Origin of the sequence: Rhizobium leucaenae USDA 9039, from assembly GCF_000426285.1 — a bacterium.
GTDB classification, from domain to species: domain Bacteria; phylum Pseudomonadota; class Alphaproteobacteria; order Rhizobiales; family Rhizobiaceae; genus Rhizobium; species Rhizobium leucaenae.
Genome location: NZ_AUFB01000011.1, coordinates 57,672 through 115,342 on the forward strand (window position 1 = coordinate 57,672; position 57,671 = coordinate 115,342).

The following is a 57,671-nucleotide window of genomic DNA, read 5'->3' on the forward strand; positions in this document are numbered from 1 at the left end:
TAATTTCGCCGTAGTTCACCGCTCAACTAGTTGCTATGAGGAGACGACGCCTGTCTTGGGCCTTGTCGGGCCGTATCTTTCGGAGCTTGAAATGGAACGCACCTGTCTCGCCATCATCCTCGCCGCTGGCGACAGCACTCGTATGAAGTCATCGACCTCCAAGGTACTGCATCCGATCGCCGGCCGTCCGATGATCGCGCATGTGATGGAGGCGATCGCCAAGACCCGTATTTCCGCTGCCGCGCTCGTTGTTGGCCGCAATGCGGAGGAAGTCACCGCCGCTGCCGCTGTCGGCGGCGTAAAGGTGGAAGCCTACCTGCAGAAGGAGCGTCTCGGCACCGGTCATGCCGTGCTCGCAGCTCGTGAGGCGATTGCCGCGGGCTATGACGATATTCTGGTGGCCTACGGCGACGTGCCGCTGCTGACAGACGCGCCGCTTCGGGCGGCACGCCAGGGGCTCGCCGAAGGCAATGATGTCGTCGTCATCGGCTTTCACACGGAAAATCCGGACGCCTACGGCCGGCTGCTCGTCAAGGACGGCGAGCTGATCGCCATTCGCGAAGCGAAGGATGCGACCGATGCAGAGCTTGCGGTCACCTGGTGCAACAGCGGTCTGATGGCGATCAACGGCCGGAAAGCGCTCGACCTGCTCGACCGTATTGGCAACGACAATGCCAAGCGCGAATATTATCTCACTGATCTTGTCGAGATCGCCCGCTCTCTCGGTGGTCGCGCGGTCGCCGTCGACGCGCCCGAAGTGGAGATGACCGGCTGCAACAACCGCGCCGAACTCGCCGTTATCGAGCGCCTCTGGCAGGAGCGGCGCCGTCATGAGCTCATGCTTTCGGGCGTCACTATGATCGCGCCGGAAACGGTGTTTCTTGCCTACGACACAGTGATTGGCCAGGACGCGCTGATCGAGCCGAACGTGGTCTTCGGTCCCCGGGCCGTTATCGACGGCGGCGCGGTCATCCACGCCTTTTCGCATATCGAAGGCGCCCATGTCAGCGCCGGCGCCACGGTTGGCCCATTCGCGCGCCTGCGTCCGGGTGCGGATCTTGCCGGAGGCTCTAAGGTCGGCAATTTCTGCGAGGTGAAGAACGGCAAAATCGGCGAGGGCGCGAAGGTCAACCATCTGACCTATATCGGCGACGCAACCGTCGGGACCGGCAGCAATATTGGCGCGGGCACGGTCACCTGCAACTACGATGGCGTCAACAAACACGAGACCCATATCGGCGCAAACAGCTTCATTGGCTCGAACTCATCGCTGGTGGCGCCCGTGCGCATCGGTGACAGCGCCTATGTCGCCTCAGGCAGCGTCATCACCGAGGACGTTCCTGCCGAAGCATTGGCCTTCGGACGCGCCCGCCAGGAGGTAAAGCCTGGTCGTGCGAAGGTCATTCGCGAGAAGGCCTTAGCCATCAAGGCGGCGAAGAAGGGCAGCCACTAAGCCTAAAGTGTAGGGCCGCGTAACGGTCGGAAACCGAAAGTGACCGTCGCGGCAATTGAGAAAACTGCTAGAATCATTAGGACTTGCTCCAATTTCTTGGGCCAGACGGAGAATTGCATGTGCGGCATTGTGGGGATTGTCGGAACGAAGCCGGTGTCGGGACGATTGGTGGACGCCTTGCGGCGTCTCGAATATCGCGGCTACGATTCGGCCGGCGTCGCCACCATTCATAACGGCGTCATGGACCGTCGCCGCGCCGAAGGAAAACTCTTTAATCTCGAAAAGCGGCTGGACGTCGAACCGCTGCCCGGCGCCACGGGGATTGCTCACACGCGCTGGGCGACCCATGGTGTTCCTAACGAAACCAATGCCCATCCGCATTTCGTCGAAGGCGTTGCCGTCGTCCACAACGGCATCATCGAAAACTTCTCCGAGCTGCGCGAGGAATTGAAGGCCGAGGGCAGGGTGTTTGCCACGCAGACCGACACGGAAGTCGTCGCGCATCTCCTGGCGAAATATCTCCGCCAGGGCCTCGATCCGCGCGCAGCCATGTTGAGGATGCTGAACCGCGTCACCGGTGCCTATGCACTGGTCGTCATGTTCCAGAACGATCCCGATACACTGATGGCGGCCCGCTCCGGTCCGCCGCTCGCCATCGGTTTCGGCAATGGCGAGATGTTTCTCGGCTCCGACGCCATTGCGCTCGCGCCCTTCACCAACGAAATCACTTATCTCGTCGACGGCGACTGCGCGATCATCACGCGGGATGGCGCCACGGTGGTCGATTTCAGCGGTCAGGAAGTCAGCCGCGTTCGGCAGATATCACAGGCGACCGCCTATGTCGTCGACAAAGGCAATCATCGCCACTTCATGGAAAAGGAGATTTACGAGCAGCCGGAGGTGATCTCCCATGCGCTCAGCCAATATGTCGATTTTGGCAGCCATCGGGTGCGCCCCAATGCGTCGTCGATCGATTTCAACGCCGTATCCAGCCTGGCGATCTCAGCTTGCGGCACCGCCTATCTCGCTGGTCTGATCGGCAAATACTGGTTCGAGCGCTATGCCCGCCTCCCGGTGGAGATCGATGTCGCTTCCGAATTCCGCTATCGCGAGATGCCGCTCTTGCCCTCGCAGGCCGCGCTGTTCATCTCCCAATCCGGCGAGACCGCCGATACGCTTGCTTCGCTGCGCTACTGCAGGGAAAATGGCCTGAAGATCGGTGCCGTGGTCAATGTGAAGGAATCGACCATCGCGCGCGAATCCGATGCCGTGTTCCCAATCATGGCCGGGCCCGAAATCGGCGTTGCCTCGACCAAGGCCTTTACCTGCCAGCTTGCCGTCTTGGCGTCTCTGGCGATCGGTGCCGGCAAGGCGCGTGGTACAGTCAGCGCCGAGGACGAACAGGCGATGGTGGGTCATCTCGTCGAGATGCCTCGCATCATGGCCCGGGTGCTGAACATCATCCAGCCGCAGATGGAAAGTCTTTCCCGCGAAATCTCCAAGTTCAAAGACGTGCTTTATCTCGGCCGCGGCACCAGCTTCCCGCTCGCCATGGAAGGCGCGCTGAAGCTCAAGGAAATCTCCTATATCCACGCCGAAGGCTATGCTGCCGGCGAGCTGAAGCATGGTCCGATCGCGCTGATCGACGAGAACATGCCTGTTATCGTCATTGCGCCCTATGACCGCTTCTTCGACAAGACCGTCTCCAACATGCAGGAGGTGGCGGCGCGCGGCGGCCGCATCATCTTCATCACCGACGAGGCGGGGGCGGCGGCTTCCACCTTGCCAACCATGGCGACGATCACCCTGCCTATCGTCGATGAAATCATCGCGCCGATGATCTTCTCGCTGCCGATCCAACTGCTCGCTTATCACACGGCAGTCTTTATGGGCACGGATGTCGATCAGCCGCGCAACCTCGCCAAGTCGGTGACCGTCGAATAGGCTGCATTCCCCACTCTTTTTCTAAAATAACGTCGTCGTGAACCGGGCTATGATCGGGACCCGCGGCGTGACTGGCGGGTTGTGCGACGCGCCGATTTCTGGCACGTTTCACATTGGAGATGGTGGGGGAATTTGCCGGTTAGCGGTGGCGACGGAACGGAGTTTTCGAACGGCGAATGAGTGAAAAACCCATCAAAATGTCTGTGGCAACGCGGATTAGAAACAATTTCCTGGCGGGCCTAATTATCTGCGCGCCGATCGCCATTACGCTCTGGCTCACCTGGTCCGTGGTCCACTGGGCTGATAGCTGGGTCAGACCCTATATTCCGGCGCGCTACGATCCCGAAAGCTATCTGAATTTCGCCGTGCCCGGCACCGGTTTGGTGATCGCGATGATCTTCATCACGATCGTTGGTTTCCTCGCCAAGAACCTGATCGGCCAGAGCATCGTCCGTTTCGGCGAATCGATCGTGCATCGCGTGCCGCTGGTGCGAACCATCTACAGGAGCGTGAAGCAGATTTTCGAAACCGTGCTGAAGGAGCAGGGCACGTCTTTCAAGAAGGTCGGCCTGATCGAATATCCGAGCCCGGGCCTCTGGTCGATGGTGTTCATCTCGACCGACGCCAAAGGCGAGATTGCCTCGAAGTTCAACGCGATGGGGCATGACATGGTGGCTGTTTTCCTGCCGCCGACGCCTGTGCCGACAGCCGGCTTCCTGGTTTTCGTGCCGCGTGAAAAGATCACGATCCTCGACATGAGCCCGGAAGATGGCGCCAAGCTGCTGATCTCCGGCGGCTTGGTCTCGCCGGAATATCGGGAAAAGCTGATCGGCAAGGAACTGCCGCCGCCGGCGCCTGTTCCCGTAAAAACTCTGTCTTAGAACCACGCTTTTTCCGATCTCTTCCTGTCTCGCCCACGCGTTTGGAGCGAGTTGTCATGTCCTTATCACGTTGCCGTCTTAGACCGTCTGCCGGAAGGCAATCGGGGCGCACCTTATTGTCGAAGTTCGACGCGGCTTTGGGCCGTGTCTGAAGGTGAATGCCGTTCCAGCAAAAGGGCTTTTTCATCAGGAGGATATTGCCTTGAAAAACTTGCGTTCAATGACATTGCCGCTGCTCTCTGCAGCGCTCGCCACTTTCGTTTTCTCCGCGCCGATCACTGCCTTTGGCGATAGTTCCGTTGCCGTCGGCGGCGTCACATTGGTCAACAAGGGCCGCGTCGCCGTCGGCCGTATCCCCGCCAATCTGCGCGACAAGTTCGGCGAGACCTTCGGCTCCGGTTCGGGTATGTCCATTGATGCCAAGAGCTGGGCGCGCAATGCCGATGGTTCCTACAAGGGTTCGCTGTGGCTGCTTCCGGATCGCGGCTACAATGCCGTCGGCACGACCGACTATCGCCCGCGCCTCAACACCATCGACATCCAGTTGACGCCGGTTGCTCCGGGCGCGGCGCCGCCAGCCGGCAAGGAACAGTCTGGCGTTGTCGCCGAGCTCGCCGACACCACCCTGCTGACCGACAACAAGGGCGCCGACACGACCGGTCTCGACCCGGCCAACGGCACCCGTCAACCGGCTGACGGTATGCCGCTGCTGCCCCAAGCGCCAAACGGCAAGATTTCGCTCGACACCGAAGCCGTCGCCCGGCTGCCCAACGGAACGATGTTCATCAGCGATGAATATGGCCCCTATATCTATCGCTTTGCCGCCGATGGCCGCATGATGTCCGCAACCCCGCCGCCGGCTGCGCTGCTACCGATGCGCAATGGCGCCGTCAACTTCGCCTCCAACAATCCCGGTCCTGGCGAATCCGCTCCGGACCCGAAGGATCCGGCCAGCGGTCGTCAGAACAACCAGGGCCTGGAAGGCATGTCGCTGACGCCGGACGGCAAGTTGCTCATCGCCGTGTTGCAGTCTGCGACCCGCCAGGATGGCGGCGATTCCAGCTCGACGCGCCAGAACACCCGCGCGCTGATCTATGATGCCGCCGATCCTGCACATCTGAAGCTGGTGCACGAATATGTCGTGCCGCTGCCGGTCTTCACCGACGCCAAGGGCAAGACGGTCGTCGCCGCCCAGAGCGAAATCGTGGCCCTCTCGCCGCAGACGTTCCTCATGCTGGCCCGCGACAGCAATAACGGCTATGGCGTGAAGGGCGATAAGTCGCTCTATCGCAGCGTCAATGTCGTCGATGTCTCGGCTGCCACGGATATTGCGGGCAGCAAATTCGATGCCGACACGGCGGTCGCGCCCAAGGGTGTTCTCGAGCCGTCGGTAAAGCCGGCTGTGGTCAGCCAGTTCATCGATATCAACGACAGCGCCGATCTTGCCCGCTTCGGCCTCCATAATGGCGCGCCGAACGATCGCAACAATCTCTCCGAAAAGTGGGAGGCCATGTCGCTCCTGAGCGTCATGGATCCGAAACTGCCGGACGACTACTTCCTGTTCGTCGCCAACGACAACGACTTCCTGACCCAGGACGGTTTCCAGGTCGGCGCGGCCTATAAAGGCGATGGCGGAGGCGATGTCGACACCATGTTCCAAGTGTTCCAGGTGACGATCCCCGGTCTTTCGGTCAAGTAACGGCCTTTGATCTGGATGGACGCGGTTGCCGCGTCCATCCACCTATCCCGCTCTCAGGAACCGGATCGCCTCGTCGCGGCGGAAGAGATAGAGTAGGGTACGCACCGCCATGCCACGCTCACCCGTCAGCTCCGGATCACGCTCGATCAGATAGGCGACGTCCTTGCGGGCGATTTCCAGGAGATCGGCATGGGCTTCGAGGCTGGCGATGCGGAAGCCCGGCGTTCCGGACTGGCGCGTGCCAAGCAGTTCACCCTCACCACGCAGCTTCAGATCCTCCTCGGCAATGCGGAAACCGTCCTCGGTGTCGCGCATGATCGACAGCCGTGCATGACCGGTTTCACCGAGCGGCCCTTTGTAGAGTAGGATGCAGGTGGACGCCTCGTCGCCACGTCCGACGCGCCCACGTAACTGGTGCAACTGCGCCAGACCGAAACGCTCGGCATGCTCGATCACCATGATTGTCGCGTCCGGCACATCGACGCCGACCTCGACCACCGTGGTGGCGACCAGCAGGCGGATATCTCCATTCTTGAAAGCCATCATCACGGCATCTTTTTCCGGCCCGCTCATGCGGCCGTGAATGAGCCCGATCCCAGGCCCGAGCGCCTTCGTCAAACTTGCGTGCCGCTCCTCGACCGACATTAAATCGGATTCTTCGGTTTCCTCGACAAGTGGGCATATCCAATACGCCTTTTTGCCTTCGGATAAGGCGCTCTTCAACCGTAAAACGATATCACCGGTCCGCTCGGTCGGAATGGTGATCGTCTGGATCGGCTTGCGGCCGGCAGGCTTCTCGGTGAGCTTGGAAACATCCATATCTCCGAAGGCGGCAAGCACCAGTGTGCGCGGGATCGGCGTGGCGGTCATGACCAGCATATGCGGCGAGATGCCTTTCGCCGTCAGCCGCAAGCGCTGGTGCACGCCGAAGCGGTGCTGCTCGTCGACGACGGCCAGCATGAGATTGGCATAGGCCACACTATCCTGAAACAGCGCGTGCGTGCCGATGACGATCTGCGCTTCGCCGGACGCGATGCGTTCCAGGATGGCGTCGCGCTCGCGGCCCTTGGTGCGGCCTGTCAGCACTTCGACGGTAAGATCGGCGCTGGCCGCAAATTTTGAAATCGTCGCGTGATGTTGCCGCGCCAGGATTTCGGTCGGCGCCATCAGCACCGCTTGGCCGCCGCTTTCGATCACAGCGGCAATGGCCATCAGCGCCACAAGCGTCTTGCCCGCACCGACATCGCCCTGCAGCAGCCGGAGCATACGCTCCGTGCCGGCCATGTCCTTGAGAATATCGGCCACGGCTTCCTTCTGACTGTTCGTCATGGAGAAGGGCAGGGATTCCAATATGTTCCGGCTGATTGTTCCCGTGGGACGCACGGGCTGGCCGGCAACCTTGCGCAGACGCTGACGTACGAGCGACAGCGACAACTGCCCGGCCAGGAATTCGTCGTAGGCAAGCCTGCGGCGGGCAGGCGCCTGCGGATCGATATCGGCAGCGTCGCGCGGCGCATGCAGCATGTGGAAGCTGTCTGAGATCGAGGGAAAGCCCTGCTTCTGCGTGAGCGCCGTATCGTCCCATTCCGGCAGGTCCGGCATGCGCGTTATCGCCGCTTCGATGGTCTTGCGCAGGAATTTCGGCGAGAGCCCGGCGGTCAGGGGATAGACCGGCTCCACCAACGGCAGGTTCTCCGCCTCGCTTTCGCGCATGATATAGTCCGGATGCACCATTGACGGCCGGCCGTTGAACCAGTCGACCTTGCCGCTGACGGTCACCATCTCATCGATCGGCAGTTGCTTTTCCAGCCATTGCGCCTTGCCGCGGAAGAACACCAGACCGAGTTCGCCGGTTTCGTCATGCAGGAAGACGCGGTAGGGCACATTGCTGCGCGCATTGGGCGGCGGCTGGTGGCGGTCGACGCGGCCGGTGATGGTGACGATCGTGCCCTGTGGCGCCCGTGCAATGCCCGGCTGCTCGCGGCGGTCGATGATGGAATGCGGCGCATGGAAGAGCAGATCGATGACGCGGCAGTCGTCGATGCTTTCCCGATCGAGCAGCTTCACCAGCAGTTCGGCAATCTTCGGCCCGACGCCGGGTAGCGAAGAGACGGAGGCAAACAGCGGATCGAGGATGGCGGGTCGCATGGCCGGCAAAATGCGACGGGGAGGGTGGCTTGGCAAGACCTGAGGGTCATGCGGGTTGCTAGGAGGCACATACTCCCCGGAAAATTACACGTCAGGTGCTTTTTTCCGAAAAACCGGTTCCCACCTTTCAAGGCTGGTTTTATAGAGACCCATCAACATAAAGGTGTTTTTGATGACTGGGCTGACTCTCAGCAGTGCCGATCTCGATCCCCGCCGCCGGCGCATTCTGTTTCGCTGTTGGCACCGCGGTATCCGCGAGATGGATCTTGTTTTCGGCCAGTTCGCCGACAACGAATTGCCGGGGCTTGCCGAGGCCGAACTCGATGAACTCGAGCGCATCATGGCCGAGGAAGACAACGATCTCGTCAAATGGATACTCGGAACGCAGCCGGTGCCGGAGCATCTGCGGACGCCGCTATTCATGCGCCTTGCCGCCTATCAGCCCGATTTCGAGCAGGTCGCCGAAAAGCTTGGGATAACCAGATGATCCCTGGTTTCGACGCGAAGAAACTGATCGCGGCAAGCGAGCCGCTGACGATCGGCCATGTTCCCGCCGGCCTGGAGCCTTTTCTGCTGGCCGAGCTGGCGAAGACAGGCCAACCGGTTGCCTATGTCATGTCCGATGGCCAGCACATGGCCGATGTGGAACAGATGCTCGGTTTCATCGCACCCGATATCCCGGTTTTAACGCTGCCCGCCTGGGACTGCCTTCCCTACGACCGCGTTTCCCCGAGTTCCGATACGTCGGCGCGCCGTCTGGCTGCGCTCTCCGGCCTGATCGCCCATCATCACAAGCCGCATGCTGCGATCGTCCTGGTGACGGTCAATGCCATGCTGCAGAAGGTGGCGCCGCAGGATGTGATCGAGAGCTTGGCCTTCTCTGCCCGGCCGGGCAATCAGGTGCGCATGGATGATATCGCCAGCCGTCTGGAGCGCAACGGCTTCGATCGCGTCGCGACTGTGCGCGAAGTCGGCGAATATGCCGTTCGCGGCGGCATTCTCGATGTTTTCGTGCCGGGTACGGAAGAGCCGGTGCGCCTCGATTTCTTCGGGGACACGCTGGAAAGCATCCGCAGCTTCGATCCCGCCAGCCAGCGCACCACCGGCCAGATCCGCTCCCTCGATCTCAACCCGATGAGCGAAGTCACGCTGACGCCGGATACGATCAGCCGTTTCCGCAAGAACTATCTTTCCGCTTTCGGCGCGGCGACGCGCGACGATGCGCTCTATGTGGCGGTCTCGGAAGGCCGTCGCTATGCCGGCATGGAACACTGGCTGCCGCTCTTCTACGAAAAGCTGGAGACGGTTTTCGACTATCTCCGCGGCTTCCGGCTGGTCACCGATCACACCGTGCGCGAAGCGGCCGAAGAGCGTTCCAAGCTCGTCTTCGACTATTACGATGCGCGTCTGAATTCCGGTCAGGCGGCCAAGGGGCCGATGGCGCAGGGCACGCCCTACAAGCCGGTCACGCCCGGCCAGCTCTACCTTGACGGCGGCACGTTCACCAAGGCGCTCGATGCCTTCAACGCCATGCGCATCTCGCCCTTCAATGAACACGAGGGCGAGGCCCGCCGCGTCGTCAGCGTCGACGCCCGCCAGGGGCCGCGCTGGGCGCGATCCGCCACCGATAGCGCCGACAGCGAGCGTGTCAACGTCTTCGATGCTGTGGTCAAGCATATCGCCGATCGCCGCGCCACAGGCGGCAAGGTCTTGATATCGGCCTGGACGGAAGGGTCGCTCGATCGCCTGCTGCAGGTGCTTGCCGAACACGGGCTAGCGCGCGTCAAGACGATCGAAGCTTTCAAGGACATTCGATCGCTGGAGAAGGGCGAGGCGGCAGCGGCCGTGCTGAGCCTGGAAGCGGGCTTCGAGGCTGGCGATCTCGTCGTCATCGGCGAGCAGGATATTCTCGGCGACCGCATGGTGCGCCGCTCCAAGCGCCGCAAACGCGCCGCCGATTTTATCTCCGAGGTCGCTGGCCTCGACGAGGGTTCCATCGTCGTCCATGCCGAACACGGTATCGGCCGTTTCATCGGTTTGCGCACCATCGAGGCGGCCGGCGCGCCGCATGCCTGCCTGGAACTGCAGTATGCCGACGATGCCAAACTGTTCCTGCCAGTCGAAAATATCGATCTCCTCTCGCGCTATGGCGGCGAGGGCACCGAGGCGCAGCTCGACAAGCTCGGCGGCGGCGCCTGGCAGATGCGCAAGGCAAAGCTCAAGAAGCGCCTGCTGGATATGGCTGGCGCGCTGATCCGTGTCGCGGCCGAACGCCTGACGCGGCATGCGCCGGTGCTGACCTCGCCGGAAGGGCTTTATGACGAGTTCGCTGCCCGCTTCCCCTACGACGAGACCGAAGATCAGATGAACGCCATCGACGCTGTGCGCGATGATCTTGGCGCCGGTCGGCCGATGGATCGCCTCGTCTGCGGCGACGTCGGTTTCGGCAAGACGGAAGTGGCGCTGCGCGCCGCCTTCGTGGCCGCCATGAATGGCGTACAGGTCGCCGTCGTCGTGCCGACGACGCTGCTTGCCCGCCAGCATTTCAAGACCTTCTCGGAGCGTTTCCGTGGCTTGCCGATTCGTGTGCAGCAGGCCTCGCGCCTTGTCGGCGCCAAGGATCTGGCGCTCACCAAGAAGGAAGTGGCCGATGGCAAGACCGATATCGTCGTCGGCACGCATGCGCTGCTTGGCGCCGGCATCCAGTTCGCCAATCTCGGCCTGCTGGTAATCGATGAGGAGCAGCACTTCGGCGTCAAACACAAGGAGCGGCTGAAGGAGCTGAAGAGCGACGTGCATGTGCTGACGCTGTCGGCAACGCCGATCCCGCGCACGCTGCAGCTCGCCATGACCGGCGTGCGCGAACTCTCGCTCATCACCACGCCGCCGGTCGACCGCATGGCGGTGCGCACCTTCATCTCGCCCTTCGATTCGCTCGTCATCCGCGAAACACTGATGCGCGAGCATTATCGCGGCGGCCAAAGCTTCTATGTCTGCCCGCGCTTAGCCGATCTCGCCGATATCCACGCCTTCCTGCAGTCCGATGTGCCGGAGTTGAAAGTGGCTGTTGCCCATGGCCAGATGCCGGCCGGTGAGCTCGAAGACATCATGAACGCCTTCTATGAAGGCCGCTACGACGTGCTGCTATCGACGACCATCGTCGAATCCGGACTCGACGTGCCGACTGCCAATACGCTGATCGTCCACCGCGCCGACATGTTCGGCCTGGCGCAGCTCTATCAGTTGCGCGGCCGCGTCGGCCGGTCGAAAGTGCGCGCCTTCGCCCTGTTCACCCTGCCGGTCAACAAGGTGCTGACGACGACGGCGGAGCGCCGCCTGAAGGTGCTACAGTCGCTCGACACGCTCGGCGCTGGCTTCCAGCTCGCAAGCCACGATCTCGATATCCGCGGCGCTGGCAATCTGCTCGGCGAGGAACAGTCCGGTCACATCAAGGAAGTGGGCTTCGAGCTTTACCAGCAGATGCTCGAAGAGGCTGTCGCCGAGGTCAAGGGCATCGATGAGATCCAGGATACCGGCTGGTCGCCGCAGATTTCCGTCGGCACGCCGGTCATGATCCCGGACGACTACGTGCCGGATCTGCATCTGCGCATGGCGCTTTACCGCCGTCTCGGCGAGATCACCGAGATCAAGGAGATCGACAGTTTCGGTGCCGAAATGATCGATCGATTCGGCCCGATGCCGCTGGAGGTGCAGCATCTCCTGAAGATCGTCTACATCAAGTCGCTTTGCCGGATCGCCAATGTCGAAAAGCTGGACGCCGGCCCGAAGGGCGTTGTCGTACAATTCCGCAACAAGGAATTCCCGAACCCGGCCAACCTCGTCGGCTATATCGCCAAGCAAGGCACGATGGCGAAGATCCGCCCGGACCAGAGCGTGTTCCTGACCCGCGACCTGCCGACGCCGGAAAAGCGGTTGCAGGGCGCGGCGGTGGTAATGACGCAGTTGGCGGAATTGGCGAAGTAAGGAGACAGTCAGTCAACAGGCCGGTGGGTGGTACTGGCGATCGAGTTCCGGCCGAGGCAGGTGATTGCACCGGAAATTGGATTGCCGCCTGGACGATTTCGATCGCAATGGGCCTTGCTAAGCAGCGGCCGAGATCGGGAATTGGTCCCAAGTCCGTCCGTCGAGGACGCGCCCCGCCCGCTTCTTATTTACGCCGCCCCATTGCTTAAAATGGAATGCAACGCTCGCCGCTACACACTGGTCCCGTATAGAACGCACCCAGGCAGGCTCCATCGGACGTGCTCCTGGGCCGCTTTCACCACCTGCAATAGCCCAATCAATGTCGGACAGATTGAGAACTCCGACGTCTGCAATAAGAGGCTCGAGGCTCAGGAATTTCACGGCCGCAGGGGTGGCACGCAAGTCATCGATGCGATGCTTGTAGTCGGCGTTCTCGACGCTTACGCCCATCCAGACATTGGCGGACCAGTCAAGACGATCTGCTATCGCGCGTAATCTGTCTGACCGCTTGGTCAGAACCTGGAATGTGTGCTGCGGGCAGTCTTTCATGACGGCGAAAACCCTGCCGACGAAATCGACTGGCACGTCTTCATGAAACAGGTCCGACATCGAGTTTACAAAGATCATGCGCCCCGTTTTCCAAGAATACGGAATAGCAAGGGCATTGTCGTCGAGGCGGATTTTCCCATTCCACTTTGGACGACCACCACTTCGTCTTGTGAGGCCCCGATATTTATCTTGGCCCATCAGAGCCAGACGTTCTGCCATACGCATGGCATAGCAGTGGGTGCAGCCGGGAGATACGATGCTGCAGCCGGCTACCGGATTCCAAGTTGCTTCAGTCCACTCGATTCTCGAATTGGTTGCCATTATGTCGCTGCTTTCGGGAAGGTTACCATCAAGCGGTCGGCGAAAGACCCGCGTTTGCGGGGTTTGCCCTGCGGATCTATAACCGTTACTGCGCCTGCGTCGTCCATCTTTGCGAGAACGTTCTTGTAATGCTTGCTTAGGTATGGCCGCCCCACACTGTGCTGTTCGTAGATCGCTCGCATCGAGGCAGTTTTTCCGACATATTCCCGCTTCAGCATTCCTTCAAGATCGTCAAGCGGACGCGCCAGTTCGAATAGGAGCGGCATCGATATATCTGCGGGTGAATATGCGAAAGAGGCGACTCCCTGATCGGTGGTCGAACTTGCGGACGCCATGATCTCTTTCATAACCTCGTAGCCTTTAAAACTCTTGGAAACGAAAACTAGATGATGCGTAAGACGTCCCTTATCGTTACGAAAACGGAACGGTAGAACAAACTTGCCACCCATCTCAATGAGGGCGTGTGACAGTTCCTCGAGGATCATTTGCTCGCGAAGGGCAGGTTTGGCACATTCGACTCGCGCTTTGAGTTCAGCCGCCCGCGTGTCCCCAAAAAGCGCTGCCATATGTTCTTGGACCAAAGGATTCGAGATACCCAGGCTGATGCGGTTGTAGTTGAAGAAAAAGACGCAGTCGCATCCCCAATCTTTAATGACACCGTTCACGAGCCGGAGGGACAAACCTTTGTATCCGAATGGATCCAAGAAGGTGAACGAAGGTATGATTTTCGTCTTCGCGAAATATTCTTCGGCGTCTTTGTCCACTGGATTACAATTTACCGTCGGCGGATTCTTCAGTCGTTCGATTCCTGGTAAGGCGTTGATCTCTGACTGCAGGCTCTGTGTGTTATTTTGGTCCATGTCGTTAAAGAGTGCCACCAATGCGGCACTGATTTTCGGGCTCTCGATCGCCTTCTGAAGCACGAGCAGTGGTGTCGAAGCCGCTCCGTCTTTGTAGCGTCCAGGTCCCGCGTATAAGTCGATATAGGCGATCTTTCCTCCCCCAAATTGCTGAGTAGCGGGGAGAACAATGTTTGCCCAAGCTGAGAAATATTTCTGAACGATTTCGGCCTTTACTGCAGATTGATCTCCGCGCTCTTCAAAGAATTTTATCGTCACAGCTGTCACCGCGCATGGTTGAAACAACGAGCGATGGTAGTGAATATGAGGCATGCCGCACAATAGAACATATAGAGAACATATGCAATCTTTTGTTGAATTTGCACTGCATAGCTTCATCTATCAACAAAACCGGTTGCGAAAACCAATCGGCATATCAGAGCCATACCGGTGGCATTGGCCTTATCGCACACGGCAAAGAGCGACCGCTGTTGGCGCTCGCCAGCAATTAAGTTTCAACATCGTGGACGGTGTCAAATTAGACCGGCGCCTAAAAACGTCAGGCTCCGCTCAATTCATCCCAGCCCGCGCTTCCGCCTTCAGCTTGGCGATATCGCGCAGCGCCCCGACCAGCACATCCGGCGTCTGGGCGCCGCTAACTGCATATTGCTGGTCGAAGATGAAGAAGGGGACGCCGTTGACGCCGATCTTCTGGGCGGCGTCGATTTCGCCGACGATGAGGTCGCGGTCGGCGTTGGAGGAGAGCAGGGTGGCGATGACGGAGCGGTCGAGGCCGGCCTTTTCGGCGATATCCAGCAGCACCGCATGATCGCCGACATTGCGGCCTTCTTCGAAATTGGCCTTGAAAAGGGCGGTGACCACCTTTTCCTGCTTCTCGCGGTCCTCGGTTCCCGCCCATTGGATGAGGCGATGGGCGTCAAGCGTGTTCGGGCCGATCTTGATCGCTTCGAAATCGAACTTGATGCCCACTTCGCGGCCGAGATCGGTCAGCATTTTGTGGGCTTGCGCGACGCGCTCGGCGCCGCCGAGCTTCTGCTCAAGCGCCGTTTTCTGGTCGACGCCTTCAGGCGGATAGTCGGGATTGAGCCGATAGGGCCGCCAGTTGATGTCGACACCCACTTCGTCCTGCACCTCGGCGATTGCCAGCTCCAGCCGAGCCTTGCCGAGATAGCACCACGGACAAACGACGTCCGAGACGATATCGATCGTGATGCGTTCCATGGCTCAATCCTTCCGCTCTATGGGGCTTTAACGTGCCATCTAGGCCTTTGGGCTGGCGGCTTCAACCAGTTACCGAAAAGGAACCGGGCAACAATTGGCGGCGGAAGCCTTTATTGCACCGACGCATCCCACCAAACGGGCAATTGATAGCCATAGAGCGGCAGGACATCGGGATGAGCGATACGGCTGCGCCGCGCCACCCATTGCTGGTCGATATGGTAAAGCGGCACAAGGTAATAGCCCGAGATCAGGATGCGGTCGAAAGAGCGCACCGCATCGCGAAAATCTTCGGCCGAGTGGGCCGTCAGGAAATGCGACATCAGCGTATCTACATCCGGGTCGGCGACCCCTGCGAAATTGAAGCTGCCTTCGGTTTTTGCGGCGGTCGAACTCCAGCGCCCGAGCTGTTCGGTTCCCGGCGATAGCGACGAGGGATAAGACTTGATGATCATGTCATAGTCGTAGCTGATCGTCCGGCGCTGATATTGCGAATCGTCCACGGTGCGGATCGTCACCGCGATGCCGAGCAGCGCCAGGGATCGGCGATAGGCGATCGCGATACGTTCCTGGTCGGCATTCTGCGTCATGATCTCGAAGCTGAGCTGACGCCCGGCGCTATCGACCATCTTTTCGCCTTTGATCGTGTAGCCGCCTTGCTTCAGCAGGTCGACGGTCTTGCGCAGGATAGCCCGATCACGGCCGGAACCGTCGCTGACAGGCAGCTTGTAGGTGCCATCAAGCACGTCGCGATCGATACGATCCTTGATCGGGCCGAGCATGGCCAGTTCATGCGCATCGGCGGGCACGCCGAACGACGAGAGGTCTGAGTTCTGCCAATAGCTCTCCGTGCGCGTATAGGCATTCGACGAGAGATTCCGGTTCACCCATTCGAAATCGAAGGCGAGCGTGAGTCCCTGGCGCACTTTCTTGTTGGCAAAGATCGGCCGCCGCGTATTGAAAACAAAGCCGAACATACCGCTCGGCAACTGCGGCTTAAAAACATCCTTGATGACGGCGCCGGAAGTCACGGCCGGGAAATCATAGGCCACCTGCCAATGGCCGGGGCTGCCGTCTGGATAGATATCGATATCGCCCTTCTTGAAGGCTTCGAACAGCGTGGTGTCCTGCAGGAAATAATTGACTGATATCTCGTCGTAATTGTCGACGCCGACCTTTGAGGGGATATCCTTGCCCCAATAATCGGGATTGCGTTCAAAAACGATGCGCTGGCCGGGATCGATGCTCTTGACCCTATAGGGGCCGGAACCGATCGGTATGCTGAGCGTGGTCCGGTCGAAACTATCGGAATCGATCGCATGTTTCGGCAGGATCGGCAACGACGAGGCAATGATCAGCGGCGTTTCGCGATTGGCCTTTTCGTTGAAACGGACCAAGACGCTGTGGTCGCCGACTTTCTCGATTTTGCCGACGGCATCGAGCCACGAAGAAAACGGTACGCGACCCTTATCGTGCAGCAGTTGGAAGGTGAAGATCACATCCTCGGGCGTCACTGGCTGCCCATCCGACCACTTGGCGTTCGGATTGAGATTGAACTGAATATAGCTGCGGCTGTCGTCCCATTCGACCGTTTGGGCTAGCAGCCCGTAAAGCGTGAAGGGCTCGTCGCGCGAGCGCTGCATCAGCGATTCGTAGATGAGATTGCCGTAATCCGGGTCCCACATACCGCGCGCCGTCGTGCGCATGCTTTTCAGGATGAAGGGATTGAGATTGTCGAAGGTACCGACGACGCCATAGTTGATGTGGCCGCCCTTTTTTACGTTCGGATTGACATAGGGAAAATGCGTATAATCCGCCGGCAAGGCAGGATCTCCATGCATTGCGATACCATAGAGCGGCTGGGCGGCCGCCGCACTGCAGAATGCTGAGAAGATCAGGAAAATAGCGATCCGGAGCGCTTGCATGGCATCCTTTCCGGTAAGGGGCATGATTCTGCGGAACCTTATCATGAGAGTGCCGAATCCAACACGCGCTGACCGGAATTCTTAAGTCTCGACAGAAAAGACCAAAGAAAAGCTGGATATCCGCGCCGGTGCGATGTAACAGGGGTGCCGGGTTTCCCGGGTCATGCATTTGCCTTAATCTTTCGACAGGTGGACGGCAGTTTGACCCGATTGGCATGGGGCGGCAGGCTGTCGTCCCGCATCGGATTTCAGGAGGCGTTTTCGCTATGACGTTCAAGACTGACAACAAAATGCGGGCAGGTCTTTCTGCTCTGGCTCTCATGATCGGTGCAGCGCTTCCGGCCGCTGCTTTCGCTCAGGAAGCCTCAGACGCAGCTCCCGCTGATGGCGGTGGCAACCCCGCCCAGCCGCGCCTCGGCTGGTACAAGACCTGCACCAAGCAGGACGACGCCGATATCTGCATCGTTCAGAACCTGATCATGGCCAACAACGGCCAGTTGGTGACCGCAGTCGGTCTCATCTCGGTCGACGGCAAGGTCAACCGCAAGATCCTCCAGATTTCCGTTCCGACCGCACGTCTGATCGCTCCGGGCATCACCATGCAGGTCGATGGCGGCAAGGGCCAGAAGATCGATTACGCCGTTTGTTTGCCGGACAAGTGCACGGCCGAAGTGCCGCTCACCGATGCCATGATCGCATCCTTGAAGAAGGGCACCGACGTAACCTTCACCTCGATCAATTTCCGTCGCGCTCCGAACCCGATCAAGATCTCGCTCGACGGCTTCGGCGCTGCCTATGACGGCCCGGCGATCTCCGACTCGAAGCTGGCCGAAAGCCAGAAGAGCCTGCAGGACAGCATGCAGAAAAAGGCCGAAGAAGCCCGCAAGAAGCTGGAAGACGCCCAAAAGGCTGCAAAGCAGCAGTAAATCGCAGCGTTTTCACAATTACATGAAAAGCCCGGTCGAACCGGGCTTTTTTATTGGCCGTATATCCAGAAACACGAAAGGGAAGACGTTGGGAGCGTCTTCCCTTCGGAAACTTGCATGGACTGGACGCTCAGTGGGCGAAGCTCATCTTGGGCTTGAACTCGCCTGTAGGCGCCTTATCGAATATTTGAGCAATCTGCGGGTTACGGAGCGGGATACCGCTCTCGTCGCTGATCAGATTCTGCTCGGATACGTATGCGACATATTCCGTCTCGTCGTTTTCGGCGAGAAGGTGGTAGAAGGGCTGGTCTTTGCTGGGCCGCACTTCTGCCGGTATGGAATTCCACCATTCTTCGGTGTTGGCGAATTCCGGGTCGACGTCGAAGATGACACCGCGGAAGGGGAACATCCGGTGCCGAACCACGTCGCCTATGTTGAATTTTGCGTAGCGTTCTTTCATGGCGCGACTTCCTTTCAAGCAATCATGTGGTGAATTCCACCGCCGATATCAAGGATTTTGCCCCGATTCCTTCATTCAGTTGTCACATTCGATCAACGCTGCTCGCCCAATATTGTTCGATCGCGGGATACACGAATTATTTTGTCCAGCAAGGCAGCCGCGACCGAAAGTACGTTTGCCTCACGCTTGCCAGCAAATAAAAGCCCCGGCTGATGAACTGACCGGGGCTTTCGCCCCGGTTCTTATGCCGAGTAATACATATCGTATTCGACCGGATGCGGAGTCATTTCGAAGCGCATGACTTCCTGCATCTTCAGTTCGATGAAGGAATCGATCTGATCGTCGTCGAAGACGCCGCCGGCGGTCAGGAACTTGCGATCCTTGTCCAGGCTTTCGAGCGCTTCGCGCAGCGAGCCGCAAACCGTCGGGATTTTCTTCAGCTCCTTCGGCGGCAGATCGTAGAGATCCTTGTCCATGGCCTTGCCCGGATGGATCTTGTTCTTGATGCCGTCGAGGCCGGCCATCAGCATGGCGGCAAAGGCGAGATAAGGGTTGGCGGTCGGGTCGGGGAAGCGAACTTCGACGCGCTTTGCCTTGGGGTTGGAGCCGAACGGGATGCGGCAGGAGGCCGAGCGGTTGCGAGCCGAATAGGCGAGCAGAACCGGAGCCTCATAGCCCGGTACGAGACGCTTGTAGGAGTTCGTCGACGGGTTGGTGAAGGCGTTGATCGCCTTGGCATGCTTGATGATACCGCCGATATAGAAGAGGCAGCTCTCGGAGAGGCCTGCATATTCGTCGCCTGCGAACGTCGGCTTGCCGCTCTTCCAGATCGACTGGTGAACGTGCATGCCCGAGCCGTTGTCGCCGAAGATCGGCTTCGGCATGAAGGTCGCCGTTTTGCCGTAGGCATTGGCGACCTGGTGAACGACATACTTGTAGATCTGCATCTTGTCGGCGTTGCGCACCAGCGTGTCGAACTTGATGCCGAGCTCATGCTGGGCAGCCGCGACCTCGTGATGGTGCTTTTCGACGACGACGCCCATTTCAGCGAGGACCGTCAGCATCTCGGAACGCATGTCCTGGGCGCTGTCGACGGGGGGAACCGGGAAGTAGCCGCCCTTCACGCGCGGACGGTGGCCGAGGTTGCCGGTTTCATAATCGGTGTCGTCGTTGGACGGCAATTCGCTGGAGTCGAGCTTGAAGCCGGTGTTGTACGGATCGGCCTTGTACTTGACGTCGTCGAAGACGAAGAATTCGGCTTCCGGACCGAAGAAGGCGGTATCGCCGATACCGGATGCCTTGAGATAGGCTTCGGCCTTTTTGGCGGTGCCGCGCGGATCGCGGTTGTAGGCTTCGCCGGAGACCGGATCGAGAATGTCGCAGAGGATGACCATGGTAGACTGCGCGAAGAACGGATCCATGTGAACCGTTTCGGTATCGGGCATCAGCACCATGTCGGATTCGTTGATGGCCTTCCAACCAGCAATCGAGGAGCCGTCGAACATGACGCCGTCGGCGAACATGTCTTCATCGACGCAGACGATGTCCATCGTGACATGCTGCAGCTTGCCCTTGGGATCGGTGAACCGCAGGTCAACGAACTTAACGTCGTTATCCTTGATTTGCTTGAGAATTTCGCTTGCGGTCGTCATTAAAATTACTTCCCTTGACTTAGATGACGATTACGAGCCTCGGCCGCAACGGCCGGGCGGGTTAGATGGCGTCTATACCTGTTTCTCCGGTGCGGATTCGAATGACCTCTTCCACGTTGGAGACGAAAATCTTTCCGTCGCCGATCCGGCCGGTTTGCGCAGCCTTGCGAATGGCGTCGATCACCGCTTCCGCATTCTCGTCCGCCAATACGACTTCGACCTTGACCTTAGGCAGGAAGTCGACGACGTATTCGGCGCCACGGTAAAGCTCCGTGTGGCCTTTCTGACGACCGAAGCCCTTCGCTTCCGTGACAGTGATGCCCTGCAGACCGACTTCCTGAAGGGCTTCCTTCACTTCGTCGAGTTTGAAAGGCTTAATGATCGCTTCGATCTTTTTCATGAGAAAATGTCTCTCCGCTTCTCCCGTTACAGCAGGACCATTCCCCGCTCGGCCAACCTGATGCACGTATCATGCCAGTTCACGGAGGCCTGCCGCAAAAAATCTCGGCGAATTGAGGCCGAGACTCCGGATTGATGAGGATTTTTCGGGAAAATGAAAGCGATTTCGCACCGAAACGCATGAGAAGAAGCAAAATTTTGCAAAAAAGTGCTGTATTTCTCACAATTGTACTTCAAGAGGATTTTGAATGCGCCTGCATAATAATTATGCAAAAGCATGATCTATAGGCAAAAGATGCCTCGGAATAGCGATTGTTTTTCAGGCAGGTTTCGCATTCAATGATATCCATCATGATGTCACCGCTCGCCGATCTGCTTCTTTCGCCAGGGGATATGGCTGCCGTCGATCGGGCGGCGGCTGCGTCTGGCATCGACTCCTATGGGCTTATGGAAAGGGCCGGGCAGGCGGTGGCGGCGAGCGCCCTTCGGCATTTCCCCGAGGCGCTGCGATTTATCGTGCTCTGCGGTCCCGGCAACAATGGCGGCGACGGCTATGTCGCGGCCCGCGCTCTGCGGCAAGCCGGCATGGAGGTTCGGCTCTTCCGCCTAGGTGATCCCAAAACATTGAAGGGCGATGCTGCCCGCGCCTTTGCGGAATGTCCGCTCGGTGGAGAGACACTCCGACGCTATTTGCCGCGCCGGGGAGACGTTGTCATCGACGCCATTTTCGGCGCAGGCCTCTCCCGTCCCGTCCCCGATGAGGTAGGGGCGATCATCGCAGAGATTGCTGAGGCCGATATTCCCGTCATCGCCGTCGACTTGCCCTCTGGTCTCGACGGCCGCAGCGGTCAGGTGCTTGGTGCCGCCTTTCGTGCCGTGCGCACGGTCACATTCATGACCCGCAAGCCCGGTCACCTGCTGATGCCCGGGCGAGATCTTTGTGGTGTTCTGGAGGTTTTTGACATCGGCATTCCCGCGCGCATTGTCTGCGCACACGCAGACGGCCTGATCGCGGAAAACACGCCGGCGCAATGGCAGACCGACCTTCCTGCGGCTGCCACGGATGCCCACAAATACAAGCGCGGTCATCTGGTGGTCTTTTCCGGCGGAGCGACTGCTACGGGTGCTGCGCGCATGTCGGCCATGGCGGGGCTAAAGGCGGGGGCAGGGCTCGTCACCATCGCCTCGCCGGAAGAGGCGCTGACGGTCAATGCGGGGCTGCTGACGGCGATCATGCTGCGCGCCGTCGACGACGAGGCTGCCTTGCGCGCCTGGCTTACCGACCAGCGCCTCTCGACCTTCATTCTCGGCCCTGGCTTCGGTGCTGGCGAGAAAGCGCGGCAATTTGCCCTGGCGGTGAGCGATCGCCATCTGGTGCTCGATGCCGATGGCATCACGTCGTTTCGCGACGAACCGCAGCGCTTGTTTGATGCTTTCGCGGATGGCCCGACACGGCTGATATTGACGCCGCATGAGGGCGAGTTTGCCCGTTTGTTTCCTGATATTGCCGCCGATGATGCGTTGAGCAAGGTCGAAAAGGCGAGGGCGGCAGCGGCACGCGCCCATGCTGCCATCATCTACAAAGGCGCCGATAGCGTCATTGCCGCACCCGATGGCCGGGCTTTGATCAACACCAATGCGCCGCCATGGCTTGCCACCGCCGGCTCCGGCGACGTGCTCGCCGGCATCATCGGTGGCCTTCTGGCGCAGGGAGCGCCTGCGTTCGAAGCGGCCGCGGCCGGCGTTTGGCTGCACGGCCTCGCCGGGCAGCGCGCGGGAAAAGGACTGACGGCCGAAGACCTCGTCGCCCATGTCGCTCCTTTTTGAGAAGCGCTACTTCGCCACTTCCTCCTGCAGCGCAATAGCGCCATGCGGAGCATTGACCTTGCCCTCATGAATCATGAAGGCAAAGACGTCCCGCGGCTCAGCCTTGACCTTGCGATCCCCATCGATCAACGGCAGGTCATCGGGTACCCCGCCCTCGGCCCACGTTTCCAACCGCTTGGCCCAGACCTTCAATTCCTTCGGCGGATAGCAGGTCTTGATATCGTCGGAACCCTTCTGCAGGCGGGCATAGACGAAATCTGCGGTCACATCGGCGATCATCGGATATTCGAAATGCTCGGCGCAAACAGGCGCGACATTATATTTGGCAAGCAACGCGATGAATTCCGGCACCTTGAACGAGTCATGCCTGACCTCGACGACATGCTTCAGCGCCTGGCCGTCCTGCTTGTTCGGCAGCAGCTTGAGAAATGCCTCGAAATCATCCGGATCGAATTTCTTGGTCGGCGCGAACTGCCAGAGAAGCGGTCCAAGATGATCGCCCAGTTCGCTGATGCCGGATTCGAGAAAGCGCTGCATCGATTCACCGGCCTCGGAAAGCACGCGCCGGTTGGTGACAAAACGGGTCGCCTTGAGGGAGAAGATGAAACCCTCAGGCACATCGGCTGCCCATTTGGCAAAAACCTCCGGCTTCTGCGTGCTGTAATAGGTGCCGTTGACCTCGATCACCTTCAGCTTGCGGCTGGCGAAATTAAGCTCGTCCTTCTGCTTGAGCGTCTCGGGATAAAATGTCCCGCGCCAGGGCTCAAAGGTCCAGCCGCCGATGCCGGTTCGGATCGTGCCTGCAGTGGTCATTCTCTCCTCCAATTGACTTAGCTATATTGCTTAGCTATGTTTTGAACAACTCTTGTCGAAACAAGGTTGCTTGATGACGATCGTCACCATTCATAAGGCCAAAACCGATCTCTCGAAACTTATCGCTCGTGCAGAAGCCGGCGAGGAGATTGTATTGGCGCGTGGCAACAAGCCTGTTGCGAAAATCGTCGGGCTTCGGGAGGCCAAACCAGAGATCCGTGGTTATGGCAGCCTTGCGCACTTACGCGGCAAAATTCCGGATTCCTTCTTCTTTGATCCGCTGTCGAAAGATGAGCTAGATGCATGGGAAGGCAAATATTCGTTCGACGGTGAAAAGTGAATTTTCTTCTGGATACGCATGCACTGCTTTGGTGGCTTACGGCAGACCCTCGACTAAGTTCCGTAGCGAGAAATGCAATCGAAGATCCAGATGCCTCCCGATACATAAGCTCCGTCACTCCGTTTGAGATCGCCACGAAAGTCCGCATCGGCAAGCTCGATTTTGCACGTGAAATCGCCGAGAATTTCGACAACTATGTCACTGCGGGCGCCTTTAAATGCCTTGATGTGAATACCGGCCATGCCCTGCTAGCGGGCAAAATGCCTGGAAATCATAAAGACCCTTTTGACAGGCTGCTTGCCGCCCAGTGCAAGGCGGAAAGCCTTTCGCTCATTACAGCCGATCCGGCATTCGCAGAATTCGGCCTCAATCTTATCTGGTAAATATCCGGCGAAACGTCACTCCGCCGCCGCCACCTTCTTCATCGGCCGGCGCTCCAGCAGTTCCTTCAGAAACTGACCGGTATAGGACCGCTTCTCCTTGACGATCGTCTCCGGCGTGCCCGCGGCGACGATCTCGCCGCCGCCGTCGCCGCCTTCGGGACCGAAGTCGAGGATCCAGTCGGCCGTCTTGATGACCTCCAGATTGTGCTCGATGACGACAACCGAATTGCCCTGGTTGACCAACTCGTGCAGCATTTCCAGGAGCTTGGCGACGTCATGGAAGTGCAGGCCGGTGGTCGGCTCGTCGAGGATATAGAGCGTGCGCCCGGTCGAGCGCTTCGATAGCTCCTTGGCCAGCTTGACACGCTGCGCTTCGCCGCCCGAAAGCGTATTGGCCTGCTGACCGACCTTGATATAGCCGAGGCCGACATCTTTCAGAGACTGGAGCTTGTCGCGCACGGCTGGAACGGCCGCGAAGAAATCGACGCCTTCTTCGACCGTCATGTCGAGCACATCGGCGATCGACTTGGTCTTGAAAGTGACGTCCAGAGTTTCTCTGTTGTAACGCTTGCCGTGGCAGACGTCGCAGGTGACGTAGACATCGGGCAGGAAGTGCATTTCGATCTTGATGACGCCGTCGCCCTGGCAGGCTTCGCAGCGACCGCCCTTGACATTGAAGGAAAAGCGGCCCGGCTGATAGCCGCGCGCCTTGGCTTCCGGCAGGCCAGCAAACCAATCGCGGATCGGCGTGAAGGCGCCGGTATAGGTTGCCGGGTTCGATCGCGGCGTGCGGCCGATCGGCGATTGATCGATGTCGATCACCTTGTCGATATGTTCGAAGCCATCGATGCGATCGTGGTCGGCCGGGATTTCGCGCGCGCCCATGACGCGGCGGGCGGCCGACTTGTAGAGCGTCTCGACAAGGAAGGTGGACTTGCCGCCGCCGGAAACGCCGGTAACCGCAGTGAAGACCCCGAGCGGGATCGAGGCCGTGACGTTCTTGAGGTTGTTGCCTCTCGCGCCGATAACCTTGATCTCCTTGCCCTTCTTGACCTTGCGGCGCTCGTCGGGAACCGGCACGCCGAACTCGCCGGACAGATATTTGCCGGTCAGCGATTTGGGATTGGCCATGATGTCCTGCGGCGTGCCATGCGCCACCACCTCGCCGCCATGCACGCCGGCGGCGGGACCGATATCGACGACATCATCCGCCGTTAGGATCGCATCCTCGTCGTGTTCGACGACGATGACCGTATTGCCGATGTCGCGCAGATGCTTCAGTGTTTCCAGCAGACGAGCATTGTCGCGTTGATGCAGGCCGATCGACGGTTCGTCGAGAACATAGAGCACGCCGGTCAGGCCTGAGCCGATCTGCGAGGCCAGGCGAATACGCTGGCTTTCTCCGCCCGACAGCGTGCCGGAATTGCGCGACAGGCTCAGATATTCGAGGCCGACATCGTTCAGGAAACGCAGGCGGTCGCGGATCTCTTTGAGGATACGCACGGCGATCTCGTTCTGCTTATCGGTGAACGTCTCCGGCAGCACGTTGAACCAATCGCGGGCAACCCGGATCGACATTTCAGCGACCTGGCTGATATGCAGCTTGTTGATCTTCACCGCCAGCGCTTCGGGCTTCAGGCGATAGCCATTGCAGGCCGGGCAAGGGGCGGCCGACATGAAACGTTCGATCTCCTCGCGCGCCCAGGCGGAATCCGTTTCCTTCCAGCGCCGCTCGAGGTTCGGCACGATGCCCTCGAAATTCTTGTGCGTCGTATAGGAACGGGCGCCGTCGGCGTAATGAAACTCGATCTTGTCCTCAGTGCCGTTCAGGATGACGTCTTTCGCCGTATCCGACAGGTCGCCCCAGCGGCTGCCGAGCTTGAAGCCGTAATGCTTGCCGAGCGCTTCCAGCGTCTGATTGTAGTAAGGCGAAGTCGATTTGGCCCAGGGCGCGATAGCGCCGTCGCGCAGCGTGCGCTCCGGTTCCGGGACGATCAACTCCGGATCAATTTTTTGCTGTGAGCCGAGGCCGTCGCAGGATGGGCAGGCACCGAAGGGATTGTTGAACGAGAAGAGCCGGGGCTCGATTTCCGGAATGGTGAAGCCGGAAACCGGGCAGGCAAATTTTTCCGAAAACAGCACGCGTTCATGCGTTTCGTTCAACGACTTGTTGGCGGAGCCGCCGGCCGCGGTTTCCTCCGGCGGCAAAGGCTTGTCGGCGAATTCCGCAACGGCGAGGCCGTCGGCGAGGCGCAACGAGGTTTCGAAGCTGTCCGCCAGGCGGGCCGACACGTCGGGCCTGACGACAATACGGTCCACTACGACGTCGATGTCGTGCTTGTATTTCTTGTCGAGCGCCGGCACATCGGCGATCTCGTAAAACTGCCCGTCGACCTTGACACGCTGGAAGCCCTTTTTCATGAGCTCCGCCAGTTCCTTCTTGTACTCGCCCTTGCGGCCGCGCACGAGCGGCGCCAGGATATAAAGCCTTGTGCCTTCCCCGAAGGCGAGCACGCGGTCGACCATCTGGCTGACGGTCTGGCTCTCGATCGGCAAACCTGTGGCCGGCGAATAGGGCACGCCGACGCGGGCGAACAGAAGACGCATGTAGTCATAGATTTCGGTGACAGTACCGACCGTCGAGCGCGGGTTGCGTGACGTGGTCTTCTGCTCGATCGAAATTGCCGGAGACAGGCCGTCGATCTGATCGACATCCGGCTTCTGCATCATCTCCAGGAACTGCCGCGCATAGGCCGACAGGCTCTCGACATAGCGGCGCTGCCCTTCGGCATAGATCGTGTCGAAGGCGAGTGAGGATTTGCCCGAGCCGGAAAGGCCGGTCATGACGATCAGCTTGTTGCGCGGAAGATCGAGATCGATCCCCTTGAGATTGTGCTCGCGCGCGCCACGTATGGAAATAGTCTTCAGTTCACTCATCGTCGTCTGCTGGTCCCTTGGTGTCTGCCCTTATTTAGTGATGCCCGGCCGTGAGTCGAGGCTGAAATGAAGGGCAACGCCAGGTTTTCGATTCGGTTGACAGGATCATAGAGGTGAATTAGAACAAAGAAAGAACAAATTTGCCTTTGGGTCAAGGCCGCATACCGTATAATCTCTGTGGATGACCACGGCATATGGCGCAGCTTAAATAGCGCCTGATAGCGGCAATAGTCTAAGGTGCGTGGATAGAATTTGAGAAGCCGTCGATGGGCGGCAAGCAGGGTAGGTACTCATGGCCGGTAGTGTGAACAAGGTAATTCTGGTTGGAAATCTTGGGGCGGACCCGGAAATCCGCCGTACGCAGGACGGCCGTCCGATCGCCAACCTCAACATCGCGACGTCGGAAACCTGGCGCGACCGCAATTCCGGCGAGCGCCGGGAAAAGACGGAATGGCACCGCGTCGTGATCTTCAACGAAGGTCTTTGCAAGGTCGCCGAGCAGTATCTGAAGAAGGGTGCCAAGGTCTATATCGAGGGCGCGCTTCAGACGCGTAAATGGCAGGACCAGAACGGCCAGGATCGTTATTCGACCGAAATCGTGTTGCAGGGCTTCAATTCGACGTTGACCATGCTGGATGGCCGCGGCGAAGGCGGAGGTGCTGTCGAAGGCGGTCGCGGTGGACGCGGAGGCGGTGACTTTGGCGGTGGTTACGGCGGCGACTATGGCGGTGACGACTACGGCCAGCCTTCGTCCCAATCTTCCAGCCGCGGCGCCAGCGGTGGCCGTGGGGGGGCCGCAAGCAGCGGCGGCAGCAATTTCTCGCGCGACCTGGACGACGATATTCCATTCTGATCGCCGCTTTGTTCGACAGGTTATGCCGCATTGAGCGAACGGCCCGCCTTTCGGGCGGATCTTTTGCGTCTGCTTCAGCCTTATGTGAGCTTGAGTGCGGCTTTCGCGCCGTCCACCACGAATTGAGTGGCGAGCGCGGCAAGGATGACGCCGAGCAGCCGCGTCAGGATGGCGCGACCGGTTGACCCCAGCATGCGGTCAAGCCTTTCCGAGATCGCTAACGCCGCATAGACCAGCCCGAGATTGACAGCGATGACGAGGATCAACTGGGCTCGATCGAACATGGTCTGCAGCGAACCGGCCAGCAGGATGGTCGCGGAGATGGCGCCGGGACCGGCGATCAGCGGCAGAGCCAAGGGAAATACCGCGATATTCTGGATATGATCCTTGGTGATTGCGACTTCAGTCGTCTTTTCCTTCCTGTCCTGCCGTCGCTCGAATACCATCTCGAAAGCGATCCAGAAAAGCAGCAGCCCGCCGGCAATGCGGAACGCGCCGATGGAAATGCCGAGAATGTCGAGCACGCTCGCACCGAACAAGGCAAAGGCCGCCATGATGAAGAAAGCGATCACCGAGCCGCGCAGCGCCACCTGATGGCGTTGAGCCCGGTTCATCCCGGCTGTAAGGCCGATGAAGAGCGGAGCAAGACCTGGCGGGTCGACGGTGACGAGCAGCGTTGTGAAGGCATTGATCAGCGTGTCCGCGCTCGCCATATAACCCCCGCGCCTTTGTTTCTGTTCATTATTGGCCCATTGATATGCGAGGAATGACGTTTCGCAAAGCGCAATGCGGCCTAGTCAAAACGTTCTGCCACGGAAATGTGCGATTTAGCGGGTTAAGAGGGCAAAAGCCTGTTTAAAAGCACCCATCAAAATTGGCGCTTGCAGGGCCTTTCGGCTATAAATTTCACAGTGATTCTAAAAGAGATCGTGATCTGTTTTGACTGAGCAAACACCACCCGGTGGCGGGAAGCTCCCGCCAGGCATCGAGCCGATTTCCATTATGGAAGAAATGCAGCGGTCGTATCTCGATTACGCGATGAGCGTGATCGTCAGCCGCGCGCTTCCCGATGTTCGCGATGGTCTCAAGCCCGTCCATCGGCGCATCCTTTATGGCATGTCGGAACTCGGGATCGACTGGAACAAGAAATATGTAAAATGCGCCCGCGTTACCGGTGACGTGATGGGTAAATACCATCCGCACGGCAATCTGGCTATTTATGATGCGCTCGCCCGCATGGCGCAGCCCTGGTCGCTTCGCTTGCCGCTGATCGACGGTCAGGGCAATTTCGGCTCCGTCGACGGCGATCCGCCGGCGGCCGAACGTTATACGGAATGCCGCCTGCAGAAGGTGGCGCATTCGCTGCTCGACGACCTCGACAAGGAAACCGTCGATTTTCGCGAGAACTATGACGGCACGTTGAGCGAGCCTGTCGTGGTGCCCGCAAAGTTCCCGAACCTTTTGGTCAACGGTTCCGGCGGTATCGCCGTCGGCATGGCGACCAACATCCCGCCGCATAATCTCTCCGAAGTGATCGACGGCTGCATTGCCATGATCGACAATCCAGCGATCGAACTGCCGGACATCATGCAGATCATCCCGGGTCCGGATTTTCCGACCGGTGCCAAGATTCTTGGCCGTGCCGGCATCCGCTCCGCCTATGAGACCGGACGTGGCTCCATCGTCATGCGCGGGGTCGCAACGATCGAGCCGATGCGGGGTGACCGCGAACAGATCATCATCACCGAGATTCCCTATCAGGTGAACAAGGCGACGATGATCGAGAAGATGGCCGAGCTCGTGCGCGAAAAGCGCATCGAAGGCATCTCCGATCTGCGTGACGAGTCCGACCGTCAGGGTTATCGCGTGGTGATCGAGCTGAAGCGCGACGCCAATGCTGACGTCATCCTCAATCAGCTTTATCGCTATACGCCGCTGCAGACCTCCTTCGGCGCCAACGTGGTCGCGCTGAACGGCGGCAAGCCGGAGCAACTGACCCTGCTCGACATGCTGCGCGCCTTCGTTTCCTTCCGTGAGGATGTGGTCAGCCGCCGCACTAAATATCTGCTGCGCAAGGCGCGCGAGCGCGCCCATGTCTTGGTCGGCCTCGCCATCGCCGTCGCCAATATCGACGAAGTTATCCGTGTCATCCGCCATGCGCCCGATCCGCAATCGGCCCGCGAGGAGTTGATGACGCGCCGCTGGCCGGCCGCAGACGTTGAATCTCTTATCCGGCTAATCGATGATCCGCGTCACCGCATCAACGACGACGGCACGTATAATCTCTCCGAAGAGCAGGCGCGCGCCATTCTCGAACTGCGTCTTGCCCGCTTGACGGCACTTGGCCGCGACGAAATCGGCGACGAACTCAACAAGATCGGCGCCGAGATCAAGGATTATCTCGATATTCTGTCGTCACGCGTGCGCATCCAAACCATTGTAAAAGAAGAGCTTATCGCCGTTCGCGACGAGTTTGGCACACCGCGCCGCACCGAGATCGTAGACGGTGGCCTGGAGATGGACGACGAGGATCTGATCGCCCGCGAGGACATGGTCGTCACCGTTTCGCATCTCGGCTATATCAAGCGCGTGCCGCTGACCACCTACCGCGCCCAGCGCCGTGGTGGCAAGGGCCGCTCCGGAATGACCACGCGCGACGAGGATTTCGTTACTCGGCTATTTGTTCTGAACACGCATACGCCGGTTCTGTTCTTCTCGTCGCACGGTATCGTCTACAAGGAGAAGGTCTGGCGCCTGCCGATCGGCACGCCGCAGTCGCGCGGCAAGGCGCTGATCAACATGCTGCCGCTGGAGCCCGGCGAGCGCATCACCACGATCATGCCGCTTCCGGAAGATGAGAGCACCTGGGACAATCTCGACGTCATGTTCTCGACGACGCGCGGCACCGTGCGCCGCAACAAGCTGTCGGACTTCGTTCAGGTCAATCGCAACGGCAAGATCGCCATGAAGCTGGAGGAGGAGGGCGACGAAATCCTCTCCGTCGAGACCTGCACCGAACATGACGACGTGCTTCTGACGACGGCGCTTGGCCAGTGTATCCGCTTCCCGGTTTCGGATGTGCGCGTCTTTGCCGGCCGCAATTCAATCGGCGTTCGCGGCATTACGCTGGCGTCGGGCGACAGCATCATCTCGATGACCATCGTCAATCACGTCGATGCCGAGCCCTGGGAGCGTGCCGCCTACCTCAAGCGCGCCGCCAGCGACCGCCGCTCGACCACGGGCGAAGATGAGGAAATTGCGCTGGTCGGTGAGGAAGTCACCGAAGAGGGACAGCTTAGCGATGAGCGCTATGAAGAGCTGAAGGCACTGGAACAATTCGTGCTGACGGTCTCGGAAAAAGGCTTCGGCAAGCGCTCATCTTCCTATGATTTCCGCATTTCCGGCCGCGGCGGCAAGGGCATCCGCGCCACGGACACGTCGAAGACCGGCGAGATCGGCGAACTCGTGGCCGCCTTCCCGGTTGCGGAAGGCGATCAGCTCATGCTGGTATCGGATGGCGGCCAGTTGATCCGTGTTCCCGTGAACGGCATCCGCATCGCCAGCCGTGCGACCAAGGGTGTCACCATCTTCTCGACTGCCAAGGATGAGAAAGTCGTTTCGGTCGAGCGCATCAGCGAGCCGGACGGCGAGGATGACACGGGTGACAATGGTACCGAGGACGATGTTTCGAACGGCGACGCGGAACTCTCGAACGGCGATGCCGGGGGCACGACCGAAGAATAAGCTTCGATGCACTCAGCATATGGAAATAAGGACCGGGCGGCTTGGCTGCCCGGTTTTTCGTTACTGCACTATTTCGACCTGCACCCTTTTCGACAAAAAACCGGACGCTGGGGGAGCGTCCGGTTCGAATTAACCCGAGCGATTGGAGGGCCGCGCTCGGGAGGGGAGATATCGGAAACCGCTGTGGTTCAGAGCGCCCTATGGTGTTTATTCAGCTTCTTGCTCTCCTCGCTTTCACGGTGGAGCGCTGAGATTGTGGACGCGACGGACACAACGAACATGCTGCTGATGAAGAGCGTAAGCACCGTTAATATCGTGAACATGATCGCTCCCTTCCTCTCGTGGAACTAGCGTTCAGATCCCTTAATACTGGCTGGTGGTAATAAAGGGACGAGCCGAAGCAAAGGGACCGTAGATCTTCGACTGGTCGGGCTTTTGATCATAGAGAGCGATCGTCGCGGCAAGCATTCCCGAAATCATGGTCATCCAAACGACATTAATAAGGGTGATCTTATCGGGCATACTCTGTTTCCTTCTTACCGCAATGAGCAAATCTAAGGTTCGGGCTTTAACGCGGCGGCTGGTGAATGGTTCCGCCTGATGTTGAGCCTCTGTTTACCAACGTCCGTCTGAAGCGACCTTGAATGCCTTGTTCATCTGGCGTTCAGATTCGCGATGCGTTTCGCGCATAGCGATGGCGATTTCTTGAGCAGAATTGGTGGTGTCAGCCTGCTGCGCCCATTCGATTTCGTAATTGTCGGCGAAAAGATGAACGAGGTATTCGACGACGAAGGAGCCGATAATGGCGACTGCAACAATGAAAACCAACATGGCCTGATCTTTCCTGAGCCGGAGGCGCGTGAGCCGATGAACGCGGCCCGTTTCGATGTTGGGGCGAATAAAGCATTGTTGATCTGAAACAGGCTTGAACGCCGCATTCATCAGCCGTTCAGAGGCAGCCAAGGGGTTGTAAATGACTTGCGATACCGGCCCATCCGTGACAAAAGGCGTCGAAACAATGGGCCGGTTTGGTATGACGACAGCCTTTTATCCAGGATCCTTCGATCCGATGACCAATGGACATCTGGATGTCCTCGTGCAGGCGCTGAATGTCGCCTCCAAGGTTATCGTCGCGATCGGCATTCATCCCGGCAAGAAACCGCTTTTCTCCTTCGAGGAGCGGGCGGAACTCATCACCCGATCGCTCGCCGAGGCGCTGCCGCAAAAGGTCGGCGATGTTTCCGTCGTCGCCTTCGACAATCTGGTGGTCGATGCGGCCCGCAAGCATGGCGCGAGCCTCTTGGTACGTGGCCTGCGCGATGGCACCGATCTGGATTATGAAATGCAAATGGCCGGCATGAACCGCCAGATGGCGCCCGATATTCAAACCCTGTTCCTGCCGGCCGGCACAGCATCGCGGCCTATAACCGCCACATTGGTGCGGCAGATCGCATCAATGGGCGGCGATGTCAGCGCTTTCGTGCCTGCAGCGGTTCTTGAAGCCCTGACAAGCAAGTTAAAAGACACGGTCGAATAAAAGATTGGCCGAAATTCATCTTCCGAACGGAGCACCCATGAAACTCTTTCATCTCGCATTGGCAGGTTTTCTCAGCCTCGCCGCCTTCGCAGGCAGCGCCTTTACGGCCGCCGCCGACGATTTTCTGACGATCCAGCTCAAGGATGGCCCTGTCGTCGTTCAGTTGATGCCCGATGTTGCTCCGAAGCATGTCGCGCAGATCGAAGCGCTGGCGAAAAAGGGTGCCTACGACAATGTCGCCTTCCATCGTGTCATCGATGGCTTCATGGCCCAGACCGGCGACGTGCAGTACGGTAATATGGCCAAGGGTTACAATCCCCAGAAGGCTGGTACTGGCGGCTCCGACATGCCCAATCTCCCGGCCGAGTTTTCCAAGGTTCCATTCAAGCGTGGCACCGTCGGCATGGCACGTGCTCAGGATCCGAATTCCGCCAATTCGCAGTTCTTCATCATGTTCGGTGACGGCGACTTCCTGAATGGCCAGTACACCGTCGTCGGCAAGGTCGTTTCCGGCATGGAGCTGGTCGACAAGATCAAGCGTGGCGAGGGCCAGAACGGCGAAGTCAGCAACCCCGACCGGATGGTCAAGGTCACGGTCGGCAAGAAGTAAGAGTCGAGAAGAGAAGAGGAAACGAAAATGGCTGAGATCAAGGATCCCGAAAACACCCTCATCCTGGAAACCACCAAGGGTCAGGTCGTCATTCAATTGCTGCCGCAGGTAGCGCCCGAGCATGTTGCTCGCATCAAGGAACTTGCCCGCGAGAATGCCTATGACGGCGTCGTTTTCCATCGCGTCATCGACGGCTTCATGGCTCAGACCGGCGACGTACAATACGGCAAGCAGGGCAGCGAAAGCTTCAATCCCGGCCGTGCCGGCATGGGCGGTTCTTCCAAGCCGGATCTGAAGGCTGAATTTTCTGCTACCTCGCACATTCGCGGCACCTGCTCGATGGCCCGTTCGCAGAACCCGAACTCGGCCAACTCGCAGTTCTTCATCTGCTTTGCCGATGCGCCCTGGCTGAACAAGCAATACTCCGTTTGGGGTCAGGTAATCTCCGGTATGGACATTGTCGACCAGATCAAGCGCGGCGAACCAGTGAAGGATCCGGATTCGATCGTATCCGCACGGCTTGCCGCCGACGTCTGATCGTGATTATTCCTGAAGCCCGCCTCTCGCGCTTTGGCGTTGGGGGCGGGTTTCGCTTTGCTGAGATTGCCAGAAATGCGCGTTGACCTTTTCGATTTCGACCTGCCGGATGAGCGCATAGCGCTAAGACCCGCCGAGCCACGCGATAGCGCGCGCCTGCTCGTCGTCGATCCGAATAGTGCCGAAGCAGCTCTGAGCGATTATCACATCCGCGATCTGCCGTCATTCCTGCGACCGGGCGACGCCGTCGTCTTCAACGACACGAAGGTCATCCCGGCTCAGTTGGAGGGCATCCGCCATCGCGAAGGCGCGCCCGGCCAGCAGGTGTCGGCGACGCTGCATATGCGCGCGGCACCCAATCGTTGGAAAGCCTTTGCCAAGCCAGGCAAGCGTATCAAGATCGGCGATCGTATCCAGTTCGGCCATGGCGAAAATGTCTGCCTCCTCGGTGCTCTAGACGCTGTGGTGGAAGAGAAAGGCGAGGGCGGCGAGATCACGCTGCGTTTCGACCTTTCCGGCCCGGCGCTGGACGAGGCGATCGCCACTGTCGGCCACATCCCGCTGCCGCCCTATATCGCCGCCAAGCGCCCCGAGGATGAGCGCGACCGTGCCGACTACCAGACCATCTACGCACGCGAGGAGGGCGCTGTCGCTGCCCCGACTGCGGGATTGCATTTCACCCCGTCGCTGTTTGCCGCACTGGATGCCATGGGCGTCGAGCGGCACTTCGTAACGCTGCATGTCGGCGCCGGTACCTTCCTGCCGGTCAAGGCCGACGACACCGAAGACCACAAAATGCATTTCGAGATCGGCTATGTCGACGCGACGACCGCGGGCAAGCTGAACGCCGTGAAGGCGCGGGGAGGCCGCATCGTCTGCGTCGGCACGACGTCCCTTCGGTTGATCGAAAGCGCCGCCGGTGACGATGGAACGATCCAGCCCTGGTCGGGCGCGACCGGTATCTTCATCACGCCCGGTTATCGTTTCAAGGCGGTCGATCTCTTGATGACCAATTTCCATCTGCCGCGTTCGACGCTGTTCATGCTGGTATCGGCCTTCGCCGGCCTTGATACCATGCGCGCGGCTTATACCCATGCTATTGAGACAGGCTATCGCTTCTATTCCTATGGCGATGGCAGCCTGCTCTACCGGAAAGACTAAGACGAAATGAGCGAGAGCTTTCAGTTCCAATTGAAGAAGACCGATGGCGGCGCCCGTCTCGGCGAAGTCTCCATGCCGCGCGGCACGATCCGCACGCCGGCCTTCATGCCCGTCGGTACGGTCGGTACCGTCAAGGCGATGTATCTTGATCAGGTGCGCGAGACCGGCGCCGACATCATCCTCGGCAATACCTATCACCTGATGCTCCGCCCGACCGCAGAGCGCGTCGCCCGGTTGGGCGGTCTGCACGAACTGATCCGCTGGCAGCACCCGATCCTGACCGACTCCGGTGGCTTCCAGGTGATGTCGCTCTCCGGCCTGCGCAAGCTCGATGAAAAGGGCGTCACCTTCAAATCGCATGTCGACGGCAGCACGCATCACATGTCGCCGGAGCGTTCGATCGAAATCCAGGGCCTGCTCGGCTCCGACATCCAGATGCAGCTCGACGAATGTGTGGCGCTGCCGGCAACGCCGAAGGAGATCGAGCGCGCCATGGAAATGTCGCTGCGCTGGGCGGAACGCTGCAAGGTGGCTTTCGGCAATCAGCCTGGCAAAGCCATGTTCGGTATCGTGCAGGGTGGCGTCGTTCCGGAGCTGCGCGTCCGTTCCGCACAGGCGTTGAGCGGCATGGACCTCAAGGGCTATGCGGTCGGCGGCCTTGCTGTCGGCGAGCCGCAGGAAGTTATGCTGCGCATGCTGGAGATCACCCTTCCCGAACTGCCGACGGAGAAGCCGCGCTATCTGATGGGCGTCGGCACGCCGGACGATATCCTGAAATCCGTTGCCCGTGGTATCGATATGTTCGATTGCGTGATGCCGACCCGCTCCGGCCGCCACGGCCTGGCCTTCACCCGCCGCGGCAAGGTGAATATCCGTAACGCCCGCCACGCCGAGGACATGCGCCCGCTCGATGATCAATCGAACTGCCCGGCCTCACGCGACTATTCCCGCGCCTACCTGCACCATCTCGTCCGCGCCAACGAGGCGCTCGGCGGCATGCTGCTCTCCTGGCACAATCTCGCCTATTATCAGGAGCTGATGCAGGGCATCCGCCAGGCGATCGCCGAAGGCCGCTTCGCCGATTTCATGGCCGAGACCCAGGAGAATTGGGCAAGAGGCGATCTGGAGCCGGTGTAAAATTTTTCGCCGCTGAATGTGAATGCCGGCTAATGCCTTCCGCTCGTAAGTTAAAAAAATAATACATTATACCAATAGGGTACGGTGTAATTCTCTATTTTTGAGTGAGCGAGTGCGGCGGAAATGTGCCGAGCTTTGCCGAGCGGGCCATGATGATGCCGCAATATAAAAGCATTTGAAAAAACAGTGAATCGAAATAGACATCGCCCGCCGATGATAAGATTTGCTGGCTATTTTTTGATGCTTTACGTTTGAAATTCCTTAGAACTTCGGCTACAAAGCATTCCACTTAATCGATAAGGGCTCACTAATAAAATAGGAGGCACCTGCCGTTGAGGGCGCAACGCGCATTGGGGACCTGTCTTTCCGGATTATTGTTTGTCGGATTGGCGGCCACGGGCTGTACGACGGTGGCGAAAGCACCCTCGGCCAGCAACAACTCTTCCAAGTCCATTCGGGCGACGAAGGTAACTTACAACTACACCGCAAAAGATCGCGACTGTTTGAAGCGAGCCATGTATTTCGAGTCGGAGCACTCGGACCATGATGGATACATGGCAGTGGGAACGGTCGTGATGAATAGACTGACCTCCGGCGCCTATCCCCCGTCGATCTGCGGCGTCGTCTCGCAGCAGAGGCAATTTGCGCCGGGAGTGATGACGAGGGTGGTCAGCGACCAGGCCGAACCTGAGCTCGACCAAGCGGCATCGGCGGTTCTCAGTGGAGGGCGGCATCCGGGCGTAAAGGATGCGATGTTCTTCCACACCGAAGGTCTGAAATTCCCCTATAATAACATGCACTATGTCGCCGTGGCTGGCGGAAACGCATTCTATGAGAAACGCGGACTGGACGGGGCGCTTGAAACGCCGGCGCCGCTCCCGGCCTACGAAGTTGCAATGAACTACGTGCCTGTGAAAACGGCCACAACGACGCAATTTCCGATTTTGCTGCCAACTGCAGACCAGATCCCGGTCCCAACGCCGGATCCGATGACGACTGCAAGCATCAGCGCAGCGCCAACATCCAGCATAGCCGTTCCGTTACCGCGGCCTGCGCTTGCTGGGGCGGCGGTCCAGTCCGTCAGTTTCATCAAGACGGGCGGCTAAAGCTCATTTAAGCGTGAAGGGGATTTGATCGATGTTAGCAGATGCAACCCCGATCAAATTCCCTCGCTCGTCGTGTTCGGCAGGATCTGTACGCCATTGATCTTGTAGCTGCCATCAGGCTGATGGGTGATCTGATAGATTGCCGTCCAGTCTTTGCCATCCGTGCCGGTGATCAGCACTTCCTGATAGACGACAGCGCCGTTGTCGATGGCGCGGCTCTTGCCGAAGGCGTAATTGCCTGGATGGTAGACAGGCTGATAGCTCTTCTTCACCATCGCAAAGAAGGTGTCCTTGTCCGGAAAAAGCGCCTTGATACCGGGTGCAGCGAAGGCATAGGCCGACGCCGCATCATCGTGCAGGAAAGCTTCGATCTGTTGCTGAATGAGCGTCTGTGCCGACTGCACCGGATCTTCCGCTCGTGCGGCCGGCGCGAAGGCGAGGGTGATGCAGAAGGTGGCTGCGAGAGATAAGGCGCGCATGGACGATCTCCGGCAATATCCGGAAGAGCATAGCGCGCTTTGTGCCTTTGCAGAAGGGACGGCGGAGTGTCACCGATCAGCTTCTGCAAGGTTCGATGCTCATCGAATCTCGCAAAAGCCAAACCCGATTATTGCCACCGGCGGAACAGAGCGCTGGCATTGACGCCGCCAAAGCCGAAACCGTTGGAGATGGCATATTCCATCGCCATTGGCCGGGCTGTTGCGCCGACAATATCGATACCCTCGGCCGCCGCGTCCGCCTCCAGCAGATTGCGGGTCGGGGGCGCAATCTGGTCACGCAAGGCCATGATGGTAAAGACCGCTTCCAGGCCGCCGGCCGCACCCAGGAGGTGGCCTGTCGCGGCCTTCGTGCCGCTGACGGCGATGCCGCCATCGCGCCCGAACACTGTTTTAATGGCTTCCATCTCGCCGCGGTCACCGACCGGCGTGGAGGTCGCATGGGCGTTCAGATGTTTGACTTCGCGGGGCGAAATGCGGGCCTGAGAAAGAGCCGCCAGCATCGCCCGGCGTGCGCCGTCGCCGTCTTCCGGGCCTGCCGTCATATGGTAGGCATCGGCGGCGGTTCCGTAGCCGACGAGTTCGGCAAGCGGGCTGGCGCCGCGCGCCAGAGCATGGTCCAACCTCTCGATCACCAGCATGCCGGCGCCTTCGCCCATGACGAAACCGTCGCGGCCGACGTCGAAGGGACGGGAAGCCTCTTCCGGCCGGTTGCTGAAACCGGTGGAGAGTGCGCGTGCGGCCGCAAAGCCGCCGAGGCTCACCTTGTCGATACAGGCCTCCGCGCCGCCGCAGATCGCTACGTCGGCTTCACCGGCGCGGATGAGCCGCGCAGCATCGCCGATCGCCTGAACGCTGGCGGCGCAGGCCGTGACCGGCGCGCCGAGCGGCCCCTTGTAGCCATAGCGAATGCTGACTTGGCCGGCCGCCAGATTAACGAGGAAGGAGGGGACCGTGAAGGGCGACAATCGCCGCACGCCGCGCGTCTCAGCGGTGCGGACGGCGTCAGCGATTGCCGGAAAACCGCCGATGCCGGAAGCGATGACCGTGGCGGTGTGTTCCAGCTCTTCGGGATTGGCCGGCTGCCAACCGGCTTGTTTGATCGCCTCTTCCGCGGCCGCCATGGCGAAGAGGATGAAGCGATCCATCTTCTTCTGGTCTTTCACCGGCACATAGCGATCGGCATCGAAACCGGCTTCGCTATCCTCTTCAAGGCTCGGCACGACACCGCCGACCTTGGCGGCGAGATCGCCGACCATTGTCTCCGGCAGAAGCCTGAGACCCGAGCGCCCTTCGACCAGCCGCCTCCAGGCGGCGTCCACACCGACGCCCAGCGGTGAAACCAGGCCCATGCCCGTTACGACGATTCGATCCATAATCGGGTACTCCTATGTTTATCAGGCGTCGAAGCCCAGGAACCATGCTTTCATCTGCGCTATCCGTTCATGAACAGCCTCATCGGCCCCCGGTCCGGGCACCAGAATCGTGTCTTCGGGATGAAAAGCGCGGCCGGTCACGCGGTCGATGAGAAGGGGATCGCGATCCTCACCCGTTGCCGGGTCGGCCAGACGCATCGCCACTTCCTCGGGCGGCAAATGCCGGTTACCCCAAGTGAACAGCGCCATTAGAACGGGAAAGAAGTCGCGCCCTTTTTCGGTCAGCACATATTCGTAGCGCGGCGGCCGTTCGCTATAGAGGCGGCGCTCGAATAGACCTTCGTCCGTCAGATGCTTCAGCCGCCGCGTCAAGATATTCGGCGCAACGCCAAGATTCTTTTGGAATTCATCGAAACGCGTCAGCCCCTGCAGCGCATCGCGCAGAATGAGAATGCTCCACCAATCACCCACGCTTTCGAGCGCGCGGGCGGCGGGACATTTGAAGGCGCTGAAGCTTGTTCTCTGCATGGCCGAGGCGAATAGCATGAGTTACTATCATCATGCAAGTCACAGAAGCCAAAGTAGGGCGAGGGCAGACTCGATGCTTTGAGGCCCTATGACATAGCGTCAGGGCGCCCCAACATGACGCTGGAACGCGAAACGAGACTGATAGCTCTCAGGTTGAGGCGCAGAGCTCGAAGAGCGGAGCCTCGATCCATGGGGTGGATTGCAAGATCCGATCCTTACGTATCCGACTCCGCCGGCACCGAAGGACTCACTTCCTCTTCGGGAATATCGTCGAAGGAGGCGTAGTTGAGATTATAGAGCTTCGAATAGAGCTTGCCGTTGGCCATGAGCTGATTGTGGTTGCCGCTTTCGATCAACTGACCGTTCTGCAAGACGATGATACGATCGGCCTCGCGGATGGTGGCGAGGCGGTGAGCGATCACAAGGCCGGTGCGTCCCTCGAGCAGCTTCACCAGTGCCTTCTGGATGAGCATTTCGGTGTAGCTGTCGATATTCGCGGTTGCCTCATCGAGCACGAGTATTTTGGCGTCGGCGATGAGGGCACGGGCGAAGCTGACGAGCTGGCGTTGGCCGAGTGATAGGCCACCGCCGCGCTCGCCGAGAACGGTGTCGTAGCCGTCGGCGAGCCGCATGATGAAGTCGTGCGCGCCGACGGCCTTTGCTGCCTCGATGATTTCCTCGCGCGTTGCCTCGGCTTTGTTGTAGCGAATGTTCTCCAGCACGGTCCCGGTGAACAGGAAGGGCTCCTGCAGCACCATAGCGATCTGTCGGCCGAGCGAATCCTGGGTGAGGGAGCGTACATCATGTCCGCCGACGAGCACCTGGCCCTGCTGCACGTCGTAGAAACGATGGATCAGAGCCATGGAACTCGACTTGCCTGAGCCGGTCGGCCCGATCAGCGCCACAGTCTCACCGGGATTGACCTTGAAGCTGACGTTCTTCAGCACCGGATGTTTCGGATTATAGCCGAAGACGACATCGCGGAATTCGACCGAACCGTCCATGTCGGATGACAGTACCTTGGCATCCGGCGCATCCTGAATGTCGATCGGCACGTCGAGTACATCCGTCAGCCGCTGGCCGGAGGCCATGGCGCGCTGCATGACGGAATATTGCATGGTGAGCGACCGGATAGGGTCGAAGAAACGCTGAATGTAGAACAGGAAGGCAACCATGACACCTATATCGAGCCGGTGGTTCAGCACCATCGAACCGCCAACGATAATGACGATAGCCATGGCCATGCCCGTCAACGTATCGACGATCGGCACCATTACCTGCGCATACCGTGCCGCGGTCAGGTGCGCCTTGAGATTGGTATAGGCCTTATCGTCGAAGAGGCCGAAATTGACGCTCTGCCGGTGCATGCCTTGAACGGCGCGCACGCCGTGGATTGCCTCGGCCAATGCGCCGCTGGTCACGGAATTTGTCTCATGCGCATTCATGAAAGCGACGCGTGCCTTCGGCAGCCAGAACAAGCGCACGATAAAGAGGATCGGCATGACGGAAAGCGTCAGCAGGCCGAGCCGGAAATCGAGCGATAGCATGACAACGATGATGCCGAAGAGCAGGGCGATATCGCCAACGGAAAGCACCGATGTTTCAAGGAATTCCTGCATGGAGTTGACGTCGCCCTGCAGGCGCGACATCAGCCGCCCGACTTCGGTCTTGTCCATGAAGGAGAGCGATACCCGCTGCAAATGGGCGAACATCGCCCGCCGGATATCGAAGAGCACTTCTTCGGCAACTTGGCCGACAAACGTCTCCTGCACATAGCTTGCAGCGTAGTTGACGAGGATCGCTGCTGCGAAGATCGCCAGCGCCAGCCAAAGCGCCGAATAGTTGACAGCGCCAGCCGCCATCGCATGGTCGATCGCATAGCGGATGACGAGCGGGATGACGATCTGCGACCCGGTGAAAAGAAGCACGGCTCCGACGGAAATGTAGATCTGGCGACGATAGGGGCTGACGAAGGTCCAGATGCGGCGGATGATCTTGCCATCGAAGACCTTGCCGAAAATCTCTTCCTCGACGCGATGGGAGCCGACCACGGCGCGGGGAGGCCGCCGCCCGTCCTCGCGCACGTCGTTGCGCTCGGTTTCAGTGGTTTCCGACATTGTCAGACCTCCCTTTCGCCGCCGCAGACCTGTCGTTGGAGACCTTCGCGACATCACCGTCCGGGCGAACCTGCAGGTCGTACAGCGCCTTGTACCGTCCCCCCGCGGCAAGGAGCTGCTCATGGGTTCCGCGCTCGACGATCTCGCCGTCTTCTATAAACAGGATCTGGTCCGCATGCATCAGTGAACTCAGCCGATGGGCGACAACGAGGGTCACACGATCGCGGGCAAAACGCTTCATGGCGCTGCGGATGCGCTGCTCGGTTGCGGCATCGATCGCAGCGGTGGAATCGTCGAACACCATCACCGCCGGCTTCAGCATCAGTGTCCGCGCGATCGTCAAACGCTGGCGCTGGCCACCGGAAAGCGACACGCCGCGTTCGCCGACGACGGTGGTATAGCCGGCCGGCAGGCCAAGAATATAGTTGTGCAGTTGCGCGGATTCGGCGGCGCGCTCGATGCGCTGCTCCTTCGCCCAGGGATCGCCATAGGCGATATTGTTTTCGATGCTCGTGGTGAAAAGGAAGGAATCCTGCTGCACGACGGCAACCGACTGGCGCAGCGACTGCAGCGTCGCCCTGCGGATGTCCTGGCCGTCGATGGTGATGCGGCCGGAGGTGACATCATAGAAGCGGGGAATCAGATGCGCGATGGTGGATTTGCCGCTGCCGGGGGGGCCGACGATGCCGATCGTCTCACCGCGTCGCGCCTCGAAGCTGATATTCCTGAGGATAGGTCGTTTTTCCGGGCCGGGATAGGCGAAGCCGACATTCTCGAAGCGCAGAACACCATCCGTGACTGCAAGCGGCTTGGCATCCGGAGCATCTTTGATGGCAATATCGAGATCGAGCAGGGCAAACAGCCGCGAGCCGCAGGTCGAAGCGCGGGCGAACGCGTTGACCATCAGGCCGAGCTGGCGCACCGGCATCTGCAGTATGGTCATGAAGGTCAGGAACGAGGCGAGGGTGCCGACGCTGATCTCGCCCGCAATCACCTTGCTGCCGCCAACCCACAGCACGAGGCCCATTGCGGCAAAAAAGGAAAAGTTCATGGCGCTGGTATTGGCGACGCGGATGCCGACGCGTTTGTGGGCGAGGGTGAGTGCATTGTGCGACGCCCGGTCGAACTTCATGAGTTCATGAGCCTGCGCCGCAAAGGCGCGCACGACGCGAATGCCACCGAGGTTTTCTTCCATCACGCGGGTCAGCACCGAAAGCCGTTCCTGTAGGTCGAGCCAGGTCGCACGCAATCTGAGCTGCGTCACGGACGAGCGCCAGGCTACGAAAGGCACGAAGCTCAGCGCTAGAAGTCCGAGCAGGACATCGGTCGACAGCAGCATATACGCGCCGACGCCGATCAGCATGGTGAGCAGCACCATGCGCACCAGCGCCGTCGAAAAATACATGCGCACGCCTTCGAGATCCAGCAGGCCGACGGTGATGAGATCGCCGGAGTGCACCTTGTCGTGGAAGCTGAAGGAGAGCTGCTGAATTTTTTCATAGCAGGCGAGCCGCAACTCATAGCCCATATGGTGTCCGACGGATTCGCTATAGTAGTTCTGCACCATCGTGAAAAGGCCACGCATGATGCTGACGACCAGCAGAAGCAACGCGGTGGTCACCAGCGCATTTTCAGCGAGCTGCCCGGCCGCGCCGCCGGCAACTACCGTTTGCGTCTGGTCTACCGCACGGCCGAGCAGGCGTGGGATCAGGAGCTGGAGCGTCGCCGCAACGAACGTCGAGCCGATCGCCAGGCCGGTTTGCCAGGGATGGCGCAGCGTCATATGCGTGATCCGCACGATGGTGGAGAGCCCTCGACCCCAGCCGGCCGCATTGACATGCGCCAACGAAGCCAATGGCTTCGCCGCGCTTCTTGATGAATCGCTGCTCACGCTCTTATCCAGGCATTTTTGAACGAGGCGGGCCCGAAATCGGGTTCGGATCGCAAAGGGAATATTGGTAGGACGAATGTCGCCGATTCCGACCTGTCATTCAAGAGTCAATTGGTCACAAGTGCCACCTGAGCGTTAGATTGCGTGTTCGATGATGGGGCTATTCGGCTGAGCTGTGGCGTCGCGAATTTACACTCGGAATTGGCCAAGTGCGGCCGGCGATAGGAGTTGCCGACGAAAAGATTCAGACAAATTCCAAGCGCCTGTCGGTTCCACCCTGAGAGAAACGTCTTCGGATCGACAAACCCAAGTCCATGGAGGACATCATGCGCAGGATCATCGCAGCCACTTTCGTCAGCCTCGACGGCGTCATGCAGGCGCCGGGCACTCCGGAGGAGGATCCGACAGGCGGATTCCAGTTCGGCGGCTGGACGTTCCACTATTTCGACGAAGCGACGGGCGCAGCCTTAGGCGAGATATTCGACAAGCCGTTCGACCTGCTGCTTGGTCGCAAGACTTACGATATTTTTGCCGCCTACTGGCCTTATGCCGGCAAAGACGACCGCATCGCCGTGTTGTTCAACAAGGTCACCAAATATGTTGCAACCCGCGGCAATGCCTCGCTCGACTGGAACAACAGCCGATCGCTCGGCACTGACGTTACGGCAGCGCTGACAGAGCTTAAGAAGGGCGAGGGGCCGGATCTTCTGATCCAGGGGAGCGGCAATCTCATTCAAACCCTGCTCCGTCACGGATTGATCGATGAATATAACGTGTTGACCTTCCCACTGCTGCTTGGCAAAGGCAAAAAGCTTTTCGCCGACGGAACCGTCCCGGTTGCGCTGAAACTCATCCGCTCACAATCCTTTCCAAGCGGCGTCATCATGGCAACTTACGAACCCGCCGGCAGCGTCAAGACGGGTTCCTTCGCCACAGAGGACCCGTCGGAGGCCGAGCTACGGCGCCGTAAAAATTGGCAATAGCCGGCGAATGACGCCCGATGCCGCCGTTCCCGCGTCCGTCGGGCATGGCGGAAGTGACCCGGATATTCGGCTAGTCCCGGAATGGTGTTTGATCCCGCGATCGACGGCGGTGAGGAGCGGATTTTGCCGTACTTCAGCCGGAAACATCGGTGATGACGATACGGCCTGCCATTTCCACCGCATTTTCGCCAACCGCGGCATTGCGATGATCTTTCGCGCCTCGCAACCCGAACTATTCCGGAGAACATTGATGACAGACGCCGCGGCATCCTCGAAACTGCGCATTGCCGTGCTTTTTGGCGGGCGCTCCGCCGAGCACGACGTCTCGGTGCTGTCTGGGACGAATGTCATGCGCGCGCTGGCGCCTGCCAAATACGAGGTCGTGCCGGTCTTTGTCACCCGCGAGGGAAAGTGGCTGTTGAGTTCTTTCGAAGACGGCAAACTATCGACGCAAGAAAGCGGGACAGAGGTTTGCCTGGTGCCTGGGGGGCGCGGACGGATGATTGCGCTTCCGGCCAGCGATAGCGCCTATGAAATGCCGAAGATCGATATCCTGTTTCCCGTCCTGCATGGGCCGCATGGCGAGGACGGCTCAGCCCAGGGGCTCGCCGAAGTCGCACGAGTGCCGATTGTCGGCTGCGGAATCCTCGGTTCGGCCGCAGCTCTGGACAAGGACATCGCCAAGCGGCTGCTGAAGGAGGCAGGGCTGGCAACGGCGCGCGCGGTCACCATTCACGAGGGCAGCCGGCCTTCCTTCACTGATCTCGAACGCCTCCTCGGGCTGCCCGTCTTCATCAAACCGGCACGCCAGGGATCGTCTGTTGGCGTCAGCAAGGTTACAACGGCCGGTGAGTATGAAGCCGCGCTCAGGGAAGGTTTCAAGCACGACCGCAAGCTACTTGCGGAGGAATTCATCCGCGGTCGCGAGATCGAATGCAGTGTGCTTGAGGATGGGGCCGGCAATCTCTTCGTTTCGCGTCCTGGCGAAATCGTGCCCGCGGAAAGCCACGGCTTTTACAGCTACGACGCAAAATATATCGACGAGAACGGCGCAGCTTTGAAAGTGCCGGCCGAACTGCCGGAGGAGATCGAGCACCGGATTCGCGATATGGCAGGCAAAGCCTTCCGGGCCGTCGGCTGCGATGGCATGGCACGCGTCGATTTTTTCCTGACTGCGGACATGCAGTTTCTCATCAACGAGCTGAACACGATCCCGGGATTCACCGATATCAGCATGTATTCCAAAGCCATGGCAGCGAGCGGCGTCAGCTACGCGGAAACCATCGACCGGCTTGTAGCCCACGGGCTCGCACGCGCCGCTCGATAAGCATGGCGCCGTGCCGCCGCAAAACCTTTGAATTTTTGAGAAGGCGGCAAACCAGGAGGGGGAAGAACATCGCGCTTTATCCTTGAACTCACCATGGTGGAGAAGCTCACTCAGGTGCATCCAAGCCGGCGTTTAGGGCAGGGGATCACCCTCTTCATGCAAATGCGCCGTGAACACTTCGGCTGGCGTTTTGTAGCCGAGGCATTTTCGCGGCTGATCGTTGAGATGGCGGGCAAGCTGTATCATCAGGTCGCGCTGAGAGACGGCTGCAAGAACGGTATGGCCTCGCATGAAGCGACGAATGCGCCTGTTGGCGTTTTCGACGGCTCTTTTTTGTCCGGGTCACTGAGGTCGCAGAACGAGCTGCGCGCCGATTCCATCTTCCAAAGCACTAAAGCTCGTCGCGATCTTTCAGATTCGCTCCGACGCTTTAGCTCTTTGTTTTTGCATGTCGTTCTCGCAAAACCGCCGCACACTTTTGCGCGACATGCATTAGACGCGGCAAGCTTCACATCGTTGTCAGGTCTCTGCCGCGCCTGTGCGAAAGTCATCTTAACCGATGTTCAGGCCTTGTTGGTGAACCACACCGTCGGCGCGCCCAACACGCCTCCCTTGCGCATCGCCGCCCTTAGTTCCTCGAGCGCACCGAAAGCTTGAGCTGCTTCAATCGTGGCAAACTCATGGGTGACCGTCACATCGTTGGGATTGTCGGTGGCTTGATAGACTGCCTCAGCCAAAACCCCGTTGGCCTTCTGCACGGGCCGAAACGCATCATATACTTTGCGCCAAGTCGCGTAGTCCGAAACCTCGTGCCTCACAAACAGTGTCGTCATCTCATCCTCCCGCTTTCGCATTTTCACGTTGGGACGTCACCCATTAACGTATCACCGAAAAGACGTTCGCGCTTGAAAATAGAATGTCCCTAAAGGCCGAGGCCGTAATCTTCCTTGCCGTAGACGAAGCGGTAGATCATCTCCTTGCAGACGGCGGGGAAGTTGGAATGTCCGCTTTTGTGCAAAGTTGGAATGTCCGCTTGGACGCCGCATGGCATGACGACCAGCCCCGATCTGACCGGCTGATCCGATTGCAAGATCAGATCGGGGCGGGTGATGGCCTCCTTCGGAAACGTGCCGCGTCAAGCAAGGTGGCTCAGACCATGGGTTCGATACGAAATCGAAGGGGCACGCTATGAAACCATGATTGATCTTGACGGCGAAATCCTCATGTGAGCTTTGAGACTATGTGATCGACGCCTCACTCCGCAGCATCAAGCTGGGAAAGCGCTTTCTGGCGCCGCGCAATCACCGCTGGATCGTTCATGAAATCCTTCCGCCGGCCCGGTCCGCGAACCCGTTTGACGTAGCCATTCTTGTCACTGTTGCTCTTCACCTTCGGCTTGTTCTGCTGCTCCTGGCGTTCCTTGATATAGGCCAGAACATCGCCGAGCCGCTTGTTCTCGGTGATCGCGGCATGCGTCACCCGCTGGTCCTTGTCGAACACCGTGTAGGGCAGGGAATACCCCTTCCATCGTACATCCAGCCGGCCGTCCGCATAGGCATAGGTCTCGACATAGCGACCGACCAGACCACGCGTCACTTCGGTCTCCTGCAGCATGATCCGCTTGCGCTCGAACGAAAACGTCAACTGCGATCCCACATAACGCTGCTCGCGCTTGCACAGGATCTCCGTCAGCCGATCCGGCGCCAGGTTCAGCGGTCGATGCAGGTCTTCCAAACGGGCAGGGGTGACCGCAAACCGTGCATTGTAGTCCTCCATGAAGTCCGGCAGGAACGTATTGCCAGCCTCCATGCGTCGATGCCAGAAAGCCGCAGCTCCTTGACCAGCCGATCTTGCAGCGTCCGGTTCATGCGCTCGACACGGCCCTTGGCCTGGCTCGAATTTGCACAGAGAATCTCGATGTTTAACTCACAAAGCGCGCGCCCGAACTGCGTCATGCCCTGGCCACCCTTGGCATCCTTCTTCGCCACCCGGAACACCGAGTGCTTGTCCGAATAAAACGCGATCGGTGCGCCGTGACGCTTCAGATACAGCGCCAGTGCCTCGAAGTAAGTGAAAGCGCTTTCCGAACGCACAAAGCGCAACTGCATCAACCTGCCGGTCGCATCGTCGACAAACACCAGCAGCGAGCAAGGCGGCCCGCGATCCTCAAACCAGCGATGCTCCGACCCATCGATCTGCACCAACTCGCCATAAGCCTCGAGTCGAAGCCGTGGCTGATGAAACGTCCGCCGCTGCTTGCGTGACAACCACAGTCCCGCATCAGACATCCAACCGCGCACCGTCTCGCGCGACACACGCAAGCCATCGCGCTCCGCCAACTTCTCCGTCGCCAAGGTCGGACCGAAATCCGCATAACGTTCGCGAACCAGCGTTACCGCATAATCCCGAACGCCGTCGCTGATCCGGTTGTTCGACGGCCGGCCGATCGCCTTGTGCCTTATCGACGCTGCGCCGCCAGTGCGGATCCGGTCCAGCAGCCGACGCACCTGGCGCTCGCTCAGATCAAGCACATGCGCCGCCGACACCAGCGTCATGCGCCCATCGATCACCTTCGACAAAATCTCGATCCGCTGCAGATCACGCTCGCTCATCGCTATCAATCCCATCCGCAATCTCCACCGTCATCAAAACGGGGAGAGAGTGACATTCTTACTTTGCAGAAACAGGACACTTTAACTTTGCGGCTACACACGAAACATCAGATAAGATAGATTATGGAACAGAAATCGATATCAGGCGGGTGAGCTGAACCCGCATCAAACCGCCTTTACGCGGATAATCTTTGCGCCGATCTTCTCCGCCAAGGTCTTGGGATCGCAGGCAAAGATGCTGTCCGGCCTTCCTGCTGCGCACCAGACTTGGTCGTAGGCCAACAGGCTTTCGTCGATGAAAACCGGCAGCTTCACGCGATGACCGATCGGGCCGACGCCGCCGATGGCGAAGCCGGTTTCGTCACGAACCCGGTCGATGTCGGCGCGCTTCAGGCGCAGCCCGTAAGTGGTCGCAATATATGCCGCATCGGCATTGTGCGCTCCGGATACGAGAAGCAGCGTCAAGCCGTGTGTCTCCGCATTGACGAAGACCAGCGATTTGACGATTTGGCCGACGGCGCAGCCAGCCGCATTGGCGGCTTCTTCAGCCGTGCGGGTCGATTGCTCCATGCGTTTGATGGCGATGTCGAGGCCGAGATCGCGAGCCGCGAGTTCGACGCGTTCCAGGCTTGAAAGCTTCTTGCTGTCCTCGCTCATAGATCATCATCCTCCACATCGAGTTCGATCCGCATCTGGTCATAGGCTGGCTCGACATTGTCGGGAGTTTCCGCAAGCACGGTCCCATAGTCGAGGGGTGTGTGCATATGCGTCAGGATCGCGCGCCGCGGCTGCAGCCGTTCGATCCAGGCAAGCGATTGCTCCAGCGACAGATGGCTTGGATGAGGCCGATATTGAAGCGCATCGATGATCAGGACGTCGAGATTTTGAACTCGCTCGACAGATTCCGCCGGGAAATCACTGATATCGCTGCAATAAGCAAGGTTTCCGATGCGGAAGCCAAGCGAGTGGATATCGCCGTGCTGCTGCTTGTGCGGCCAGAAAGTGATCGGACCGCCTGGCCCTTCGACCGTGAAACTTATGTCGAGGCTTTCGATGATGATCGGCCGGACGATCGGCGGATAGTTGCTGCCCGGCGGCGTCTCCAGACAATAGCCGAAGCCCTCGCGAATGCGGTCCATGGTCGGCTGATCGGCATAGATCGGAATGCGCTCATGCGAATTGTGGAAGAAACCGCGCAGGTCGTCGATGCCGTGAATATGATCGGCGTGGGCGTGCGTATAGAGCACCGCGTCGACAGAGCCGACACCGGCGCGGATCATCTGCTCGCGAAAATCCGGGCCGGTGTCCACGACGACAGTCGTAATGCCGCCATGCGGCGCAATCTGCTCGATCATGAAGGCAGCACGTGTGCGCCGGTTTTTCGGATTCTTCGGGTCGCAAGCGCCCCAATCGCCGGTAATGCGCGGCACCCCCGGCGACGACGAGCAGCCCAATATGGTGAAGCGCCGCCGGAGAGTCACGCCGTCAGACCCTCGTCATCCGGGAGAAACAGCGGAACGCGTTTTCGGTGGTGATGGCAGCGATCTCGTCCATGCTGACGCCGAGCGTATCGGCCAGCACCTCGGCGGTATTGACGACGTAGGACGGCTCATTGCGCTTGCCGCGCCAGCGTTTGGGCGCGAGATATGGCGCATCGGTCTCGACCAGCAACCGGTCGTGCGGAATCGTCTTGGCGATCTCGCGCAGCTCCTCGGACTTCGGAAAGGTGAGGATGCCGGAGAAGGAAATATAGCCGCCGAGCTCGACGCCGGTGCGGGCGAGGGCTGGGCCGGCGGAGAAGCAATGCAGGATGAAGGGGAAAGCCCCCTTCCCCGTTTCCTCGGTGAGAATCGCGGCCATGTCCTCATCGGCGCTGCGGCTGTGAATGACCAGCGGCAGCTTCGTTTCGCGTGCGGCTGCGATGTGGCGCAGAAAGCCGGTCTTCTGATCTTCCGGCTTGACGGTGTCGTAGAAGTAATCGAGACCCGCCTCTCCGATCGCGACAATCTTCTCGTGCTGGTTTGCCAGCCGCACTAGATCTTCCGTCTGGATATCCAGTTCCTGGTCAGCGCTGTTCGGATGTGTGCCGACCGAGCAGAAAACAGACGGATAGCGCTTGGTGAGCGCAAGCAATCCGTCGAGCTTCCTGACCTTGGTCGAGATGGTGACCATCTGTTTGACGCCGACCTCATGAGCACGCGAAACGATCGCGTCGCGTTCCTCCTCGAAGTCTGCAAAATCCAGATGGCAATGGGTATCGATAAGCATGGAAAACCTTATTCGGCAGTCGGCGCGACGTAGCGCGGGAAGATCGGTTTCGGGGCTTCTAGCGGCGTTCCGGCAACGAGACGGCCCGCTTCGCCCAAGGCCGCGAAATCGCGCCTATCGGCCGGAATGGCGATCAGATCCAGCAGCTTGGCCGAAGATTCGGGCATGAAGGGCTGCAGGAGAATGCCGATCTGGCGGACCACATCGGCGGTGACGTAGAGCACGGTCGCCATGCGGGCCGGATCGGTCTTCTTCAGCGCCCAGGGTTCCTGGCCGGCGAAATAGCGGTCGCTTTCGGAGACAACTGCAATGATCGAAGCAAGTGCGCGGTGGATGAGCTGCTTGCCCATATCTTCGCGCGTCGACGCCAGCAGCGCATCGGCCTGCGCCAGCAATGCCTTGTCCTCGTCGGTCAGCTCTCCGCATTCCGGGATCTTGCCGTCGCAATTCTTGACGATCATCGACAGCGAGCGGCTGGCGAGATTGCCGATGCCGTTGGCGAGATCGGAGTTGATGCGCGTGCCGATCGCCTCTTCGCTATAGCTGCCGTCCTGGCCGAAGGAGACTTCACGCAGGAAGAAATAGCGCACTTGGTCGAGACCGAAATGATTCACGAGATTGACCGGATCGACGACGTTGCCGAGCGACTTCGACATCTTCTCGCCCTTGTTGAGCAGGAAGCCGTGGGCATAAACGCGCTTCGGCAGCGGCAGCTTCGCCGACATCAGGAAGGCCGGCCAATAGACTGCGTGGAAGCGAATGATGTCCTTGCCGATGACATGCAGGTCGGCGGGCCAGTATTTCGCCCGCGGATTGTTGCGGTCTTCGATATAGCCGGTCGCCGTGATGTAGTTGGTTAGCGCATCGACCCAGACATACATGACGTGAGCCGGATCGTTCGGCACCTTGATACCCCAATCGAAGGTGGTGCGTGAAATCGATAGATCCTTGAGGCCCGACTTCACGAAGGAGATTACCTCGTTGCGCCGTTCGGCGGGGCCAATGAAATCCGGATTCTCTTCGTAAAGCTTCAGCAGCCGGTCCTGATATTCGGAGAGCTTAAAGAAATAGCTTTCCTCCTGCACCCATTCAACCGGCGTGCCCTGGGGCCCGTAGCGGACGCCATCGGCGCGCAGTTCGGTTTCGTTTTCCTGGTAATAGGCCTCGTCGCGCACCGAATACCAGCCGGCATAGGAATCCTTGTAGATGTCGCCGGCATCGGCCATCAGGTTCCATATGTTCTGCGAGGTCTCGTGGTGGCGTGGCTGCGTGGTGCGGATGAAGTCGTCGTTCGACGCGTTCAGGAGCTTGCCCATCGCCTGGAATTCGTCGGAATTGCGGTTCGCAAGTTGCTGCGGCTCCATGCCCTCGGCCCGCGCCGTCTGCTGCATTTTCTGACCATGCTCGTCCGTACCCGTCAGAAAGAAGACATCGCGGCCATCCAGGCGCTGGAAGCGCGCTAGCGCGTCGGTGGCGATCAACTCATAGGCATGGCCGATATGCGGCTTGCCGTTGGGGTAAGCGATCGCGGTGGTGATGTAGAACGGGGTCTTGTCGGTCATATCAGGCAATGGTCCGGTTTACGGTTTCGTTGTTATTCTTGCACCCGCTCGCTTTAGCGCATGTTTGCCAGGAGCGAAACATCAAGTTTCGCGGGCGCAGCATTCCACGCTCCGTGGACGTCCTCGCTTGACTCGATCCAGCCTCGGCTTTACCCCTTCAGAAAAATAAAGCGCAGGACAGGGACCGCCGTGAATTCCATTTCATTTTTTAGCAGCCTGCCCAACGGCTTGAAAGTGCCGAGGCTTTGAGTTTTCTCACTTCGTTCCAACCCCTCTATTCCTTTTCCGGTTTCTTCGTCGGGATGCTGGTGGGCATCACGGGCGTCGGCGGGGGATCGTTAATGACGCCGTTGCTGGTGCTGTTGTTCGGCGTGCACCCGGCCACCGCAGTCGGCACCGATCTTCTCTACGCGGCGATTACCAAGAGCGCAGGCACTGCGGTGCATGGCATGCACGGGCGGGTGAACTGGAAAGTGGTGGGCCTGCTCGCCTCCGGAAGTGTGCCCGCCGCGCTTGCGATGCTGTGGATCATGGCTGGTGTCAATCGTGAAAGTCCGGCGGTCGCCCATACGATCACTTTGTCGCTAGGCTGCCTGCTGTTTCTGACGTCCTTGATGCTGATCTTCCGCGGCCAAGTGCTGAGCACCATCCGGAAATGGCGGGGCGAGCGCGGGACGCTCACCCCTCGCACCGTCGCGCTGCTGACGCTGGTCCTCGGCCTTTTGCTTGGCACGCTCGTCACCATGACCTCTGTCGGCGCCGGCGCGCTCGGCGTCACCGTACTGCTGGTGCTCTATCCGCATCTCGACGTGCGTGAGATCGTCGGCTCGGACATCGTCCACGCCGTGCCTTTGACCTTGATCGGCGGCATGGGCTACTGGTTCATCGGCGAGATCAACTGGGCGATGCTGTTTGCGCTGCTGGTTGGCTCGATTCCCGGCATCGTCGCAGGCAGCCTGCTGGCGCCCCGCTTGCACGAACGACTGATCCGGATAATCCTCGCCGTCACGCTGATGATCGTCGCCTGGAAACTGCTCTTTCCTTAAGCGGAAAGCTGCTGCTTGAGATCGCCGAGAACAGTGATGATCGTCTGCTTGCGGTCGAGATTATAGGCCTGCGATACGCTGAGCCGCTCGGTGACATCGGAATAGAGCCGCGCAAGTCTTTCCGCCACGGTGAGGTGCCCCTCCAGAGCCGCCGCCCGCGCCCGCGCCATGATGTCGTCACCGATGTGAGAAACGAAGAAGCCGTAGATCGTGTCGCTTTCCTTCGCCGACAGCGCATCGGCGAGGCGATGCATTGCCCGCCGCGCCGCGGGCCCATCCGTCGAGATCACCTGCTCATAGGCCGCAACGATCTCGCCGCCGCCGTAGTTCAGCAGTTTCAGGGCCTCGTTGACGCTTCCCTTGGCCGCCGCAAGTAGCTCGGAGCCCTGCCCCGGCGACAGGCTTATGCCGAGATGCGCTAGCGCTTTCCCTAAAGCGTCGTCGCTCAGCGGCGCCAGCTTCAGCGGCAGGCAGCGCGAGCGGATGGTCGGCAGCAGCTTGCCGGGCGCATGCGACAGGACCAGGAATAGCGCCCGCTTCGGCGGTTCCTCGAGAATTTTCAAGATGGCATTGGCAGCACTTCGGTTGAGATCGTCGGCCGGATCGATGATGACGATCCGCCAATTGCCGGTGCCGGATGTCTGCGAAAAGAACTTGCCGGCGCGGCGCACCTCGTCGACGGTGATCGCAGACTTTACCTTGCCGGTCTTGTCGTCGACCGGACGGGCGAGATGCAGCAGATTGTGCGAGGCGCCGCCGGAAATCTGCCGGCTGATGGCGGACGCCGGATCCGGGTCGCCGATCATCTCGGGCGCCATCGGGGGTTCGGGATGAGACAGAACATAATTGGCAAAGCGAAAGGCGAGCGTTGCCTTGCCGATGCCTTCCGGCCCCTCGATCAGGACGGCGTGGTGACCCTTGCCCGAGCGATAGGATTGCGCCAGGAAGGCCTCGGCCTCCTCATGACCGAAGAGACGCGTGTTATCCTGAGGCGGAATCGCACCTTCGAGAACCCCTGGCCGCTCTTCGCTCATTCTGCCACTTCCGGTTTGACGGCGGGCATATCGCCTGCTGACGCCAGCCGCTCTTCGATGATGCCGGCAATTTCTTGGGCAATGGCATTTTCGGAGCGCTGCGCATCGATGACGTGACAACGGCGGGGATCGCGTGCTGCGATATCGAGAAAAGCCTCCCGGCGCTTCTCATGCGTCTGCATTTCTTCTTTTTCGAACCGATCCGGTGCAGCGTTGGTCGAAGCGCGTTTGCGGGCACGCTCCAGGCCGATTTTGGCCGGAATATCAAGGATAAGCGTGCAGTCCGGCACCACGCCATTGACCGCGACACGCTGCAGAGCCTCGATGAAATCAGCTTCGAGATTGCCGGTTACGCCCTGATACACGCGCGAGGAATCCATGAAGCGATCGCAAAGCACGATCGTGCCCCGCGCAAGTGCCGGGCGGATGACCTCTTCGACATGGTCGTTGCGCGCGGCGGCAAACAGGATCGCCTCCATCCGCGTGCCGAACATTTCCGCCGCACCCGAAAGCAGCACGTGGCGCACCGCCTCCGCACCCGGCGAGCCGCCCGGTTCTCGTGTCACCAGGACATCGTGGCCGAGCCCGCGCAACCGTTCCGCCAGGCGGCGAATCTGGGTCGATTTGCCGGCCCCTTCCCCGCCCTCAAAGCTCACGAACAATCCGGTTCCATCAGCCAATGATCATGTCCTGCACTTGTTTTGACGCTTTTGCCGTAGCGTAATCCTGCGCCCTGTTTAACCCAAGATGTGGACCGGCGAAACCACGCAAAGTAGCCGAGCCTCACATTCTATATAGGCCGTAAACAGCAGATTTCATGAGGCGGGAAACAATCAGGTCGGCGTCGGCGTGTCCCAAAGCCAGGAGAAGAGCAGTGATTCCGTCAGCTCCATGAAGGCGTCGAAAGCACGGCTGCTCAGCGTCCCCTGGGCGACCCCATTCTTTGTATAAAGGGGCAATTCGCGCAGCAGCCGCGCGCCGGAAAAGACCCGAAGCGTTCCCGCTTCATAGCCGGCTGCGATGGGCGCAGTCAGCGGCCAGCGATAGACGATGCGCGCCGACAGGCGATCGGGATTGTTGAGCGGAACATAGACATCGACCGGTAACTTGGCGAGCAGGCCGACCGTCGACTGCGCGCCGCCATACACGCTGGCGTCGCCGATCACCTCGCCATCGGCAAAAATGCGCTGGCTCTTGAAGTTGCTAAGGCCCCATTCCAGCACGCGGCGGGTTTCCTCGGTCCGTTCCTTGTCCGATTTCAAGCCACCCAGAGCCAAAAACAGCCGTCGGCCGTCGCGCTGGATGGAGGCGACGATCGAATAGCCCTCGCCTTCGGTAAAGCCGGTGCCAAGACCATCGACGCCGATGTTCAGCAAAAGCATCGGATTGCGGTTGCGCTGGAAGATCCTGTTCCACGTAAAGTCCGCCTGGCCGAAATATTTGTAGAGATCGGCGTGTTTTTCCTGCAGGTCCTGCGCCAGCGTCACCAACTCGCGTACCGAGATCTTGCCGCCGCCATTGGGATCGTCAGGATCCGGAAGGCCGGTGGAATTGGTAAAGACCGCCCGTGGCATGCCGATCTCGCGGGCATGCGCCGTCATGCGCCGGGCGAATTCCTTTTCGTTAACGGACATGCCCTCGGCAAGGATCATGCAGCCGTCATTGGCCTGCTGCACGGCAACACCCTGGATCAGGTCGCCGACGCGCACGCGCGATTTCAGTGCGGCGAACATGGTCGACGTGCGCGACGGTGCACCGCCTTTGCGCCAGGCATTTTCGGAAACCGGATATTCCGTATCGAGCGAAATCTCCCCTCGCCCGACGGCATCGAAGACGACATCCAAGGTCATCAGCTTGGCAAGCGATGCCGGGGAAATTGGCTGATTCTCATCCTTGGCAAGCAGGATCGTGCCGGTCGAGGCTTCGATCATGAAGGCCTGTGCGGCCTTTGTGTCGAAGGCGGGCGCCGGCGCCTGTTGCGCGGCGGCCGGCAGGCACTCAATGCTGATAAGGAAGAAGGAAAAGGCGAAAAAGAGGCGTCTCAACATGCCGGCTCCCCAATCCGATCGACCCCGAAATCATATTAGCCAGGGCTGAAGATTCAGGCAATGACGCCGATCATTCGACTTGCGTTTGAGCTTGATGCTGACGGTGATAGGCCGATAGGATCGACTCCTGCGTCAGCCCGTCATTGCGCACCATGACCGCGTCGAAAGCGAGATTGACATAGACCGTCTTGACCGGCGCTTCCTGATAGGCAGCAGCGGCGGAGGCGAGCGACGGCGCATCGAGGCTCGCCATGCCCGGCGCGAAATCCGGACGCTCATAGGGAATGGGGCCGATCTGCGGCAACACGATGAGCGTCGGTTCGACAGGATCGACCGAGGGCATGGCGCCGCCGTTCCAGGTCATCGGCGGCGGATTGTTGCGTTTGTTGCCGTTGTAAGAGGTCGGCGTCGAGCCGGCGAAAGCGGTGGCCGAATAGGGTGACTGCTGTGGGATCGGCGCAAGTGCCGGCGCGGCACTCGCGGTGTTGAAGCTGCGCTGCTGGCGGCTCGGCCGGCGGATATTATCCGAATCGGGCAATTGATCGGCGGTAATGCCGCCGTTCGAAGCGACCATCACGCCTGTTGCGATCTGGCCACCGGGATTGATGCTCGGCAGGCGCGAACCCTTCGGAATGTAGGAGGCCATCAGATAGGGTTCGTCGTGGCCATCCATGCGGGCGCGTCCGACATATTGCACGCGCACGTCACCGGTGCCGCTGTGTTGAAGGTCGAGCATCTGCGCCGTCTTGTTGGAAAGGTCGATGATGCGGCCGGGATGATAAGGCCCGCGATCGTTCACGCGCACGATGATGGAGGAGCCGGTTTCGACATTGGTGACGCGCGCATAGCTCGGCAATGGAAAGGTCGGATGTGCGGCGGTGAGCGCCTGCTGGTCATAGACCTCGCCGTTTGCGGTCAGGCGTCCGTGAAAGGCCGAGCCGTACCAGGAGGCGATGCCGACCTTGTTATAAGCATAAT

General features: G+C 59.6%; 48 protein-coding genes and 2 pseudogenes (1 of these 50 only partly in view). 21 read left to right on the plus strand and 29 right to left on the minus strand.

The window, feature by feature from the left end:
• Positions 1-91: 91 nt before the first annotated feature.
• From glmU to K290_RS0117715, 4 genes are all read left to right on the plus strand, one after another.
• On the plus strand, positions 92-1,453 hold the full coding sequence (glmU, locus tag K290_RS0117700; RefSeq protein ID WP_028753177.1) for a bifunctional UDP-N-acetylglucosamine diphosphorylase/glucosamine-1-phosphate N-acetyltransferase GlmU: 1,362 nt from the start codon (positions 92-94) through the stop codon (positions 1,451-1,453).
• Between the two features lie 117 nt (positions 1,454-1,570).
• On the plus strand, positions 1,571-3,397 hold the full coding sequence (gene glmS, locus K290_RS0117705) for a glutamine--fructose-6-phosphate transaminase (isomerizing) (RefSeq protein ID WP_028753178.1): 1,827 nt from the start codon (positions 1,571-1,573) through the stop codon (positions 3,395-3,397).
• A 176-nt stretch (positions 3,398-3,573) separates the two neighbouring features.
• Entirely contained in the window at positions 3,574-4,278 is a 705-nt protein-coding gene (locus K290_RS0117710) for a DUF502 domain-containing protein (protein ID WP_028753179.1), read from the plus strand.
• Positions 4,279-4,480: 202 nt separating this feature from the next.
• Positions 4,481-5,977, plus strand: coding sequence for an esterase-like activity of phytase family protein (locus tag K290_RS0117715; protein WP_028753180.1), 1,497 nt, complete (start codon positions 4,481-4,483; stop codon positions 5,975-5,977).
• A gap of 42 nt (positions 5,978-6,019) precedes the next feature.
• Here the strand turns inward: K290_RS0117715 and recG are convergent, their stop codons facing one another.
• Positions 6,020-8,125, minus strand: coding sequence for an ATP-dependent DNA helicase RecG (recG, locus tag K290_RS0117720; protein ID WP_028753181.1), 2,106 nt, complete (start codon positions 8,123-8,125; stop codon positions 6,020-6,022).
• Positions 8,126-8,297: 172 nt separating this feature from the next.
• Between recG and K290_RS0117725 the strand changes: the two genes are divergently transcribed.
• Both K290_RS0117725 and mfd read left to right on the plus strand, forming a co-directional pair.
• A complete protein-coding gene (locus K290_RS0117725; protein WP_028753182.1) occupies positions 8,298-8,612 on the plus strand; it encodes an FAD assembly factor SdhE in 315 nt (104 codons plus the stop codon).
• Positions 8,609-12,109 carry a transcription-repair coupling factor gene (gene mfd / locus K290_RS0117730; RefSeq protein WP_028753183.1) on the plus strand — a complete coding sequence of 1,167 codons (3,501 nt, stop codon included), beginning with the start codon at positions 8,609-8,611 and terminating at the stop codon, positions 12,107-12,109. The genes K290_RS0117725 and mfd overlap by 4 nt, the downstream gene beginning before the upstream one ends.
• Before the next feature lie 117 nt (positions 12,110-12,226).
• On the opposite strand, the gene K290_RS0117735 is transcribed toward mfd, so the two are convergent.
• The 4 genes from K290_RS0117735 to K290_RS0117750 form a co-directional block, all read right to left on the minus strand.
• Positions 12,227-12,979 carry a DUF5131 family protein gene (locus tag K290_RS0117735; protein ID WP_028753184.1) on the minus strand — a complete coding sequence of 251 codons (753 nt, stop codon included), beginning with the start codon at positions 12,977-12,979 and terminating at the stop codon, positions 12,227-12,229.
• A complete protein-coding gene (locus tag K290_RS0117740) occupies positions 12,979-14,097 on the minus strand; it encodes a three-Cys-motif partner protein TcmP (RefSeq protein ID WP_028753185.1) in 1,119 nt (372 codons plus the stop codon). Before K290_RS0117740 ends, K290_RS0117735 begins: the two co-directional genes overlap by 1 nt.
• 291 nt (positions 14,098-14,388) lie before the next feature.
• Positions 14,389-15,060 (minus strand): DsbA family oxidoreductase, encoded by a 672-nt coding sequence (locus K290_RS0117745; protein ID WP_028753186.1) that lies wholly within the window; start codon positions 15,058-15,060, stop codon positions 14,389-14,391.
• 110 nt (positions 15,061-15,170) lie between these two features.
• A complete protein-coding gene (locus K290_RS0117750; RefSeq protein ID WP_028753187.1) occupies positions 15,171-16,982 on the minus strand; it encodes an extracellular solute-binding protein in 1,812 nt (603 codons plus the stop codon).
• A 266-nt stretch (positions 16,983-17,248) separates the two neighbouring features.
• On the opposite strand from K290_RS0117750, the gene K290_RS0117755 reads away from it, so the two are divergent.
• A complete protein-coding gene (locus K290_RS0117755) occupies positions 17,249-17,908 on the plus strand; it encodes an invasion associated locus B family protein (RefSeq protein ID WP_028753188.1) in 660 nt (219 codons plus the stop codon).
• A gap of 130 nt (positions 17,909-18,038) precedes the next feature.
• On the opposite strand, the gene hspQ is transcribed toward K290_RS0117755, so the two are convergent.
• The 3 genes from hspQ to K290_RS0117770 form a co-directional block, all read right to left on the minus strand.
• On the minus strand, positions 18,039-18,368 hold the full coding sequence (gene hspQ, locus K290_RS0117760; RefSeq protein ID WP_028753189.1) for a heat shock protein HspQ: 330 nt from the start codon (positions 18,366-18,368) through the stop codon (positions 18,039-18,041).
• A gap of 242 nt (positions 18,369-18,610) precedes the next feature.
• Complete coding sequence (gene glnA / locus K290_RS0117765; protein WP_028753190.1) at positions 18,611-20,020, minus strand: type I glutamate--ammonia ligase; 1,410 nt, start codon at positions 20,018-20,020, stop codon at positions 18,611-18,613.
• A gap of 61 nt (positions 20,021-20,081) precedes the next feature.
• The gene (locus tag K290_RS0117770; protein WP_003539626.1) at positions 20,082-20,420 is read right to left on the minus strand and encodes a P-II family nitrogen regulator; all 339 of its coding nucleotides are present in this window, start codon (positions 20,418-20,420) and stop codon (positions 20,082-20,084) included.
• A gap of 350 nt (positions 20,421-20,770) precedes the next feature.
• Between K290_RS0117770 and K290_RS0117775 the strand changes: the two genes are divergently transcribed.
• Positions 20,771-22,246, plus strand: a complete 1,476-nt coding sequence (locus K290_RS0117775; protein ID WP_028753191.1) for a bifunctional ADP-dependent NAD(P)H-hydrate dehydratase/NAD(P)H-hydrate epimerase — start codon at positions 20,771-20,773, stop codon at positions 22,244-22,246.
• A 6-nt stretch (positions 22,247-22,252) separates the two neighbouring features.
• On the opposite strand, the gene K290_RS0117780 is transcribed toward K290_RS0117775, so the two are convergent.
• Positions 22,253-23,059, minus strand: coding sequence for a DUF72 domain-containing protein (locus K290_RS0117780; RefSeq protein ID WP_028753192.1), 807 nt, complete (start codon positions 23,057-23,059; stop codon positions 22,253-22,255).
• Positions 23,060-23,132: 73 nt separating this feature from the next.
• Between K290_RS0117780 and K290_RS0117785 the strand changes: the two genes are divergently transcribed.
• Together K290_RS0117785 and K290_RS0117790 are read left to right on the plus strand one after the other, a co-directional pair.
• Positions 23,133-23,399, plus strand: a complete 267-nt coding sequence (locus K290_RS0117785) for a type II toxin-antitoxin system Phd/YefM family antitoxin (protein ID WP_037135671.1) — start codon at positions 23,133-23,135, stop codon at positions 23,397-23,399.
• Positions 23,396-23,782, plus strand: a complete 387-nt coding sequence (locus K290_RS0117790; protein ID WP_028753194.1) for a type II toxin-antitoxin system VapC family toxin — start codon at positions 23,396-23,398, stop codon at positions 23,780-23,782. Before K290_RS0117785 ends, K290_RS0117790 begins: the two co-directional genes overlap by 4 nt.
• A 15-nt stretch (positions 23,783-23,797) precedes the next feature.
• Here the strand turns inward: K290_RS0117790 and uvrA are convergent, their stop codons facing one another.
• Positions 23,798-26,719, minus strand: a complete 2,922-nt coding sequence (gene uvrA / locus K290_RS0117795) for an excinuclease ABC subunit UvrA (RefSeq protein WP_028753195.1) — start codon at positions 26,717-26,719, stop codon at positions 23,798-23,800.
• 292 nt (positions 26,720-27,011) lie between these two features.
• Between uvrA and K290_RS0117800 the strand changes: the two genes are divergently transcribed.
• Entirely contained in the window at positions 27,012-27,572 is a 561-nt protein-coding gene (locus K290_RS0117800; protein WP_028753196.1) for a single-stranded DNA-binding protein, read from the plus strand.
• Between the two features lie 80 nt (positions 27,573-27,652).
• Here the strand turns inward: K290_RS0117800 and K290_RS0117805 are convergent, their stop codons facing one another.
• The gene (locus K290_RS0117805) at positions 27,653-28,285 is read right to left on the minus strand and encodes a MarC family protein (protein WP_028753197.1); all 633 of its coding nucleotides are present in this window, start codon (positions 28,283-28,285) and stop codon (positions 27,653-27,655) included.
• A 226-nt stretch (positions 28,286-28,511) separates the two neighbouring features.
• On the opposite strand from K290_RS0117805, the gene gyrA reads away from it, so the two are divergent.
• Entirely contained in the window at positions 28,512-31,316 is a 2,805-nt protein-coding gene (gyrA, locus tag K290_RS0117810) for a DNA gyrase subunit A (RefSeq protein ID WP_028753198.1), read from the plus strand.
• Positions 31,317-31,679: 363 nt separating this feature from the next.
• On the opposite strand, the gene K290_RS37950 is transcribed toward gyrA, so the two are convergent.
• Positions 31,680-31,838: a hypothetical protein gene (locus K290_RS37950; RefSeq protein WP_172831022.1), complete on the minus strand. Its 159-nt coding sequence runs from the start codon at positions 31,836-31,838 to the stop codon at positions 31,680-31,682.
• Between the two features lie 93 nt (positions 31,839-31,931).
• Positions 31,932-32,258, minus strand: a complete 327-nt coding sequence (locus tag K290_RS0117825; RefSeq protein WP_245276574.1) for a hypothetical protein — start codon at positions 32,256-32,258, stop codon at positions 31,932-31,934.
• 91 nt (positions 32,259-32,349) lie between these two features.
• On the opposite strand from K290_RS0117825, the gene coaD reads away from it, so the two are divergent.
• From coaD to K290_RS34460, 6 genes are all read left to right on the plus strand, one after another.
• The gene (coaD, locus tag K290_RS0117830) at positions 32,350-32,853 is read left to right on the plus strand and encodes a pantetheine-phosphate adenylyltransferase (protein WP_028753200.1); all 504 of its coding nucleotides are present in this window, start codon (positions 32,350-32,352) and stop codon (positions 32,851-32,853) included.
• 37 nt (positions 32,854-32,890) lie between these two features.
• Entirely contained in the window at positions 32,891-33,463 is a 573-nt protein-coding gene (locus K290_RS0117835) for a peptidylprolyl isomerase (protein ID WP_028753201.1), read from the plus strand.
• A gap of 27 nt (positions 33,464-33,490) precedes the next feature.
• Positions 33,491-34,000, plus strand: a complete 510-nt coding sequence (locus K290_RS0117840; protein ID WP_028753202.1) for a peptidylprolyl isomerase — start codon at positions 33,491-33,493, stop codon at positions 33,998-34,000.
• Positions 34,001-34,075: 75 nt separating this feature from the next.
• The gene (gene queA, locus K290_RS0117845; protein ID WP_028753203.1) at positions 34,076-35,161 is read left to right on the plus strand and encodes a tRNA preQ1(34) S-adenosylmethionine ribosyltransferase-isomerase QueA; all 1,086 of its coding nucleotides are present in this window, start codon (positions 34,076-34,078) and stop codon (positions 35,159-35,161) included.
• Between the two features lie 6 nt (positions 35,162-35,167).
• The gene (tgt, locus tag K290_RS0117850) at positions 35,168-36,298 is read left to right on the plus strand and encodes a tRNA guanosine(34) transglycosylase Tgt (protein ID WP_028753204.1); all 1,131 of its coding nucleotides are present in this window, start codon (positions 35,168-35,170) and stop codon (positions 36,296-36,298) included.
• Between the two features lie 332 nt (positions 36,299-36,630).
• Positions 36,631-37,404: a cell wall hydrolase gene (locus tag K290_RS34460; protein WP_037135674.1), complete on the plus strand. Its 774-nt coding sequence runs from the start codon at positions 36,631-36,633 to the stop codon at positions 37,402-37,404.
• 53 nt (positions 37,405-37,457) lie between these two features.
• Here K290_RS34460 and K290_RS0117860 read toward each other — a convergent pair whose 3' ends face one another.
• The 5 genes from K290_RS0117860 to K290_RS0117880 all read right to left on the minus strand — a co-directional run bounded on the left by K290_RS0117860 (position 37,458) and on the right by K290_RS0117880 (position 43,768).
• On the minus strand, positions 37,458-37,883 hold the full coding sequence (locus K290_RS0117860; protein WP_037135676.1) for a DUF4864 domain-containing protein: 426 nt from the start codon (positions 37,881-37,883) through the stop codon (positions 37,458-37,460).
• A gap of 128 nt (positions 37,884-38,011) precedes the next feature.
• Positions 38,012-39,277: a beta-ketoacyl-ACP synthase II gene (fabF, locus tag K290_RS0117865; RefSeq protein ID WP_028753206.1), complete on the minus strand. Its 1,266-nt coding sequence runs from the start codon at positions 39,275-39,277 to the stop codon at positions 38,012-38,014.
• Positions 39,278-39,298: 21 nt separating this feature from the next.
• A complete protein-coding gene (locus K290_RS0117870; protein ID WP_028753207.1) occupies positions 39,299-39,805 on the minus strand; it encodes a winged helix-turn-helix transcriptional regulator in 507 nt (168 codons plus the stop codon).
• Between the two features lie 215 nt (positions 39,806-40,020).
• Positions 40,021-41,922, minus strand: coding sequence for an ABC transporter ATP-binding protein (locus K290_RS0117875; RefSeq protein ID WP_028753208.1), 1,902 nt, complete (start codon positions 41,920-41,922; stop codon positions 40,021-40,023).
• On the minus strand, positions 41,906-43,768 hold the full coding sequence (locus K290_RS0117880; RefSeq protein ID WP_210311519.1) for an ABC transporter ATP-binding protein: 1,863 nt from the start codon (positions 43,766-43,768) through the stop codon (positions 41,906-41,908). Before K290_RS0117880 ends, K290_RS0117875 begins: the two co-directional genes overlap by 17 nt.
• Positions 43,769-44,139: 371 nt before the next feature.
• On the opposite strand from K290_RS0117880, the gene K290_RS0117885 reads away from it, so the two are divergent.
• Complete coding sequence (locus tag K290_RS0117885; RefSeq protein ID WP_028753210.1) at positions 44,140-44,796, plus strand: dihydrofolate reductase family protein; 657 nt, start codon at positions 44,140-44,142, stop codon at positions 44,794-44,796.
• Between the two features lie 250 nt (positions 44,797-45,046).
• Positions 45,047-46,123 carry a D-alanine--D-alanine ligase family protein gene (locus tag K290_RS0117895; protein WP_028753211.1) on the plus strand — a complete coding sequence of 359 codons (1,077 nt, stop codon included), beginning with the start codon at positions 45,047-45,049 and terminating at the stop codon, positions 46,121-46,123.
• Between the two features lie 132 nt (positions 46,124-46,255).
• Here the strand turns inward: K290_RS0117895 and K290_RS38380 are convergent.
• From K290_RS38380 to metG, 7 genes and pseudogenes are all read right to left on the minus strand, one after another.
• A pseudogene (locus tag K290_RS38380) lies at positions 46,256-46,519 on the minus strand (IS30 family transposase); the annotation flags it as partial.
• 167 nt (positions 46,520-46,686) lie between these two features.
• A complete protein-coding gene (locus tag K290_RS0117905; protein WP_028753212.1) occupies positions 46,687-46,956 on the minus strand; it encodes an antibiotic biosynthesis monooxygenase in 270 nt (89 codons plus the stop codon).
• 421 nt (positions 46,957-47,377) lie between these two features.
• Positions 47,378-48,750, minus strand: a pseudogene (locus K290_RS34470) (ISNCY family transposase).
• A gap of 150 nt (positions 48,751-48,900) precedes the next feature.
• On the minus strand, positions 48,901-49,392 hold the full coding sequence (locus K290_RS0117920; RefSeq protein WP_028753214.1) for a YbaK/EbsC family protein: 492 nt from the start codon (positions 49,390-49,392) through the stop codon (positions 48,901-48,903).
• Positions 49,389-50,216: an MBL fold metallo-hydrolase gene (locus K290_RS0117925; RefSeq protein ID WP_028753215.1), complete on the minus strand. Its 828-nt coding sequence runs from the start codon at positions 50,214-50,216 to the stop codon at positions 49,389-49,391. Before K290_RS0117925 ends, K290_RS0117920 begins: the two co-directional genes overlap by 4 nt.
• A gap of 4 nt (positions 50,217-50,220) precedes the next feature.
• Positions 50,221-51,003 (minus strand): TatD family hydrolase, encoded by a 783-nt coding sequence (locus K290_RS0117930; protein ID WP_028753216.1) that lies wholly within the window; start codon positions 51,001-51,003, stop codon positions 50,221-50,223.
• Positions 51,004-51,011: 8 nt separating this feature from the next.
• Entirely contained in the window at positions 51,012-52,565 is a 1,554-nt protein-coding gene (gene metG / locus K290_RS0117935) for a methionine--tRNA ligase (RefSeq protein WP_028753217.1), read from the minus strand.
• 245 nt (positions 52,566-52,810) lie between these two features.
• On the opposite strand from metG, the gene K290_RS0117940 reads away from it, so the two are divergent.
• Positions 52,811-53,611 carry a sulfite exporter TauE/SafE family protein gene (locus K290_RS0117940; RefSeq protein ID WP_028753218.1) on the plus strand — a complete coding sequence of 267 codons (801 nt, stop codon included), beginning with the start codon at positions 52,811-52,813 and terminating at the stop codon, positions 53,609-53,611.
• Here the strand turns inward: K290_RS0117940 and K290_RS0117945 are convergent.
• From K290_RS0117945 to K290_RS0117960, 4 genes are all read right to left on the minus strand, one after another.
• On the minus strand, positions 53,608-54,645 hold the full coding sequence (locus tag K290_RS0117945; protein WP_028753219.1) for a DNA polymerase III subunit delta': 1,038 nt from the start codon (positions 54,643-54,645) through the stop codon (positions 53,608-53,610). The genes K290_RS0117940 and K290_RS0117945 overlap by 4 nt on opposite strands.
• Positions 54,642-55,325 carry a dTMP kinase gene (gene tmk, locus K290_RS0117950; RefSeq protein WP_028753220.1) on the minus strand — a complete coding sequence of 228 codons (684 nt, stop codon included), beginning with the start codon at positions 55,323-55,325 and terminating at the stop codon, positions 54,642-54,644. The genes K290_RS0117945 and tmk overlap by 4 nt, the downstream gene beginning before the upstream one ends.
• 153 nt (positions 55,326-55,478) lie before the next feature.
• Entirely contained in the window at positions 55,479-56,693 is a 1,215-nt protein-coding gene (locus K290_RS0117955) for a D-alanyl-D-alanine carboxypeptidase family protein (RefSeq protein WP_028753221.1), read from the minus strand.
• A gap of 70 nt (positions 56,694-56,763) precedes the next feature.
• On the minus strand, positions 56,764-57,671 hold the 3' portion of the coding sequence (locus K290_RS0117960) for a septal ring lytic transglycosylase RlpA family protein (protein ID WP_028753222.1). The gene runs 268 nt beyond the window's last position; the window shows 908 of its 1,176 coding nt (coding positions 269-1,176); its start codon lies beyond the right edge, outside the window; its stop codon occupies positions 56,764-56,766.

Bases quoted from the DNA above. Each gene is read 5' to 3' on its own strand.
- glmU (WP_028753177.1), top strand. From the start codon at position 92: ATGGAACGCACCTGTCTCGCCATCATCCTCGCCGCTGGCGACAGCACT.
- glmS (WP_028753178.1), top strand. From the start codon at position 1,571: ATGTGCGGCATTGTGGGGATTGTCGGAACGAAGCCGGTGTCGGGACGA.
- K290_RS0117710 (WP_028753179.1), top strand. From the start codon at position 3,574: ATGAGTGAAAAACCCATCAAAATGTCTGTGGCAACGCGGATTAGAAAC.
- recG (WP_028753181.1), bottom strand. From the start codon at position 8,125: ATGCGACCCGCCATCCTCGATCCGCTGTTTGCCTCCGTCTCTTCGCTA.
- K290_RS0117725 (WP_028753182.1), top strand. From the start codon at position 8,298: ATGACTGGGCTGACTCTCAGCAGTGCCGATCTCGATCCCCGCCGCCGG.
- mfd (WP_028753183.1), top strand. From the start codon at position 8,609: ATGATCCCTGGTTTCGACGCGAAGAAACTGATCGCGGCAAGCGAGCCG.
- K290_RS0117735 (WP_028753184.1), bottom strand. From the start codon at position 12,979: ATGGCAACCAATTCGAGAATCGAGTGGACTGAAGCAACTTGGAATCCG.
- K290_RS0117745 (WP_028753186.1), bottom strand. From the start codon at position 15,060: ATGGAACGCATCACGATCGATATCGTCTCGGACGTCGTTTGTCCGTGG.
- K290_RS0117750 (WP_028753187.1), bottom strand. From the start codon at position 16,982: ATGCAAGCGCTCCGGATCGCTATTTTCCTGATCTTCTCAGCATTCTGC.
- K290_RS0117755 (WP_028753188.1), top strand. From the start codon at position 17,249: ATGACGTTCAAGACTGACAACAAAATGCGGGCAGGTCTTTCTGCTCTG.
- hspQ (WP_028753189.1), bottom strand. From the start codon at position 18,368: ATGAAAGAACGCTACGCAAAATTCAACATAGGCGACGTGGTTCGGCAC.
- glnA (WP_028753190.1), bottom strand. From the start codon at position 20,020: ATGACGACCGCAAGCGAAATTCTCAAGCAAATCAAGGATAACGACGTT.
- K290_RS0117770 (WP_003539626.1), bottom strand. From the start codon at position 20,420: ATGAAAAAGATCGAAGCGATCATTAAGCCTTTCAAACTCGACGAAGTG.
- K290_RS0117775 (WP_028753191.1), top strand. From the start codon at position 20,771: ATGATGTCACCGCTCGCCGATCTGCTTCTTTCGCCAGGGGATATGGCT.
- K290_RS0117780 (WP_028753192.1), bottom strand. From the start codon at position 23,059: ATGACCACTGCAGGCACGATCCGAACCGGCATCGGCGGCTGGACCTTT.
- K290_RS0117785 (WP_037135671.1), top strand. From the start codon at position 23,133: ATGACGATCGTCACCATTCATAAGGCCAAAACCGATCTCTCGAAACTT.
- uvrA (WP_028753195.1), bottom strand. From the start codon at position 26,719: ATGAGTGAACTGAAGACTATTTCCATACGTGGCGCGCGCGAGCACAAT.
- K290_RS0117800 (WP_028753196.1), top strand. From the start codon at position 27,012: ATGGCCGGTAGTGTGAACAAGGTAATTCTGGTTGGAAATCTTGGGGCG.
- K290_RS0117805 (WP_028753197.1), bottom strand. From the start codon at position 28,285: ATGGCGAGCGCGGACACGCTGATCAATGCCTTCACAACGCTGCTCGTC.
- K290_RS37950 (WP_172831022.1), bottom strand. From the start codon at position 31,838: ATGCCCGATAAGATCACCCTTATTAATGTCGTTTGGATGACCATGATT.
- K290_RS0117825 (WP_245276574.1), bottom strand. From the start codon at position 32,258: ATGAATGCGGCGTTCAAGCCTGTTTCAGATCAACAATGCTTTATTCGC.
- coaD (WP_028753200.1), top strand. From the start codon at position 32,350: ATGACGACAGCCTTTTATCCAGGATCCTTCGATCCGATGACCAATGGA.
- K290_RS0117835 (WP_028753201.1), top strand. From the start codon at position 32,891: ATGAAACTCTTTCATCTCGCATTGGCAGGTTTTCTCAGCCTCGCCGCC.
- K290_RS0117840 (WP_028753202.1), top strand. From the start codon at position 33,491: ATGGCTGAGATCAAGGATCCCGAAAACACCCTCATCCTGGAAACCACC.
- queA (WP_028753203.1), top strand. From the start codon at position 34,076: ATGCGCGTTGACCTTTTCGATTTCGACCTGCCGGATGAGCGCATAGCG.
- tgt (WP_028753204.1), top strand. From the start codon at position 35,168: ATGAGCGAGAGCTTTCAGTTCCAATTGAAGAAGACCGATGGCGGCGCC.
- K290_RS0117860 (WP_037135676.1), bottom strand. From the start codon at position 37,883: ATGCGCGCCTTATCTCTCGCAGCCACCTTCTGCATCACCCTCGCCTTC.
- fabF (WP_028753206.1), bottom strand. From the start codon at position 39,277: ATGGATCGAATCGTCGTAACGGGCATGGGCCTGGTTTCACCGCTGGGC.
- K290_RS0117870 (WP_028753207.1), bottom strand. From the start codon at position 39,805: ATGCAGAGAACAAGCTTCAGCGCCTTCAAATGTCCCGCCGCCCGCGCG.
- K290_RS0117875 (WP_028753208.1), bottom strand. From the start codon at position 41,922: ATGTCGGAAACCACTGAAACCGAGCGCAACGACGTGCGCGAGGACGGG.
- K290_RS0117885 (WP_028753210.1), top strand. From the start codon at position 44,140: ATGCGCAGGATCATCGCAGCCACTTTCGTCAGCCTCGACGGCGTCATG.
- K290_RS0117895 (WP_028753211.1), top strand. From the start codon at position 45,047: ATGACAGACGCCGCGGCATCCTCGAAACTGCGCATTGCCGTGCTTTTT.
- K290_RS0117905 (WP_028753212.1), bottom strand. From the start codon at position 46,956: ATGACGACACTGTTTGTGAGGCACGAGGTTTCGGACTACGCGACTTGG.
- K290_RS0117920 (WP_028753214.1), bottom strand. From the start codon at position 49,392: ATGAGCGAGGACAGCAAGAAGCTTTCAAGCCTGGAACGCGTCGAACTC.
- K290_RS0117930 (WP_028753216.1), bottom strand. From the start codon at position 51,003: ATGCTTATCGATACCCATTGCCATCTGGATTTTGCAGACTTCGAGGAG.
- metG (WP_028753217.1), bottom strand. From the start codon at position 52,565: ATGACCGACAAGACCCCGTTCTACATCACCACCGCGATCGCTTACCCC.
- K290_RS0117945 (WP_028753219.1), bottom strand. From the start codon at position 54,645: ATGAGCGAAGAGCGGCCAGGGGTTCTCGAAGGTGCGATTCCGCCTCAG.
- K290_RS0117955 (WP_028753221.1), bottom strand. From the start codon at position 56,693: ATGTTGAGACGCCTCTTTTTCGCCTTTTCCTTCTTCCTTATCAGCATT.